The sequence below is a fragment of the Shewanella donghaensis genome, from assembly GCF_007567505.1.
Taxonomy (GTDB): domain Bacteria; phylum Pseudomonadota; class Gammaproteobacteria; order Enterobacterales; family Shewanellaceae; genus Shewanella; species Shewanella donghaensis.
The window spans coordinates 1268775-1326445 of record NZ_CP041783.1 but is presented as its reverse complement, the minus strand read 5'-3'; the positions used below and the strand labels follow the sequence as shown (position 1 = coordinate 1326445).

Below are 57671 nucleotides of genomic sequence, written 5' to 3'. Positions count from 1 at the left end.
CCCATAGGTTTTGTGCTTAATTACCAAACTTTCTCATCTGTTGAATTGGGGCGAGTACTGGTACTTAATGACTTGTTTGTTGATGCTGATTATCGTAATCAAGGCGCAGCAAACAAGCTTATTCAGTGCACTATTGAGCTTGCTCGAGGCTTACAAGCTGTGAGAGTCGATTTAGGTACTGCAAAAGTTAATTTCCAAGCACAATCCGTGTATGAAAAAATTGGCTTTAGAAAGGATACTCGATTCTTTTCTTACAGTTTATCGGTGAACGATCATCCTCCAATGGGTTAAAATCCTCTTTAAAATAAAAATTAAATCAAAGGTGTTACATGAACGCGGACGAAATCTATTCAATTGGTACTCAAGGCATGCCTTGGGCTGAATCAGAAAAGCAACAATGGCTTGCTGCACAAACAATTAAACGCAGCTATCAAGAGCAAGTTTGTAGCAAAGTCTTAGCTTTAAAGAGCCAATTTGAAGTTGAGCAATATGGCGCATTATCCTACGACGAACAACGCTATCCGCTCTACCTCGTTAAAACGACAATAGATACCAATAAACCGACTGTGCTAGTCACTGGTGGGGTACATGGTTATGAAACTAGTGGTGTTCAAGGTGCTATTCGATTTTTAGAAACGACAGCGAAAGAATATTCGCAGCACTTTAACTTTGTTGTCGCGCCTTGTATCAGTCCATGGGGTTACGAAACTATTAATCGCTGGAACCCTAAAACAGTCGATCCAAATCGCTCTTTTTATGAAGGTAGTCCAGCAGAAGAATCAGCTGCGATTATGAATATCATTGATAAGTTGCAGTCTGATCTTGGTTTCGAGTTTATTGCTCATATTGATCTGCATGAAACCACTGACAGTGATAACTCAGAGTTTCGTCCCGCGCTGGCAGCAAGAGATGGCATTGTAAATGATAACTGGAATATTCCCGATGGATTTTATCTGGTGGGTGACAGTGAAAATCCCCAAGATGCATTTCAACTCAATATTATAAACACAGTTCAGAAGGTGACTCATATTGCGCCAGCAGATGATGATGGTAAATTGATCGGTGTTGAGTTTAGTCAATTCGGGGTGATTAATTATCCATGTGACAAGCTTGGCTTATGCGCAGGATTAACTCGTGCTCAATATAAAACCACTACCGAAGTTTATCCGGACAGCCCATTGTCTGATGATGAGAATTGTATTCTTGCACAAGTGGCAGCGATTCGTGGTGGCTTGGATTATTTGATTAAAGCCTAAACTAAATTAAGCTAAGCTAAACGTAAACCTTGCTACCTTGAAGCGGTATGCAGTGATTTATGATAAAAAATCTGCCATTTGGCAGGTTTTTTATTTAATCGCGATTTATCTGTGTTTAACAATACTGTTTCTAAAAATACGAGCTGCTAATCGGATAATCTGAGTAAGTCATCACCTGCGACAATATGAGTATTGGTGGTGTAGTGAGCTAAGCTATATTCAATGTTTAATGAGAAATAAACGCTTTGCTTTAGGTGAGTCTTAATGGCCTGTTCAATGTCGACGCTGAGCTGATGCGTAAAGGCACTATCTCGGTGAGCTTTGGTTAACAGAGACACGGTTACCAGCATGTGGGAGTATTTATACTGTGAGCAGGGATAAGCCCTAGATTTACATACGCCAGCACTCGCATCATGTTCGTTGATGATGTTCTCTACTGCATCAAATACTTTATGGGTATCAAGATCGACATTATCTGAATATTTTATTTCGACATGAGGCATGCAATTGAACTCCAGGAAATGTTAACGCCTCAATATGAGGCGTTATTTATGGAGTACATGTTACATGAGTTTATTGGCTTTATATCTCTGTGTTTAGCATGTGTTTAGTTATGTGCACACTTATGTGTTCATTTCTATGAGCATTAAAACTTATAGCCAAAATTTAATGTAATAGAGGTTGATGTTTCAGTGTCGCCTTTATCTGCATATAAGCCACCTTCATCTTCTCGCGTAACCCCAATACCAGTACCAATGACAAAGCCTTTTTGTGCAAAACCATCAAAATGGTAATCATAGGTGATGAAGGCAAAGCCATCTTCACTTTGTAATTCCTCTCTACCTAAAACAATTCCGTAAGCATGCTTTGAGTTTTCACTAAAAGTGGTTTGCAAGCCAGCAGCAAAGCCGACTAAGCCGACAGAAGCATAATATTTAGTTGATGGGGTTTTATAGGCAAATTGTCCGCCTAAAACACCACCAAATTGATGACCTACACCAATAGCAGGTTCAAATTCGCCTGCTGAACTTAATCCTGGTGCGCTAATTAACGTAACAAACGATAGAGCAAGTAAAGATGATTTCATGAAAATCCTTTTTCGGTTTTTAACTAGATTAGAACTTCTCGCAAGTAGCTGTTCATTGTAAAAGTACTTCGTTGAGTTAGTACTGCAGTGACTTAGTACTTTATTGAATGTGCACTTTAGTGAACAACAAATTAAAGCTTCAATAACCTAACATAATTATATTTTAATTCAATAGGTTAAAAGAGGGTGCAGGTTTAGTATGAGTAATTATGTTGTTCAATGTTTAACTAAGGAAGTGGCAATAGGAATTTATTCAATAATTTCAATTAATTAATAGGTAATATTCTGTATAGCTATATTGTTATGGGTTTTCACCACACAACTAAAACGCTAATTGAACTGAGATATGCTCATTTGCTTAGGCTTGTTTGGGTTCACGTAAATGTCGCTAACTTTGCTCTATACCCAATTCCCCTTTAGCTATCTAGATCTACATCACAAATTTGGATGCTAATAAACATTCACAATAATCACATTATATGAATAGATTTGCTGTTTTGATGCTTAATAACCACATATTTAGTCATGTTATTGTGCGGTTGAGTCACAAATGGCTTGCTGCTTGCTGCTTACGTCACACAAATGGTTCTTTGGGGTGTAATAAAGCAACCATAAAACAGGGCTTTATCTTACCCTTCGGTGTGCTTACATTGTTCTCAATAAAAAATAAGGGAGGGCGCTTTAATGGAAAACATACCAAATCAGTCGATGACAGAAAAAACAAACAAAAGACACTTCAGCATATTAATCGGCAACATTGTGTTGTTTGCACTGCTCTATAATTTTTTACCGTTCGAACAAGGTATCAATACCGGTCTTTCTATTTTAGTCTTCGCGGCTATTTTATGGTTAACAGAAGCGATCCACATCAGTGTTACCGCCATTTTAATTCCAATATTAGCGGTATTCTTTGGGGTGTTTGATACCGCAACAGCAATGGGCAATTTTGCTAACCCAATAATCTACTTGTTCTTTGGTGGCTTTGTGTTGGCAGCGGCCTTGAATCACCAAGGTATCGACCGTTTAATCGCGCAGAAAGTGTTGCAGTTGTCTAAAGGCAAGTTGAGCATCGCCTGTATTCTATTATTCCTGGTAACTGCTGTTTTATCTATGTGGATCAGTAATACAGCGACTGCGGCAATGATGTTGCCACTGGCGTTAGGTATTTTGCATCAGTTAGATTTTAAAGAGCATAAAAAAACCTATTTATTCGTACTACTGGGTATTGCTTATTCAGCCAATATTGGTGGCATAGGGACATTAGTGGGTAGCCCACCCAATGCTATTGCTGCAGCACAGGTAGGTTTGAGTTTTAGTGATTGGTTAGAGTTTGGCTTGATCACTGTCGCAATTATGCTGCCGTCAATGCTGATAGCACTTTACTTGTTCTTAAAACCTGATTTATCAACGGTATGCGAGATTAAAGCTGATAACGTGAAAATGACCGTCAGCGCTAAACTAACCTTAGTGGTTTTCTTAGCCACGGTATGTTGTTGGATATTCAGTAAGCCATTAGCACAAGCGCTTGGCGGGATCAGTAAATTTGACACGATTGTCGCCTTGGGCGCAGTGGTTGTGCTTGCCAGTCTTAAGTTAGTTGATTGGAAAAAAATTGAATCAACGACAGATTGGGGTGTATTGATCTTATTTGGTGGCGGCTTAACCCTAAGTGCAATATTGAAAGCGACGGGTACCAGCGTGTTCTTGGCTCACTTTGTGACTGACATATTTGGTAATGCCCATATGGCGTTATTTATTCTTGCGGTTATTGCCTTTGTGGTCATGTTGACGGAATTTGCGAGTAACACTGCGAGCGCCGCGTTATTAGTGCCAGTATTCGCTGCTATCGCTGAACCACTCGGTTTGTCGCCAGTGATGATATCTGTGGTGATCGGTATCGCTGCCTCTTGTGCGTTTATGCTACCCGTTGCAACACCGCCTAATGCCATTGTTTTCGGCTCTGGTTATATTAAACAATCAGAGATGATGCGTGCTGGCTTGATCATTAACTTTATCAGTATGTTTGTGTTGTTCTTAATCACTAACTTCTTCTGGGGTTTTTAGTCTGAAGTTAATTTAGCTTTGTTAGTCACGCTAATAGGTATTTTAAAAGGTAATCTAAGTTAACATTAGGTTACCTTTTTTGTTTTCTATCGATTGAAAATAAGCGAGAAAATAGCCAATTTGACCGAACTGCTAGCAATAACATCAAATGGTTTTTTTCAATGCAGATAGCTTTTGAATTTTGGCTGTAAAGCAGGTCTAATAGCCTATTCTCCTCATTTTAAGATTTTAAGACTTACCTTATGTTCGAGTTAACCTTACAGCTTGCTGTCATTTTATTTTTTGTTGCGATTCTAGCAGGCTTTATCGATGCTATTGCGGGCGGTGGTGGACTCATCACTATTCCTGCATTGATGTGGGCAGGCTTACCCCCTGCAGCGGCTTTAGGTACCAATAAGCTTCAGGCTTGTGGGGGCAGCTTTTTTGCGAGTTTGTATTTTGTTCGCAAGGGCATGGTCGATTTAAAGCAAGCGCGCTTATCGATCATTTGTGCTTTTGTCGGTGCGGCCGTCGGTACCATCATCGTTCAAATGATTGATGTAACGGTATTAGAGTTGGTGTTACCGTTTTTAATTCTCTCTATTGGTTGCTACTTTCTATTCTCAAAAAAGATATCTGAAGAAGACAAACAACAAGTACTGACTCCAGCCATGTTTGCATTTACTGCTGCGCTTGGGGTGGGGTTTTATGATGGTTTCTTTGGCCCTGGCACGGGTAGTTTCTTTGCTTTAGCGTTTGTATCGTTAGCGGGTTATGGCTTAGCTAAAGCCACCGCTCATGCCAAAGTGCTTAACTTTGCGACCAATGTGTCTTCACTTATTTTCTTCCTTATTGGTGGTCAAGTCGCGATAGCACTAGGGCTGATAATGTTAGTGGGTCAAGCCATTGGCGCCACGTTCGGTTCGCGTTTAGTGATGACCAAGGGCGTTAAAATTATTAAGCCATTAGTCGTCACAATGGCCTTTTTAATGAGCTTTAAATTATTATGGGCTCAATACGGATAAGTGATTCTTATCCCTAACTTATTTAAGCGTTTTATTACGGGCTTTCAATAAGCTCACATCAAACAGAAAAGGTTTTCATGCGCATTATTCACACTTCTGATTGGCACCTAGGACAAAACTTTTACGGTAAAAGCCGTGCGGCAGAGCATTTTGCTTTTTTGCAGTGGCTGTTATCTCAAATTTCTCAGCATCAGGTTGATGCTTTGATTGTCGCAGGTGATATTTTTGATACTGGTACGCCGCCAAGTTATGCCCGTAGTTTATACAATCAGTTTATCGTCGATATTCAAGCGACGGGTTGCCAGTTAATTGTATTAGGCGGTAATCATGATTCAGTGGCAACACTGGGTGAATCAAAGCAATTGCTCGCATGTTTAAATGCCACAGTGATACCTGGCGCGCTTGATAACGCCGCTGATCATGTTTTGTTAGTGTCTGATAGTAACGACGAGCCCTGTGCGATTGTATGCGCGTTACCGTATTTGCGTCCTAGAGATATGGTATTGAGTGAGTCGGGTGAATCAAGTGAAGATAAACAACGAAAACTGGGTAATGAAATAGCCGATTTATATCAACGCTGTTTTACTGAAGCACAAGCGTTAAACCTGCAACAAACCACGCCACTGCCGATTATCGCCACAGGCCATTTAACCACAGTGGGTGCCAGCACCAGTGAGTCGGTTCGAGATATTTATATTGGCAGTCTGGATGCTTTTAATGCCAATCTTTTTCCTGCTGCTGATTACATTGCCTTAGGTCATATTCACCGTTCACAGAAAATCGCTAAGACGGAACATATTCGTTATAGCGGTTCGCCAATCAGTTTAAGTTTTGATGAACTTAATAGTCACAAAAGTGTTTATCTGGTGGAGTTTGATAACGACAAATTAGCTGATGTAACCCCCCTTGAAATACCTAAATATCAAGCCATGGCCAGTATTAAGGGATCGCTTAGTGAGATAGAAACTCAGCTTGCCGCATACTCTGAGCAAAACTCGAATTTCGTTACCTGGTTAAGCATCGAAGTTGGCGAACAAGATTTTCTAACCGATTTACAGAGCCGTATTGCCGATTTAACTGAAACATTACCCGTTGAAGTATTACAACTTAAGCGTGCTCGCAGTCAACGTCAGCAGCAAATTCAGCAAATGGAAAATGAAACCTTAACTGAACTCACTGTTGCAGAAGTGTTTGAGCGCCGTTTAGCTCAAGAGGACTTTTCAGAGCCAGAACAGCTGCAACGACTTGAACGGGTAAAGCAACAATTTGATATTGTCGTTAACGAGTTGAATGAAGTGATGGATGCTAAAGCTGATAAAGGCAACGCCCATAAAGAGACTGTTAGCAAAGAGACTGTTAGCAAAAAAACTGCTAGCAAAGAGACTGCTAAAACAGCGAATGTGCAAGATGATAATGCTGAGGAGACTCAATAATGAAAATCCTTAGCTTACGTTTTAAGAACATTAACTCCTTAAAAAACGAATGGAAAATTGATTTTACCCAATCCCCGTTCAAAGAGAATGGTCTGTTTGCCATTATCGGGCCAACAGGTTCAGGTAAAACCACTATTTTAGATGCCATTTGTTTGGCGTTATATCACCGCACTCCGCGATTAGATTCGATTTCTAAAACCTCTAATGAACTGATGACTCGGGGAACCAGTGATTGCTTAGCTGAAGTCGAGTTTGAAGTAAAAGGGAAGGGCTATCGCGCTTTTTGGAGCCAGCGTCGTTCACGTGGTCAGGTTGATGGTAATTTACAAGATGCGCAAGTTGAATTAGCGCAATTAGATGACGGAAAAATTCTCGCGAGCCAAATTAAACATAAAACCGAATTAACAGAATCTATTACCGGATTAGATTTTGCCCGCTTTACCAAGTCGATGATGTTATCTCAAGGTCAGTTTGCGGCATTTTTAAATGCCAAAGCCAATGAGCGTGCAGAGTTACTCGAGGAGCTAACAGGCACTGAAATATATGGCCTTATATCTGAACAAGTTCATCAGAAATTTAGCCAGTCTAAACAGCACTTAGCGATACTCGAAGCAAAAACCAATAGCGTTGAATTATTAGATGATGACAGTATTGCAGCTAAGCAAGCCGAAAAGGCACTGTTAACTGAGCAATCGCAGCAACACCAGCAAACACTAGAGCAAAGCCAACAGCAACTGACGTGGGCAAAGCAACTTGATCAAGCGGCGCAGCAACATACTGCCAGTGAGCAACAGCTGAACATAGCGCAAGAGCAGTTACAAACACAGCAAGCTGCATTAGCTAAACTTGCCGCCAGTGAACCTGCTGAAGTGCTATTACCGCTATTTGAAGGCATGACTAAGCTTGATAGCGCGCATTCACAGTTACAACAGCAATTGCAGCAGCGTAATGATGAACTTGCTCAAGCAACGGAGCAGTTAACCCAAGTATCGAATCAACAGCAGCAGCAGTCGCAACAATTAACCCAAGCTAAGCAACAGCACACCGATTTAGTCAAAAAAATTGATCATCAAGTTCAGCCCCTTGATAATCACATTGAGCAAGTGACATTTCAACTAACTCAGCAACAACAGAGCCTTCAACAGCAATCACAGTTGTCAGCAGACTTACTGCAAAAACAACAAGGCTTAGATGCACAAGTACAAAATATAGATGCATTAAAAGCGCAACAACAGCAAATTATTGCACAATATTCCCAGGGTAAATTGATTCAAACTCGTTTGGGTATGTGGCAGCAACAATATGCTGCTTACGCTGAACAAACTCGTCAGCAGAGCAAATTAACTCAACAAGCTGAATCTTTTACTCAGCAACAACAAACGCTAAAGGCGCAAATTTCAACCATTACAGCTAAAGTGAATTCCGAGCAACAACAGCTCACTAAGCTTGATGAAACGCGTCAGCAATCACAGTATCAATTACATAGCTTATTAGCGGGTGATGATGAACAGGCTATTGAGCAGCAATGTAATAGCCTTATTGCACAGCAGCCTCAAAGAAGCCAGTTACTGCAGCTTTCTGTGCGCTACCAAGAAACACAGCAAGAATTGAGTCAGCACACAGAGCAACAATCACTTGCTGAACACAATATGGCGTTAAAGCAAGTAGAGTTAACCCAAGTTAGAACCCTATGGAGTGATAAAAATCAGCAGGTAAAAGATCTATCCACCTTGCTTAAACAAGAACAGCATATTGCCGATTTAACTGAGCACCGAGCTAAATTAGTAGAAGGGCAGCCGTGTGCGCTCTGCGGTTCAACAACACATCCATTAGTGACTGAGTATCAATCTGTTGATATCTCACAAAAGGAATTACGCCATCAACAAGCCACTGAACAATTAGCCAATATTCAAACTCAGGGAGCGCAAGCCAAGTTGGAATTTGAGTCATTACAACTGCAGCTTAATACCGCGTTGCAAAGTATCAGCAAGTTATCAGGGCAGCAGCAAGAGTACCAAAATGATTGGCTGCAATTTTGTCAACAATTGGGGATTAACTTTGCGATAGCTGAGCAAGCTAGTGATACTCAAGCAAGTGATTATGTCGCCCAAACAGCGCAATTACAGCAAACGCTGACCCAGCGTTTAAGTCATATCAGGCAGTGTAAAGCACAACTGCAGCAGCATAATGATCATTATCAACAAGCCCTGTCGGCTGTCGAGCAACAACAACATCAATTGAGTTTACTCACACAGCAATTAGACACGGGATTAAGTGGTTTAAGTGACATTGAGCAACAGCGAGTAGCGATTACCAATAGCCTTAATGCTTTGGTTGTTGAGTTAACGGAATCGATAGCTCAGTCTGGAGAGACAATGCCTGCAATGGCAGACTTTGAGTCTTGGATTAAAGCGCTGCAGCAACAATTGAGTTTATGGCAACAAGCCTGTGATCAACAACTTGATTCTCAGCAGCAATTACAACTGTTGCAGCAACAGCAGCAAAGCGTGGCCACTCAACAGCAAGAATTGCAGCAGCAATTACAATTGCAGCAACAGCAATTAGCTGAAGTTGATGCTCAGCTGAAGCAATTGACGGAGCAGCGTCAGCAACTATTTGCTGATAAACAGACATTAACTGAAAAACAAGCAAGCCAAACAAGGTTGGAGCAAGCGGAAGCGCAATTAGCTGCTGCGCAAACTCAGCTCAGTCAACAGCAACAAAAACTTGATACGGTTAACGCGCATATTGAAGCGGTGAGTAAGCAAGTTACAGTTGCATCTGACGAGCTGCTGGCTTCACAATCATTGTGGCAAGCGGAGCTCAGCAACAGTCCATTTGCAAGTCAGGCAGAATTTAAACTGGCGTTAATGCCAAAATCTGAGCGCCTGCAATTGCTCCAATTGCAGCAACAACTCAATGAACAACGTTTAAAAGCAACGACCTTGATTGAGCAAGCTAAACAGCATTTAGCTGAGCTTCAAGCTCAAGGGCTAGAGCATGGTTTTGATCAAGCTGATTTAGCACAAGTCAAATTGCAGCATCAGCAAGCTGAAGCTGCGTTAGGTGAGGTCAAGCAATCACTGTGGCAAGTGAGCCATTTATTGGATGATGATAAGCAAAAGCGTCATAGTCAGCAGCAATTATTTGAAGAGCTGATACAGGCTAAACAGGCCTATGATGATATCGCTTATTTACACTCGCTAATCGGTTCGCAAAAAGGCGATAAATTCCGTAAGTTTGCTCAAGGCCTGACCTTAGATCACTTAGTGACATTAGCCAATAGACAACTTGACCGTCTTCAAGGTCGTTATCTGTTAGAGCGTAAGCAATCAGTGGATTTAGAGTTACAAGTACTGGATACATGGCAAGGGGATGCAATAAGGGATACCCGCACGTTATCCGGCGGTGAAAGCTTTTTAGTCAGTCTTGCGCTGGCCTTAGCACTATCTGATCTTGTTAGTCATAAAACCAGTATTGACTCATTGTTTTTAGATGAAGGTTTTGGCACCTTAGACAGTCAAACTTTAGATACCGCCCTTGATGCACTAGACAACCTCAATGCCTCAGGAAAAATGATTGGGGTTATTAGTCATATTGAAGCCATGAAAGAACGAATCGGCGTACAAATTAAAGTCCATAAAATGAATGGACTTGGGGTCAGTAAGCTTCAACCCGAATATCGGGTAAATAGCGACACCCAGCAGGTTTAAATATCAGCAGACTTAAAACCTACAGTACCAAGAAGCACAACCAGCAAATAATGGTTTTTTAGGTGTGTGAGCTATCATAAATGGTTCAAGTGAGCTTTATTAGAAAGTAGAGTTCACTTAACCTTCATTTATTCAGAATGCCTTCTACATTTCACATACTTAGTCACTAGTCGCATTTCATATATCATAGTGTTTGTCAGGTGTTTTATGACTGGCATATAGATGTAAACCGAGCCTACATGTATGGTAACAGTCCTTTCCCATGTTGTTTACTTTCCTTTACCTAGTTCAAATTTATGCAATTTAAACGACAGTTTATATTTTTATTACCGCTTTTTTTTGATATAACTCATCGTTGCTATATCTTCTAGTGCTTAAGTACGTAAGTTAACGGCACAAAGGTATACATTCTTCTATACGTATAATTAGGGCGGGCATCAAATTGCTTTCAGCTAAAATGGATAGGTTACAAACGCTTTTCACTAAAGCGCAAAGCCTACCCGCATTACATCGAAAACTCTTATTAAGTAGCGTGTTTATTATCGCTGCAGCATTACTGTGGCCTACACCCCAAGAGTTTTCATCACAACGTATTCCAGTGGCGCTAGATATAGAAGCCTTGCTTCCTCATGTCACTAATCAATCAGATATCAAGTTTGTTGAGCCTGAAGTACCTACGTTTGAACGTGTGATTCAAAATGGTGACACGTTAAGCCACTTATTCGAAATTGCCGGAATAGGGCAGCAGACCATGTATAAGGTGCTAGAAGCTGATTTAAATGTATTAGCTTTAGACACGTTATCACTAGGTAATCGCATTCAGTTTTGGCAAGATGAGCAACAAAATTTAGTGAAGCTTGAATTGTATTTCAATCCAGCTTACCAAGTCGTGTTTAACCGCTTTGATGATGGTAGTTATGGCGTTGAAGAAATTAATATTGAAGGCATTTGGCAAAACCGCATCATTAGTGGTGAAATTAATGGTTCTTTCTATTTATCGGCACAACGCTTTGGGTTAACAGCTGCGCAAATTCAAACGATTGAAACGCTATTATCGAGCAAATTGAATTTCTCGCGAGATTTACGCGCGGGTGATAAATTTTCAGTATTGATGAATGATCAATTCATTGAAGGTGAGTCCACGGGCGCAGCTAAAATCGAAGCGGTGCGTATTGTGACTGGTCGACGTAATGTGAGTGCATTTCAAAATATTGATGGCAACTATTACGATGATAAAGGCCAAGGCTTAGCCAGTGCATTTCAGCGCGTACCTTTAGACAGACAGTACAGATTGTCTTCAAGCTTTAATCCAACCCGTAAGCACCCTGTTACAGGGCGTGTATCACCACATAATGGCACCGACTTCGCGACACCAATTGGCACCAAGGTTGTGGCACCTGGTGACGGCGTAGTATCCATGATTACTAATCATCGGTTTGCGGGTAAATACATTGTCATTGAACATGACAATAATGTCAGAACGCGTTATTTACATCTTTCTAAGTTTTTGGTGCGAAAAGGCCAGCGGGTTAAACGTGGTCAAGCCATAGGTTTAACGGGGAACACCGGACGGGTGACAGGCCCACATTTACACTATGAATTTCATGTTAATGGACGCCCAGTGAATCCGATGAAAGTCAGTATTATCGAAGCTTCTGTATTGCCTAAAAAGCAAATGGCCGCATTCAAAAATTTAGTGAATAGCAAACAGATGATGATGGATCTAGGTTAACGCTGTTAAGCTTTCTTATTGTTAGATTTAAACCACTTTCGACGATGTTAAAAGTGGTTTTTTTTATAGCTTCAATTTCTTCTACTCATTGATTTAACTTATTGTAGATTAACCTGCTGCGCTAATAAGGCGATTTGCCTAGTTCAATACAGGTCAGTAATAATCGTAAATCAAATTCGAGCTGGTGGTAATCACTGGTCATGTATTCACACAATTGATAGAAAGCTTTGTTATGGTCTTTTTCTTTTAGGTGAGCGAGCTCATGCACGACAACCATTCGCAATAGTGGTTCGGGTACATGACGTAACCTTGACGATATGCGGATTTCATTCTTCGCTTTGACCTTATTACCTTGGGTGCGATTAGCATAAGTATGAAGCCCTAAAGCTTGATGGCTTAGGGTTATTTTTTCGTCGAAGATTACTTTAGAAATAGGAGCCGACTGCTTAAGGTATTGCTGCTTAAAAACCATTGTGTAGTCATATAGCGCTTTATCCGTGCGAATATCATGCACAACAGGATAATGCTTCAAAATTGCGCTTTTGAGTGTATCCGTGGCGATAAGATCCTTTACCTGTTCAATGGTGTTAGCTGAATAGCCGGCAATATATTTAAGTTGGGCATTTTGCTGTTTCTTCGCTGTTACATCTGTGCTGGTGACTAAAGCTGCCAGTGTTTGTTTTGCAGCTTGATTGGTTACGGCATGAAGATTTGATGCTTTTACTGCCATTTTTGGCGGCGCACTAAGGTTACGTTTTTTTACTGGAATGGGTGCTGATGGGGTTTTTCTTGAATTCATAAGGGGTACTTGTTTTTAACCTTATCAGTTAGCGGCTAGTTAAATACCATGAGCATCAAATAGCGGCTAACTGACAAGTGAATCTATTCCTTAATAGGACTTAGATTTTGTCATACATGCGGCGATTTTGTTGAGCGAATGCCGCTTCAAAAGCCGGTAATTGCACACGTTTAAGGCCTAATGTTAATAGGTCAGCTTGTGGCGGGTTACGCTTTAGCTCTTCTTTAATTATCACTGGGCTAATTACCGTTACTGGTAAGTCTGTGATTTGAATTGACGCTTCTAGTTTAAAGCTGGTGGCAGAACCAGCAAATTTGCCTTTCTGTTCACGTTCAATTATGACGATTTCAGTGACTTTGTAATCTTCCATTAATTTATGGAAAGCAAAATGAAATTCACGAATTGATTCAGTTTCAACTGATTTTGAAATACTGAAAGAGATTTGACGACATTCCGGTACGTTGAATGCATCTTTCTCGTAATTTAATAGGCTGATGACGGCTTCGCCACCTTTTAATTCTACACCACAAATATTCATGTTATACCTTAGTTTGAGCTAGTTTGTTTTTGCATGATGGTTAGTTAACGCATCATGTATTTAAAATTAGAGGTTATTCTTCTTCATCAGAGATGATTGAATCATCATTCTCGATAATCTGTACGGGTTTAGCTTTACGGCGTATTGGTGCATCACCAATATCTACACCAGAAGCAAAACGTTTATCAAGTTTAGGCGCGACTTTAGCTTTCTTCGTGGCGACACGTTTCTTGGCTACGGTGCTATCAGCAGATTTTTTATTAGCATCTGAAGCTTTAACTTTGTCTTTTAAGCCTTTGAATTTTGGTTCAAGCCCTTCGATAGTTGAGAAGTCGAAGGTTTTGCGTAAGAACACTTGCACCTTTTTAAAACTTTCCCAATCCTTAGGACCTACCAAAGAAATCGCATCACCTTTGGCGCCCGCACGACCTGTACGGCCGATACGGTGAACGTATTCTTCAGCAAATTTTGGCATGTCAAAGTTAATCACTAATGACACATTTAATAAATCTAATCCGCGAGAGGCAACATCAGTAGTAACTAAAATCTTTTGTTGACCACGGCTGAATTTATCCATGATTTGATTACGCGCAGACTGACTTAAATCACCACTTAGCGCTGCGGTTTCTAAACCTTCTTCAGCTAATAATTTAGCAAGCCTGTCGGTATCAGAACGTGTCGCAGTAAAAATGATAACTTGCTTATGCTGTTCAGTTTTCAATACATGCTGCAGCACGGCTTGTTTATGGTCAAGATGGTCGACTAAAAACACCCGTTGAACAATGTCGACATGCTCAGCGTGAGAGGCTCCAATAGCAACGTGCTTTGGTGACTTTAATAATGTCGCGGCAATATCATTAATATCATCATGATCTAATGTGGCAGAGAACATTAATGTTTGTCGGCGCTTGTGATCAGCAGCGTCATTGATGGCTTTAAGTTGTGGTGCAAAACCTAAATCCAACATGCGGTCAGCTTCATCAAGGATCAGTAGCTCTAAACCATTTAAGTATAAATGACGTTGCTTTAAGTGGTCAGCAATACGGCCAGGCGTTGCCACAATAAAATGTGGGTCGCGAGAAAGCAGTTTTGCTTGGTCGTTAAAGTTCTCACCGCCTAAAATACTCATGGCTTTATATTGAGTATTGGCAACAAGTAAACGTAACTGACCATAAACTTGTTGGGCAAGTTCACGGGTCGGTAATAAAATGAGGACACGTGGATCTTTTTTAGAAAGTGCTCTGGTTGATATTACGCGCTGTAATGCAGGTAATAAAAACGCCAGGGTTTTACCTGAACCGGTTTTCGATGATGCCATTAAATCTTTACCCGCTAGGGCAACTGGCATGGCTTGTTGCTGAATTTCTGTTGGCTCAGAAATCCCCATATGCTTTAGACTGTCAAGTAAGCGTGTGTCTAAAGAAAAATCGGTAAATAACAAAGGTAAATCCCCTAAAAAATGATAGCCAGATATTATACCGTGTAAGCTAGGTGATAGCCAACAGCTTAGGCGTAAGATAAGCTAACAATGTACGTAAATATGGCAAAGGATTTCGTAAATGTCTAAAGGCTCCAAAGATAAGAATCCTCCACTTCGCGTAGGGATTGCCCTAGGTAGTGGTGCAGCAAAAGGATGGGCACATATTGGTGTGCTTAAAGAACTTGCTGAATTAGGTATTCATCCTGAAAAAATAGCAGGTTGCTCAGTTGGTGCACTTGTTGGTGCTGCGTATGCAAATGATCATTTAGATGAGTTACATGATTGGGTTAGCGGCTTCTCTAGTTGGGATGTTTTAGGGCTGATGGATTTAAGTTGGCGTAAAGGCGGCTTAATTAGTGGTGAGAAGGTGTTTGATGTTTTAGCCGGTCGAATTGGCGAGTTAAAAATAGAACAACTTAAAAAGCCGTTTTCGGCAGTGGCAACTGATTTGTATTCTGGCCAAGAAATTTGGTTTAAACAAGGTGATTTACGTCATGCGGTAAGAGCATCTTGTTCAATGCCAGGATTTTTACCACCAGTACAGTTACAAGATCGCTGGTTAGTCGATGGCGCGGTAGTGAATCCTGTACCCGTTTCTATGTGCCGTGCAATGGATGTTGACGTGGTGATTGCTGTCGATTTAAATGGCCATAGACGTAATAGCATGCATATGTTGCCACAGCAAATGACCAGCCGGCCGCCAACGGAAATTGAGAAACAACAAGTTGCCAAAGAACCTGAATCTGCCTTCATGGATATTCTAGGTAAAGGCAAAGAGTACATTAATAGTTTTTCTGAAAAGTTTTCAGCAAACACTAAATCTCATCCTGGCATGATAGCTGTGATGTCACAATCGATGGATATACTAGAGCAGCGTCATAAACGTGCTAGATTAATGGGCGATCCACCTGATGTTTGTTTGGTTCCGCAACTTTCCGATATCGGTACTATGGAGTTCCACCGAGCTGACGAAGCTATCGAAGCTGGACGTCAATCAGTGCGTGAATCTGCACATCTAATCAAAGCCGCCATCGGACTTTAATCGATATTAATCTCCTTATAAACCCGTCATTATTTGACTGCTTTTGCGCTTCTAGTAGCGGGTTTTATTTCCTTGGTCAAGCTTGATATTTCAAAAAAGTGTTGGGCTTAGCACTATTTTTTTTCATTTCCCTTACCTTCATTAAAATATGATCTAGATCATGGATCTTTAGTCCCTATTATTGCTTAATGCACCATATATTGTGTTCGTTGATAATTTTGTGTGGATATATAGTGTTTGTATCCTGTGCATAAATGGAGTAAAAGTAATGCCTGTAGTAATTAAAAGGGACGGTTGTAGGACTCTTTTTGATGAGTCTAGAATTAAGGATGCCATTGTTGCTGCAATGGAAACTGCTACAGGTACTGCTGATGAAGACTATGCTTCAACAGTCGCTTGTGTGATTAGAGATCAAGTGTCTAGTGGTGAAGAAGTTGAAATTCATCACTTACAAGACTTAGTGGAAAACTTATTAATGGAAGGCCCTCATAAAGAGGTCGCTCGTCATTATATTGAATATCGCCATGACCGTGATATTTGTCGCGAAGCTAAAAGTAAATTAAATTGCGAAATACGTGGTTTAGTTGAACAAAGCGATGCATCAATTCTTAATGAAAATGCCAATAAAGACGCGAAAGTAATTCCTACACAACGTGATTTACTTGCGGGTATTGTGGCAAAGCATTACGCCAAATCGCACTTACTACCAAAAGATATCGTCGCGGCGCACGAGTCAGGTCAACTGCATTATCACGATTTAGATTATGCACCATTTTTCCCGATGTTTAACTGTATGCTAATTGATTTAGCCGGCATGTTAACCCATGGTTTTAAAATGGGTAATGCAGAAATAGACACTCCTAAATCTATTTCTACAGCGACAGCGGTTACTGCACAGATTATTGCCCAAGTGGCGAGCCATATTTATGGTGGCACCACGATTAACCGTATTGATGAAGTATTAGCTGAATTTGTACAGAAGAGTTACCAGAAACTACTGGTTATCGGTAAAGAGTGGGACGTATCAGATGTTGAAGCCTTTGCAATGGCACAAACTGAAAAAGAATGTTACGACGCATTTCAGTCTTTAGAGTATGAAGTCAACACCCTACATACCGCTAATGGACAAACCCCATTTGTGACCTTTGGTTTTGGTTTAGGCTCGTGTTGGGAATCTCGTTTAATTCAAAAATCGATTCTTAAAGTACGTATGGCAGGTTTAGGTAAAAACCGTAAAACAGCAGTATTCCCTAAATTGGTTTTTGCTATTCGTGATGGACTTAATCATAAAGCCGCAGATGCTAACTATGATGTTAAGAAACTGGCGTTAGAATGTGCCACCATGCGCATGTACCCAGATATTCTTAACTATGAGCAAGTTGAACGCGTTACAGGTTCATTTAAAACACCAATGGGTTGTCGTTCATTCTTAGGTACTTATGAAGAAAATGGTGAGTTAATCCATGAAGGACGTAACAACTTAGGTGTTGTTAGTTTGAACTTGCCAAGAATTGCTATTGAAGCGAAAGGCGATGAAACAGCATTCTTTGCATTGTTAGAACAGAGAATGACTTTAGCTCGCAAAGCACTCGACACTCGTATTGCCCGTTTAGTGGGTGTTAAGGCGCGTGTTGCACCCATCCTATATATGGAAGGAGCTTGTGGTGTTCGCTTAAATGCTGATGATGATGTTTCTGAAATTTTCAAAAATGGCCGTGCGTCAATTTCTTTAGGCTACATTGGCTTACATGAAACCATTAACGCGCTTTATGGCACTGGTGAGCATGTATTTGATAGCGAATTATTGCGTACTAAAGCCATTGAAATTATCAAAGTTATGAAGCAAGCGACTGAGTCTTGGAAAGAAGAGACAGGCTATGGCTTTAGTTTATACAGCACCCCAAGTGAAAACTTATGTAGCCGTTTTTGTCAGTTAGATGCCAAAGAGTTTGGTGTCGTTGAAGGCGTAACAGATAAAGGTTACTACACCAATAGCTTCCATTTAGATGTAGAAAAGAAAGTTAACCCATACGATAAAATTGATTTTGAATTACCGTACCCTGAAATCACCAACGGTGGCTTTATTTGTTATGGCGAATTCCCTAACATGCAACACAATATTGAAGCATTAGAAAACGTTTGGGATTACAGTTATAGCAGAGTGCCTTATTACGGTACAAATACACCAATTGATGAATGTTATGATTGTGGCTTTGTCGGTGAGTTTAACTGTAATAGTAAAGGCTTTGTTTGCCCTAAATGTGGTAACCATGAACCGAGCCGAGTGTCAGTGACTCGTCGTGTATGTGGATATTTAGGTAGCCCTGATGCAAGACCATTTAACTTTGGTAAGCAAGAAGAAGTTAAGCGCCGTATTAAGCATTTATAAATACATATATTATTCATAAGTTTAGTCAAATCTAGGCTTGTGAACAAATAAACAAGGCGCTATTTAGCGCCTTGTTTGCCTTTTGTCTAAGCTAAAATAATATATGAATATCAGTCATATAGTTGAGCTGAGTGAGAAGATAAAACCAATGAACTACCACCAGTATTTTCCTACCGATGTTATAAATGGTCCCGGAACCCGTTGCACATTATTTGTGTCAGGTTGTGAGCACCAATGTCGTGGTTGTTATAATCAGTCGACGTGGGATCCACGCTCAGGTCATGAATTTAACAAACAAATGGAAGATCAAATCATTGCAGACTTGAAAGATACGCGTATTAAACGCAGAGGTTTATCTCTGTCGGGTGGTGATCCGCTGTTTCCGGCAAATATAGATGCTATTTTGTCGCTAGTAAAACGCGTAAAGCAAGAGTGTCCAGATAAAGACATTTGGCTATGGAGTGGTTATCAACTTGAACAGATGTCATTATTGCAACGACAAGTGATATCGTTTGTTGATGTACTAGTAGACGGTAAGTTTGAGCAAGATTTAGCCGACCCCAGTTTGAAATGGCGTGGTAGCAATAATCAGATCATTCATGATTTAGTTCAAATAGATGAATCATAAGCTGTTGTGGATAATGTGTTTCATCTAATGAACTGTTATACTTCGCCTCCGTAATCGTGTTGGATTGATACAAATGCTGTGTGTGAGCATAATATTGTGTCAGTGGCACAATGTTGAACTTTAAGGTAACACAATGAATTTAAAAGAAGAACTGCAAGCATTAAACGATAAAGCAGAGAAGTTTCGCCGTAAACTTGCTGCCGCTGAAGCCCGTGAAGATAAAGCGATTATCCTGCAGTTTAAAAAAGAGATCACTACAGTAACTAAGCGTATTGCTAGTTTAAAAAATCAGCAATCGCGCCAGTTAGGTAAAGATGGTAAAGACGTTAAAGAGCTGAAATTTAACCGTGCACTCACTAAAGCAGAACAAGCTGACATGGGTAAGTTGAAAAAATCAGTTAAAGGTTTAGTGGTCGTTCATCCAATGACTGCACTAGGTCGTGAAATGAATATTAAAGCAGTAACTGGTTTTGCTCCTGCAAAATTCTAATCCAGTTTATTATTATTTTTTGACGTCAAGTCAGATACATGGATGATGAGTCTCAAGGATTGAGCGTTGTCTGAAAGGTTGATCAATGTCGATTAAATTTATCGCCACTTCTAAGTTACCTACGCCTTGGGGCGTATTTGCAATGCACGGTTTTGAAGACACTGAAACGGGTAAAGAGCATGTTGCCTTGACGTTTGGTGACCTTAAAACGGATGAACCAATGTTGGGTCGTATTCATTCAGAATGCCTAACGGGTGATGCATTATTTAGCTTGCGTTGTGATTGTGGTTTTCAACTACAAACCGCAATGCAAAATATTGCTGAATTAGGTCAAGGGTTTATCCTTTACTTAAAGCAAGAAGGTCGCGGAATTGGTTTGCTGAATAAAATTCGTGCTTACGAATTGCAAGATCAAGGTGCTAATACCGTAGAGGCAAACGAACGACTAGGTTTTGCTGCTGATATGCGTAAGTACGATATGATTGAACCTATGTTGGCACAAATTGGTGTTAATAAAGTTAAATTGATGACCAACAACCCACGTAAAGTGCAAGCGATGCAAGCGGTTGGCATTGAAGTGACTGAAAGAGTTCCTTTGCAAGTCGGTAAAAACCGCTACAATGAAGCATATTTAAAAACAAAATCAACTGAGTTAGGCCATATGATGAATGAATATCACTTTGTCGATGACGATAAATAACGGTTGATGCCATTACGTAGATTTTATAATGTCACCGAGTTGGTTAAAGCGTTTCAAAGCTGCTAGTTTAAAAATACATATCGGCGCTGCAATAATCATTGCAGCGCTTTTTATTACAATGCCTACCTACGGTAAAGTTGATCCCAATAACCCTGACTTATCCCATTATGCGTTTGCCAATTACATTGGTAGCGGTATCTATCGTGCATCAGGTCAAAATGCGGCAATTGCCAATATTCCGTTTGCTTTTGATATCGAAAATTCTGAAGATCACCAATTAACCTTACGTTTACCTATTTCATTGGGCTTTTTTGATTACTCGTTCAGTGACTTACCAGAAGGTGATTTTCCTGATGGTGTCGGTACGATGACGATTACCCCTGGTATTGAATATAAATGGTTTTATGACGAGCAATTGACCTTAGAAACGTATCTGGATTTGGGCTATGGTCATAACTTTTCGAACTCAAGTAACGTGGGTATTTTCTCTACGGGGATCTCAGCTTTATACGCATTGGAAAACCCTAAGTATTCTCCTGTTTGGGTTAATAGAGTTTATTATGCCGGCTACAAAAGTAGTATCAATGATAGTGCTGAAAGTTATTCGGTATTGCAATCAGGGATGGATTTTGGTCTGGGTCAGCACTGGGACTGGGGTGAATATACCGTAGAACCGCGTTTGTTTGTTGCGGGGCGTTGGTATTTCGATAAGCTAAAATTTGTCACGCCAGTTGAAGATGACATTTTAACATCTCATTCATATGAAGTCGGGGTGACGTTAGCTTTATCAAAGCCACTGGGTTGGGGCTGGTTTAGTACCGATAGATTTGGCGTTAGTTATCAAACCGATGGCGAACTGCAGGTGTGGCGACTGATTTTTGAGTTTCCAATGTAATAACACTAGAGTCTGAAACAAAAAAGCATGATGGATCGATAAGATCATCATGCTTTTTTTGTTTGGCTAAATTTTTTGGTTAACTTTTATTTAGCTAATTCTTAGTGGGTCAAATAAACCATTACGATCTTAGGTGTCGTAAGACTATTTACCCCAAATGTCAGCATTTGCACCTGGTGTGCTTTTAACTTCATGGTTTTTGGAAACCGGTTTAGCACTTGCTGTAGGCTTACTACTCGTTTTATCTGCATCGTATATCTTTGGTGGTGGCAAAGGTAGCTTGTTCGTTTTTAACCACAAGTATTCAACTTTATCCCGTGCCCATTCCGCTTTTCTTAAAAATTTTAGGCTAGATTTCACACTCGGGTTTTCATTAAAACAGCGAATGCTAATCCGGCTACCTAATTCTTCCCAGCCATATTTTTCCACTAATTCAGTGACAATAGTTTCTAACTTAATCCCATGAAGAGGGTTATTTGCTTGAGTCATTTACGCAGCTTAATTTACCAATTTGTGAACATTATAACATCGCGTCGGATTGGACGTTAGTGTTTGAATGTTTTGCTTACGAGATAATACTCAAGAGTGGTCACTAATGATTAAAACTCAAAGCTATTATCAGGTGGTATTGCAAAAAGCTCTTCAGCAATGGCGCGTATTTCAAGTGCTGCTTTACCTTGTGGATCAATTTCTAATACTGAAGAACCGCTTTCTTCGCTGTCATCATAGATATTCCGATTAAATGTAATCGCATTTAAGGCCTTTAAGCCAAATGATTGCACTACATCTTTAGCTTCTAAAATACGCTTAAATTGAGAAGGCAAAGCAGGGCACTGGCTAATAACAACAGCAGCGACCATTTTTGGGTTAACCATTTTACAGGTACTCAGCATATCTTCCATGTGAGGGAGGGTTTTTAAATCTCGTCTTTTAGGTCTTAATGGAATGACGACATAAGTGGCAACAGACATAGCAGCTCGCATTGCGAGGTTATCCTGGCCACCACAATCGACAATGACGTAGTCAAAGCGTTCATTTAGGCTCAGTAAGTCATTTCGAATTTTACCGTATAATTGTATACAGTTGATGGGAGGTAAATTGGGGTCTTCGTTGCGAGCTTGAATCCAATCAGAGGTGGTCTTTTGCGGATCGCAATCGACCATCAAAACATTGGCTTTGAAGCTTTCAGTAACATATACCGCGAGGTTTTGTGCTAAACAGCTTTTACCGCTACCGCCTTTTTCCCCGCCGACTAATATAATCATAGACTCACCTTAATGTTAAGATTTGCTATTTATATTGCACTGTTTTATCTGAATTAAAGCAACTGCATGGCAATATGATAACTCTGTGGATTCGACTCATTACAACGGCACACTTGGCCTTTAATGGTGTTTTGCTGTTCGGTATTGTGATTAAACGTAATCGCGATTAAATCACCCAAAGCAAATGCACGTTTATAGTCAATTAAGACTCCTTTACGAGCTAAGTCGATACAAACACCATCGTCTTCATGTGGCTCACCGTCAGCATCAATCCAATGTAGCAAGATACGCTCGGCTTCCATATCTACCCTCAACGACGTTCTCTTTTCTTCAAACCCTGTCGGTTCATTCGACATAACCACATTACTCCTTGTTTCGTTTATCCGTCATTGGTACCAGTGACTATATAATTAATCTTAATCAACATATGGAAAAAAAGCGATAAGTTAGTGACTTATCGCTTTGTTTGTTGATATACGTTAAAGAAACGAATCCGTTACTTAAATTTAATCTAAATCTTTGCTGCGAGGATAAGGCAGTTTGATTTGTCCCCATCGGATGACAATGACCGTAGAAGCCAACACAATGGTTGAGAGCGAAATTGCGAGAATGCGCCAGTCATCCATATCTTTCATATCGAGAATTAAGTAACGCGCTAGCGCGACTATAGCGATATATAAAGGCATGCGGATAGGTAACTTGCCTGACTCTAGGTAGTTGACCACCATGGCCAAGACTTCAAGATAAATAAACAGCAGCAGCAAATCGGCGAGTTCTACCGTTCTGATGTCGAACATATGCAATACTTCTTCACCAATAGCAAAGATGGTTGCCAGAGAAATAATGAAAAGAACGATATGTTCAACACCTTTGAGGCTCTTAACCCCTATTTGGCGGAGTATCGGGAGTGGCATAATGATTTATTCTCTTATTATTAATTTAATTGATAATTCAGTATATTCTGCTAGGTGAGATTTTGCTGAGTGATCTAGATCAAAAAAGCCAAATAATCATGGCTTATGTGGACTTTAACGGAATTATAGTTGTGAATATGCTAGTTAAACAGGCACAAAAAAGCCGCCCTAAAGGCGGCTCTTGTTTTCGGTTATGCTTTAAGCTGAAATGCTTATGGCATAAATCGAATTAGCGCTTTAAGCCATCATTTAATAATGGGCGCATAAGTTTAACTAATTCTGAAGTCACTTTAGGAGAACCTGCAACAACATTACCTGAAGTCATGTAGTTATGGTTGCCAGTAAAGTCAGTAACCGTACCGCCAGCTTCACGACAAATTAGGTCGCCAGCAGCGATGTCCCATGGCTTAAGACCGATTTCAAAGAAACCATCGTAACGGCCCGCAGCAACATAAGCTAAATCAAGTGCAGCAGAACCTGTACGACGAATGTCAGCACATAATGGGAATACTGTACCTAGGATGTTCATGTAGGTTTCTGTGTGTTGACGTGCCTTGAATGGGAAGCCTGTACCAATAATAGTACCTTCAAGTGTTTTAACGTCAGTTACACGTAAACGGAAATCGTTTACTTTAGCGCCTTTACCACGTGTAGCAGAGAATAATTCTTCACGAACAGGATCGTAAACAACGGCAACTTCAATTTTGCCTTTGTATTGAACAGCGATAGATACTGCGAAATGAGGGATACCACGAACGAAGTTATTGGTACCATCCAAAGGATCGACAATCCATACATAATCTTTGTTGTCACCACGGTTTTCACCGTTTTCTTCGCCAACAATCGTATGATCTGGGTAAGATTTACGAATTTGGTATGTAATATTAGATTCAGCTTCCTTGTCTACACTTGTAACAAAGTCATTTAAACCCTTTGAATCAACCTCAACGTTGTCGAGTTCAGTGTAGGCGCGCATAATAGTTTGGCCCGCGGCGCGTGCAGCGCGCGTGGCAATAGTCAGCATCGGATGCATAGCAATCCCCTGGATGTTAAAGAACGAATAAATCAGCGGCATGATTATACGCTTTTTAACAGTTATATCAAATGCAGATTTTCATATATCGGATTAATTGCTGCTTGTGTTATTATCCGCAGATAGTTTTTTACGGATTAAAGTAGTTTCATGCTAAGTAATATACGCGTAGTTTTAGTGGGTACTTCACATCCTGGTAATATCGGTTCTACTGCAAGAGCCATGAAAACCATGGGATTATCTAATTTATATTTGGCTGAGCCGCGAGTTCAACCAGATGGTCAATCAATTGCTTTAGCCGCAGGCGCTGCAGATTTGATTCGTGATGTCACTATTGTTGACTCTTTAAGCGAAGCTATTGAAGGCTGTAGTCTTGTTATTGCAACAAGTGCAAGAAGCCGCACACTCGACTGGCCAATGTTAGTGCCAAAAGAAGCCGGAGAAAAACTGGCACTTGAGAGTATTAAAGGCCCGGTAGCAATAGTCTTTGGCCGTGAAAATCATGGTTTAAGTAATGAAGAGCTTCAGGAATGTAATTACCACGTAGCGATTCCGGCTAATCCTGAATACAGTTCATTGAATCTTGCCCAAGCAGTACAGATAATCTGTTACGAAACCCGCATGGCACATTTAGCATTAGATGAAAAAACCACATTCGAAGAAGAGTATCCGCTTGCGGATGACTTACAACGTTTCTATGTGCACCTTGAATCAACGTTGACTAAAACAAACTTCATTATAAAAAACCATCCCGGCCAAATAATGACTAAGCTTAAACGTTTGTTCAGTCGTGCCAGAGTGGAAAGTGCAGAAATGAACATTCTGCGCGGCATATTGACGTCTATTGATAAGAAAGTAGCAAAATCGGACGAGAACAAAGATTCATAAGTTGAGTATTAAGGATTGTGACATGGGCGTGATAGCGCGATTGAAGGAAGATATTGAATCTATTTATCACCGTGATCCGGCGGCGAACAGTAGTTTTGAAATATTAGTAAACTATCCTGGGATGCATGCGATTTGGATACACCGAATCAGCAATAAGTTATGGAATGCGAAGTGGCATTTGCTCTCGCGATGCCTATCTACTTTTTCTCGCTGGTTAACCGGGATAGAGATCCATCCTGGTGCCACTATTGGTCGCAGATTCTTTATCGACCACGGTATGGGCGTGGTCATTGGTGAAACGGCTGAGATTGGTGATGATTGTACCCTTTACCATGGTGTTACCTTGGGCGGTACGACTTGGCAAGCCGGTAAGCGTCATCCCACATTAGAAAACAATGTGGTGATAGGTGCTGGCGCGCAAATTCTTGGTCCTATTACTATGCATGACGGTGCCAGAGTCGGTTCAAATTCTGTAATTGTTAAAGATGTCGCTAAAGATACGACAGTGGTCGGTATTCCCGGACGAGTAGTTTCAACGCCGTCAGATCAGTCTAAAGAGCAAACAGAAAGACGCAGCGCCATGGCTAAGAAGTATGGTTTTGATGCGTATGCAGTATCGCCTGATAATCCTGATCCAGTAGCGAGCGCCATCGGGCAAATGCTTGACCATATGCATTTGATGGATTCTAAAGTGCAAGAAATCTGTCAAGCAGTTCAATCAATGGGTGGGGAAGTGTGCACTGAAAAACTGCCAGAGTTGAATGTCGATGACTTTACAGAAGCAGAGCAAGAAGCGGCTGAAAATCGTAAACAAGAAATTGATAAGTTTGATCCCAGTATTTAAAATTTAGGGTTGAACTTTACTGAATCGACACCCATTTAATGAGTGTCGATTTTTTATTTTTGGGCTATTGGATTTATCTAAAATAGCATTTTTGTAAATAACGAAATATTTATTACGTATTAGTCGTATTTATAGGCTATTGGCATTGAATCTTGTTGTATAAAAAGGTTAAATAGCCGTGAAAATATTAAGACCTAAATTGTTAGCTGCGAACGAGAGATAATACTTGAGTGATTTACTAGGTTAAATACTTGACTAGTTTACTCAGGTATGATGAAATTGCTCCATAGTTTATGGGAGCAAATAACGTTATGAAACTGACATCAAAAGGTCGCTACGCAGTGACAGCTATGCTAGACGTTGCTATTCACTCAGCCACCGGGCCAGTTCCCTTAGCGGATATCTCTGAGAGACAGGGAATATCGCTTTCCTATCTAGAGCAACTCTTCGCTAAGCTTCGTAAAAATGGTCTTGTATCTAGTGTTCGTGGTCCTGGAGGCGGTTATCGTCTTGGCCAAGAAGCCAATGATATCTCTGTAGGCATGGTCGTGCATGCTGTTGACGAGTCTGTTGATGCTACTCGTTGTCAGGGAAAAGGGAATTGCCAAAGTGGCACCCGTTGTCTTACCCATTCTTTATGGGGTGACTTAAGTAAACAAATTTCAGATTTTCTAGATGGCATTACACTTGCTGGATTAATGCACAAAAGAGATGTTCAATTTATCTCAATAAAGCAAGATGAATTGCAGAAGGAACATAGAGTTACTTTGTAATTTTATGTTCATGTATCAATAACTATTTATATGTACGTTGTTAGTAGCCCCGTTTGGGTTACTCAGTACGGAGTGTATGATGAAGCTTCCTATCTACTTAGATTATGCCGCAACAACGCCAGTTGACAAACGTGTTGCAGAAAAGATGGTTCAATTTATGACAATGGACGGTGTGTTTGGTAACCCAGCATCTCGTTCACATCGTTATGGTTGGCAAGCCGAAGAAGCAGTTGATATTGCTCGTAACCAAGTGGCTGACTTATTAAACGCTGATCACCGTGAAATTGTATTCACATCTGGTGCTACTGAATCAAGTAACCTGGCGATTAAAGGTATTGCGCATTTCTATAACAAGAAAGGCAAGCACATCATCACCAGTAAAACAGAACATAAAGCGACTTTAGATGTTTGTCGTCAACTTGAACGTGAAGGCTACGAGGTGACTTATCTTGAGCCTAGCCCGAATGGTTTGATTGCAATGTCAGTAATTGAAGACGCAATGCGTGATGACACGATATTAGTGAGCATCATGCACGTAAACAATGAAATTGGTGTTATTCAAGATATTAACGCAATTGGCGAGTTATGCCGTTCAAAAGGTATTTTCTTCCATATGGATGCTGCACAAAGTGCAGGTAAATTACCGATTGATGTTAAAACGACTAAAGTTGATCTGATTTCAATATCTGGCCATAAAATGTACGGACCAAAAGGTGTAGGTGCTTTGTACGTGCGTCGTAAACCACGTATTCGTCTAGAGTCTCAAATGCATGGTGGCGGACACGAACGCGGAATGCGTAGTGGTACATTGGCTACGCATCAACTTGTTGGTCTTGGTGAAGCAGCAGCTATCGCTAAGCAAGACATGATTGAAGACAATGCCCGTATTCTTCGTCTACGTGACAAGTTATGGAATGGCGTTAAACATATCGAAGAAACCTACATTAATGGTGATATGGAACAACGCTACTGTGGCATCTTCAACGTCAGCTTCAACTTTGTTGAAGGCGAATCGTTAATGATGGCACTAAAAGATTTAGCCGTATCATCTGGTTCAGCATGTACTTCAGCAAGTTTAGAACCAAGCTACGTACTACGTGCACTTGGCCTGAACGATGAAATGGCACACAGCTCAATCCGCTTCTCAATCGGTCGTTACACTACTGATGAAGATATCGAGCATGCAATCAAAGTAATTGATGAATCTATCGGTAAATTACGTGAAATGTCTCCTTTATGGGAAATGTTTAAAGATGGTATCGACCTTGATCAAGTTCAATGGGCACACCACTAATTAATTTTTTATCGATAGTGATAAATGGAGCAGAATTGTTATGGCTTACAGCGAAAAAGTAATCGAACATTATGAAAACCCACGTAACGTAGGTTCATTTGATAAGAATGACCCTTCAGTGGTAACCGGTATGGTTGGCGCACCAGCATGTGGTGACGTAATGAAGCTTCAACTTAAAATAGGCGAGAATGGCATTATTGAAGATGCTAAATTCAAAACTTATGGTTGCGGTAGTGCAATTGCATCAAGCTCATTGGTTACTGAATGGGTTAAAGGTAAAACTGTTGAAGAAGCAGCGACCATTAAGAATGCTGATATCGCAGAAGAATTAGCGCTTCCACCGGTTAAAATCCATTGCTCAATTTTAGCTGAAGATGCTATCAAAGCAGCATTGGATGAGTACAAATCAAAGCAAGCTAAGTAATACCTGGAGTTAAGATGGCAATTACAATGACCCCAGCTGCGGCTGATAGAGTTAAATCTTTCCTAGATAATCGTGGGAAAGGCTTAGGTTTACGTCTTGGGTTAAGAACATCTGGTTGTTCTGGTATGGCTTATGTGATTGAATTTGTTGATGATATTAATGACGACGATGAAGTTTATGAAATTGAAGGCGTTAATATCATTATCGATGCAAAAAGCTTTATTTATCTCCAAGGCATTGAATTAGATTTTGTTAAAGAGGGCCTCAATGAGGGCTTCGAATTTAATAACCCTAATGCCAAAGGTGAATGTGGTTGTGGTGAAAGTTTCACTGTCTAATATAGATGCTGAAATTGACACTAAACATTACCAATAAAGAGCATGATATCTGCCAATGAATTATTTTGAGTTATTTCAATTTTCACCTTCCTTTGATATCGACATCGCCTCACTTGCAGAACGCTATCGCGCCCTGCAAAGGGCGGTTCATCCCGATAAGTTTGCTAATGAATCTGAGCAACAAAAATTATTGTCAGTGCAACGAACTGCGCAAGTCAATGATGGCTATCAGACCCTCAAAAATCCTCTCAAACGTGCTGAACATATATTAAGCCTACGCGGCATTGATATTAGTCATGAAACCACAACGGTTAAAGACACTGCATTTTTAATGCAGCAGATGGAATGGCGAGAAGCATTAGAAGATATCAAAGACGACCAACAACCTGACGAATTAATCAGTGATTTATACGATTCATTTGCTGATTTTGAAACGTCACTTTCGCAACAACTTGCCAAATTACTGCTATCAGAAACAGATAATGATAATTTATCTGCGGCTGATCAGATCAGAAAGCTTAAATTTATGGCAAAATTGCAAGATGAATTAGCTAGAATTGAAGATTCATTATTAGATTAAGTTTTTGATTAAACTTTGCTCAGTGATTATAGCTGGGCATTTTATTTTGATTTAATCGATGAATGTTCACAACTAAAATTGGATTATTATGGCACTTTTTCAAATCGCCGAGCCCGGACAAAGCGCCGCGCCTCATCAACACCGTCTAGCGGTTGGTATCGATCTCGGTACGACAAATTCGTTAGTTGCTGCCGTGAGAAGTGGTGAAGCATTAACTTTGGTTGATAGCGACGGACAACATTCTCTTCCTTCAGTTGTACATTTTAATACCGACTCAATCGAAACGGGTATGAATGCACAAGCTAAGTCTGCTCAAGACCCTAAAAATACCATAGTGTCTGTAAAGCGCTTTATGGGTAAAAGTCTTGCCGATATTCAAGCTAAAGAACTTAATCTTCCTTATGATTTCAGCGCCAGCGAAAATGGGTTACCTATTTTCAATACTGCATTTGGCGCTGTAAATCCGATTCAAGTATCTGCTGAAATTTTAAAACCACTTATTGCCAGAGCTGAAGCAACACTCGGTGGCGATTTAGAAGGCGTTGTTATTACCGTACCGGCCTATTTTGATGATGCACAACGTCAGGGTACCAAAGATGCGGCAGAGCTTTTAGGTGTGAAGGTTTTACGTTTATTGAATGAACCCACTGCTGCAGCGATTGCTTATGGCTTAGATTCTAAACAAGAAGGTGTTATTGCCATTTATGATTTAGGTGGTGGTACATTCGACATTTCGATATTACGACTTAATCGTGGTGTATTTGAAGTATTAGCTACCGGTGGTGATTCTGCATTAGGTGGTGATGATTTTGATCATCTATTGCAAACACATCTTCAGCAAGCTTTTGGTTTATCAGATTTGTCTGCAACCCTTTCGCGTCAATTATTAATTGAATCACGAAGAGTTAAAGAGCACTTAACATCATCTGAGACCTGCATAGCATCAATTACGTTAGATAATGCTGAGCGTGTTGAAGCAGAAGTGACTAAAACTGACTTTGAAGCACTGATTAGTTCTCTGGTTAAGAAAACCATATCAAGTTGTCGCAGAACGTTACGTGATGCAGATGTCACCACTGATGACATTATTGAAACGGTTATGGTCGGCGGTTCAACTCGCGTACCTTTAGTGCTTGAGCAAGTTGAAAACTTCTTTAAGAAAACACCTCTTACCTCCATTGACCCTGATCGTGTTGTCGCTATTGGCGCAGCAATTCAGGCCGATATTTTAGTGGGTAACAAGCCTGAATCAGATTTGTTATTACTTGATGTTATTCCATTGTCTTTGGGTATCGAAACTATGGGTGGACTGATTGAAAAAGTCGTCACTCGTAACACCACCATTCCAGTGGCTCGCGCCCAAGAATTTACCACTTTTAAAGATGGTCAAACGGCAATGGCATTTCATGTTGTGCAGGGCGAACGTGAAATGGTCGATGATTGTCGTTCATTAGCGCGTTTTACTTTAAATGGTATTCCAGCTCTTGCTGCTGGCGCGGCGCATATTCGAGTCACCTTCCAAGTTGATGCAGATGGTTTACTTAGCGTGACAGCCATGGAAAAATCAACAGAAGTTAAGACCACGATTCAGGTTAAGCCATCATTTGGTTTATCTGATACTGAAATCGCGACTATGCTGAAAGATTCTATGAAGCATGCTAAAGATGATATTAGCCGAAGAATGCTAGCAGAGCAGCAAGTAGAAGCTTCTCGCGTGGTTGAAACACTCACGGCTGCGCTAGCAAAAGATGCTGACTTACTCAGTGAGGAAGAAAGAACGGCTATTTATAGTTCAATTGAACAGTTACAAGTAACTGCTCAAGGCGAAGATACCGACGCAATAGAAAAAGCAATTGAAGCGTTAGATGCACAAACGCAAGAATTTGCTAATCGTCGTATGGATAATTCAATTCGAACAGCGCTGAAAGGTCAGTCTGTCGATAATATATAGGTGATAACATGCCACAGTTAGTTTTTTTACCACATGAAGAACTGTGTCCAGACGGCGCAGTTGTTGAAGCTGAAATCGGTGAGACCATTTTAGATGTAGCATTAAAAAATGGTATTCATATTGAACATGCTTGTGAAAAATCGAATTCATGTACAACTTGTCATTGTATTGTACGTGAAGGCTTCGATGCCCTTGAAGAAAGTGATGAGTTAGAAGATGACATGTTAGATAAAGCTTGGGGACTTGAGCCTGAGAGTCGTCTATCTTGCCAAGCTAAAGTTGTTGATACTGATATGGTCATCGAGATTCCAAAATATACTGTCAACATGGTTAGCGAAGGCTAAACTTGCGTTATTAGCAGATGAGTTTACATCTGCTCCTCGATAGTTATTATTAAACAAGCAACGATTATGTATTTACATTATCGTTGCTTTTTTTATGCTCGAAATAAATATATCTACTCTGGCATTTAGTCATGCTATTTACTATTTTCGCTCTCTGTCCCTTTGGTTCTGTCCCTGAATTTAATCTAGCTGTAATTAATATCTCTTGCTTAATTAGCTATTTAACTCTAAAGTTATGCGAACCTTAGTTCACATAAAGTGAGTTTATAAATGAATATAACAGGCCAATGTCATTGTGGTGATTTAGCTTTTACTGCCAAAGTAAGACCTGACAAGGTGATAGTTTGTCATTGCAATGACTGTCAAATGCTATCAGCCAGTGCTTTTAGAACGGTTGTTATGTCAGATATTGACGCAATGACTTTTACTAAGGGGACGCCAAAAGAATATATAAAAATCGCAGATAGTGGTAATCCTCGTGCTCAAGGTTTTTGCCAACAATGCGGTTCTGCTATGTACGCAACTTCGGTTGGAGATGCGCCGCGGGTATATGGAATTAGGCTCGGGGTTGTCGATCAGCGCAAAGCATTAACGCCATCAATGCAAATTTGGCATTGCTCGGCGCAATCATGGTTAAAAGATTTAAATCATATCAGTGCATTTAGTACCACACCATCGACAGCACCATCAGAAAGTAATGTCGCTAAATAAGGAATTTTTCATGAAGTTAATCGTCATCATTGCTGCATTGGTCAGCTGTTCAGTTAGTGCCAATCAAGTAAATCATATGGACACAGGTGTGATTACTGAGGCACCACAAACCAAAGTGCGTTTCTTAAATACGAAACAAACACCTACGACTTATCCTTTTTCTGAAGGTGTACAAGTGGGTAATACGGTTTATTTGTCAGGCCAGATAGGGATCGATCCAACTACTAGCAAATTGGCTGTGGGCGGAGTAAGTGCTGAAACAGAAATGACATTAGCCAATATTAGCAGTTCATTATCCAGAATGGGCTACGGTTTACAAGATGTGGTCAAATGTACTGTGATGCTAACAAATATAGAGGATTTTCCAGTATTCAATAATATATATCGAACCTTTTTTAGTGCACCTTATCCTGCTAGAAGTACGATGGCTGTGAAAGCATTAGCCCTTGGTGCGAGTATTGAAATTGAGTGTTTAGCAGCGAAATAAGTAATAAACAGAGGATAATATAAAGCCCATTAAAATGTGAACTCATATTTACATAAGTTGTGTTTGGCTATATCATCCCTAAAAAAAATTTGAACAGGGATGAATAATGGAATTTAAACTAGCCAGTATTGCTTTAATATTGTATAGCTTTTCATGTGCGGTATTTGCGGGTAGCAGTGTTGCTCAAAGCACTGTTTCAGCTAGCTCAATGACAAAAGGAACAGCTTCAAATAACTACGTTTCATATGATCAGTCAATCATAGCCATTACCAATGTCGACATTATCGATGGAACTGGCCGTCAACGAATGCCATCACAAACGGTTATCATCAAAGCGGGTAAAATCAGTAGCATTTCAGATAGCATTAAAGCAGAGATACCAAATGAGGCTGCGATAATTAATGGCAGTGGAAAAACTTTAATTCCCGGGCTTGTGATGATGCATGAACATATGTTTTATCCTACTGGTAATGCTCACTATACTGAGATGTTGCATAGTTTTCCTAAACTTTATTTAGCCGGCGGAGCAACGACTGTACGCACGGCGGGGACGACCTCCCCATATGGCGACTTAAATGTACGTGCGGCAATCAATGCTGGTGAAACAATTGGTCCTGATATGGATGTCACAGCGCCTTACCTCAACGGTCCAGGTTTACCTATTCTCAAGTTAAAAACCTTGCGTGATGCTGAAAATGCCAAACTCATGATGGATTACTGGATATCTGAAGGTGTGACTTCTTATAAAGCGTATATTAATATTCGCAGCGAAGAACTTAAAACTGTCATCACTCAAGCCCACAAACGTCATCATAAAGTTACTGCGCACTTGTGCTCAATAACGTATCGCGAAGCTGCTCAAATGGGCATTGATAATTTGGAACATGGTTTTTTTGCAGCGACAGATTTTGTCAAAAATAAGCAAAAGGATATTTGTCCAAAAGATGCACATCAATCTTTAGTGGATTTAGACATCAATTCACAAGAGGTAGATGATCTTATCGCTTATCTAGTTGAGCAAAATGTGGCGTTAACATCAACGTTAACTGTATATGAAACTTTTATCAAAGGTCGCCCTAAAGCCTATCCATTAGCACTTGAAGCACTGATTCCTCAAGTGAGGAAGCAATACGAAACACGCTGGTTAAGTATATCCCAACAAGAAGAGGCAACATGGCCTGTCGTGTTTGACAAAATGATGCAACTGGAAAGAAAGTTTGTTGAAGCGGGCGGTTTACTGATGGCTGGCACAGATCCAACCGGTTATGGTGGTGTGGTTGCGGGGTTCTCTAACCAGCGAATGATTGAATTGTTATTTGAGTCAGGCTTTCGAGTCGAAGAAGTCATTAAAATAGCAACATTAAATGCCGCGACTTATCTTGAAAAACAAGATGTAATAGGAAGTATAGAAGTGGGTAAAAATGCTGATTTGGTTCTGGTTAATGGTGATTTAAGTGTGGATATTACGCGAATCCAAGATATGCCTGTGGTGTTTAAAAATGGTATTGGTTATGACAGTCAGCAAATTGTGGCAGATAACAAAGCCATTGTTGGTTTACATTAACCCTTGTTGGTTGTTTAACCGTCCAAGCATGACGACTTCATCGTATTAAAGGTTTAACTGAATAGTTGAAATAGAGTTTTTACATTAGAACTTGTATGATGTGTAAAGACAGCAGGTGATGCATTTGCTGTCTTTTTTATCAACGAGAGTTCATTGGAAAAATGCATGTCTGTCACAGATTTACGCCCGAAACAAAAACGTAGCCAAGCTACTCATGATAAGTTTTTACAATCATTGCAAGATGCGCTCAAGTTTAAATACTTTGAACATATAAGCATTAAAGAGTTAGCTGAAGGAGCAGGGGTGTCAGTTGGCACTTTCTATCGTCGATTTGAGAATAAAGAAGCATTATTACCATTATTGTATGATGATTTTGGTTGTGAATTATTAAAGTGGGTCGAAGCACTTGAATTGATAGAGTGTCAGACTTTAGAAGAGCAAGTGACGGTTCTTTGTCAGCAAACATACGATTTTTTAGATGCTAGAAGAAGTGTATTTAGAACTATCCATCTGAATGCGCGTTTACACCCTGATACTATCTTTACCCAGCCAACGTTAGATAGAAATGAAACCTACAGTCGATTATCGAATTTGTTACTTCGTTTTTGTGATGAAAAGCCAGCAACCCAGTCTCAGCAAGATTCAGCCGATATGGTTATTTATATGCTTATTAATAGCCTGCTTGATAAAATTTTATACCCAACCTTGACTCCAGCTATCGCATGTTCAATGTCTAATACTCAGTTTGTTGAGCAATTACCAATGATGTTACAAGGATATCTTGTTCAATCGTTCCAATAGGTTTAACAAGCAAGTAGAGTTTTATCACAATTTTTGTATTAGCTGAGTCACAAGATTACAATTTGGTTATGTGACATCAATAACGCTATGCATCGTAAGGTAAATTACGTATAATCCGCGCGAATTTAAAAATATTTGTTATCTAAAGGAAGCTTCTAATGGCTATCGAACGCACTTTTTCAATTATCAAACCAGATGCAGTTGCTAAAAACCACATCGGTGCTATCTACAACCGTTTCGAAACTGCTGGTCTTAAGATCATTGCTTCTAAAATGGTACACCTAACTCAAGAACAAGCTGAAGGTTTCTACGCTGAGCATAGCGAACGTCCTTTCTTTGGTGCTCTAGTAGCATTCATGACTTCTGGCCCTATCATGGTTCAGACTTTAGAAGGCGAGAACGCAGTTCTAGCTCATCGTGACATCTTGGGTGCTACTAACCCAGCTGACGCTGCTCCAGGTACTATCCGTGCCGATTTTGCAGAAAGCATTGACGAGAACGCTGCTCACGGTTCTGATTCAGTTGCATCTGCAGAGCGTGAAGTTGCTTACTTCTTCAGTGCAGAAGAGTTGTGTGCACGCACACGCTAAATTCTAGATTGATTTTAAAAAAGGAGCCTTTGGCTCCTTTTTTTATGCTTAAAATTAATGTTTTGCTTAAGTGCCGGCCAAAGTTTAAGAAGCAGCTATATTTGCTATTCAAGTCCCTTAATAATTATCCGTTCAGCTTTGTCGAAACCTTGCTAAATCAATATTATTTCGTGTGTCTCTCGTGCTGCGCTATGACTATTTAACTCTGTTATTGTTTTTCTTTCTTACCAATTTATTAGATAAATCTCCTACTGCCATTTGTAGGCAGCGAAGTTTCTGTCACCTCTATGATGCAATATATGCATAAAAATTTAATTTAATCTCACCAACTAGATGATATCTACTTGATGTTTTATATATGCAAAAATTGTGATTATTAATACATTTATTAAAATTTAACAGAATGTAACATATTTATTTTTAGTTACTTGAGTTGCTGAATTGTTAAATTAGTTAATTTATTTGCGGTATTATGTTTGTGTTTATATTTTAGTTTGTTAATTGGTTAACTTAATTGGCTAATTATCGATCTTATTTAACAATGTTATTAACACTTTGTTAAAGTTTATGTTTATATTATTTAACATTAGGTTGCGGTTTTTATTTAAGTAACTGATTTTAAAGTATTAATTTGAATTGTAATAGTAATTGCATTTTATTTGTATCACAACTCAACCGTTCAGTTATTTATTTGTGAAAAATGTTGACTAAATCAATTTTATTTAACAATAATGCTCTCAGTTAACTAGAGTAGTTAACCTAAAAATAATAAATATAACGTTGTGGGTTTATTTAAATCACGACGAAGGGAGCATAATAATGAGTTCATTATCTTTAACCGCTAAGGCTATTCGCCGCGGCTTATTAACTGTAGCTGCGACAGCAGTTGCAACAACTTCAACTTTCTCAGCAAATGTATCAGCTGAAGAAGCTCAAGTAGAAAAAGTAGAAAGAATTGCTGTTACCGGTTCTCGTATTAAACGTGCTGATATGGAAACGGCCAGCCCGCTTACCGTTATCGATGCATCTGCGATTATCGCTTCTGGTGCAACATCTATTGATGGTGTGTTACAGAAAATGACTTCTTCAGGCGGCGCGATGACTAACGCTGCTGTGAACAATGGTTCAAGAGGTAATGCATCTGTAAACCTACGTGGTTTAGGTTCTAACCGTACTTTAGTATTAGTTAACGGTCGTCGTATGATTGCTTCAGGTACTGGTGCAGCTTCTACTGTAGATTTAAATACTATCCCAGTGTCAATGATCCAACGTGTAGAAGTATTAAAAGATGGCGCATCTGCTGTTTATGGTACTGATGCTATTGCTGGCGTTGTAAACATAATTTTAAAGCGTGACTTCGATGGCCTTGAGCTAAACGTTCAAACGGGTATTTCTGGTGAAGGTGATGCTGATGAATCAAGTATCGATTTCACTATGGGTAACACCTTTGATAAAGGTAACGTAGTAATTAACGCTCAGTACACCAAGCGTGGAGATGCTAGCCAAGCAGATCGCGATTTTTCTAACTGCCCAATAGCAGAAAAAGGTGATAATGGTAGCAAAGAAATATATTGTGCTGGTAGTTCATACTCTGAAGGCGGTCACATTTGGGGTGCTAACGGTGCAGATTTAAGTGGTCGTGGTGGTGAATATCACGAGTTTACTGATGCTGATCGTTTTAACTACTCAAAAGACAGTTTCTTATCGACTCCTATGGAGCGTTTGAATCTAAGCATGGCTGGTACGTATGAAGTTTCTGATAGCATAATCTTCTTCTCTGAAGCTATGTATTCTAAGCGTTGGTCTGATCAGCAAATGGCACCACAACCAATTTGGAACAGCGAGTCTTGGGTATATCAACCTATGTCTGCTGGCGGCTGGATGACTGATGACTTGTTACCATGGGTTGCTGACGGTGAGACTGTAGATTACGGTCGTCGTATGGTTGAGTCTGGTTCTCGTGATTTCTCGCAAGTTGTTGACACCATTCGTGTCGTTGTTGGTTTAGAAGGCGAGTTCGATAATGGTTGGACTTGGGATGCTTCTTACAACAAAGGTAAAAATGATTCAGTAGATACGCTAGCTAACCTGCATAACATTGGTTCTATAAACGATGCTGTATTAGCCGAAGAGTTTGATCCATTCTTACAGTCTTCTTGGATGGGTGATAGCATTGCACCATTTATTTATACAGAAGTTAATTCTGGTGGTAGCGAATTAGATATCGCAGCATTATCTCTTTCTGGTGATATTGTTGATTTACCTGCAGGGACTATGGGCTTCGCAGCTGGTTACGAGTACCGTAAAGAGTCTGCTCATTTCACGCCTGATTCATTAACCGCTCAAGGTTTAGCTAACGACCCTCGCGTGGAAGCTACGGCCGGTTCATTTGATGTTAATGAAATTTATGCAGAATTAGCTATCCCATTATTAAGTGACCTTCCATTTGCTGAGCAAGTTGATCTGAGTGCAGCTATTCGTTACTTCGATTACAGCACATTTGGTTCAGATAACACCTGGAAACTTGGTTTAACTTGGCGTTTATTTGATGATTTAATGGTTCGTGGTGTGCAATCTACAGCATTCCGTGCTCCAACGGTTGATGAGCTATACGGCGGTAAATCTCCATCATTTGAACAAATTGTTCACCCAGCTACAGATCAAACACAAGCTGAAGTGACTGTAGGCGGTAACGAACTGTTAACCCCAGAAGAAGCTGATATTACAACTATTGGTTTAGTTTACTCTCCAAGCTTTGTTGAAGGTTTATCACTAACAGTTGATTATTACGATATTCAAATTAGTAATACTATTACTTCTGTTGATAATAACTACATTGCTAATCAGTGTTTAGATGCAAATGGTAATACTATCAATACTGGTACTGCATTATGTCAATCTTCAAATATCTCTATCGATAACACTGGTCGTATTAAGTTTGACAATGGTTTACAAAACATTGGTGAAACAAACACTGCAGGTTACGATATCAATGTTGCATATACTTTTGAAGGCCTAGGCTTAGATTGGAAAGCAGGACTTGATACTACTATCCTAGATACGTATGAAGAATTTGACCAAGATGGCAATGCAATTGATTACAAAGGTTTCATTACTGGTGGTGTTGGTGCATACGCTGAATTGAAAACAAACTTCAATTTAACTGCAACTGGTGATGATTGGTCAGCGACTTATGAAGCGCGTTACATTGATGGTATGGATTCTTTTGCTTGTAAAGATGATACCTCTAAGTGTTACGCCCCTTCAGTCGACTCTATCGTTTACCACGATATCTCAGCATCTTATGATTTAACTAATGCAGTTACTTTATCTGGTGGTGTGAACAATGTATTAGATGAAGAGCCTCCTTATTACACAGGTAATAACGATTCAAATACCGATCCTTACACATATGATGTGCTAGGTCGTTACTTCTTCGTTAGAGCAAGCGTTAAGTTCTAAGCTGAACATGTTGAGATGATAATTACATCTTAATAAAAGCCTCAATCATTAACTTGATTGAGGCTTTGTTTTTTGTAGTGAACAACGTTCCCACTCAGTTATTCCTCATCAAATACTCAAAATACTAGCGATTTAACCAGTGGGTATCATTTGAAATAATTTGTAACCGCAATTAGCTGTAAATTATCCAATAACCACTTTTATACTAAGTCTTTGTTTTATATTTCAAAAGTGTATTTTCATCTCCTTAACCCCCTATTTTATGTATCAAATTGTCCTTTAGTGGTTAAAAAAACGTGGCTGATGTTGCAGCTTTAGCGGGTATTTAACAGTATCTAGGTGAGTGTTTAACTTAGGTTTAACCAATTAAAACAATAATAAGTCAATGCGTTAGTAATATTTAACGATTAGGGAGATTTACATGAGTACATTAACATTAACAGCCAAGGCGATACGTCGTAGCATGCTTGCTGCTGCAGCAACATCAGTTGCCTTTTCAGGCGTCGCATTCGCTGAAGAAGCGTCAGAAAAAGTAGAACGAATTGAAGTTACAGGTTCTCGTATTAAGCAAGTTGATATGGAAACAGTCTCTCCAGTTACAGTGATTGATGCCGCTGCAATTGCAATGACGGGTGAAAAAACTGTTGCTGATGTTTTAAATAACTCAGCTATTAACAGTTTTGGCTCATGGCGTGGTGTATCGGGTTATGGCGCAGGTGCAAGTTCAACTAGCAGTGTTAATTTACGTGGCTTAGGTGCTTCAGCGACACTAGTCTTACTAGATGGCCGTCGTATGCCTGGAACTAGTTCAAGTTCTGGTGCCGTGGCTGATACCTCTTCTATCCCTATTTCAATTGTTGAGCGAATTGAAATCCTTCGTGATGGTGCCTCAGCAGTTTATGGATCAGATGCTGTAGCTGGCGTAATTAACATCATTACCAAAAAAGAATTCGATGGTGTTCAGTTAGATTTTAGTACTGAAATGCCTGATGTTGAAGGTGGTGATGCAAACCGTTTATCAATAGCAACAGGATATAATACAGATAAAGGTAATATCACTTTAACTTATGAGCACTATGATACCAAAGCTGTGATGGATCGTGATGTATGGAACTTAAATGACCCGACATATGGTGCCTACAGTACATTTAGTTCTGTACCAAATGGTATTTCTGATTCTGGTTGGATAGACAATACTGAATTATGTGATCAAGTAGAAAATACTGTAATTAATAGTGATGGTCGCTGTTTATATAGCTACGGTGAAGTGACCAAGTTGTTTGGTGATGTTACTCGTAACTCATTCTTATCTAATTTTAGTTATGATATTACAGATGATATTCAATTCCGTGGACGTGCATCAGCATCACTTGCTGAAACTGAAACTCGTTATGCTGGAACCCCTGTGTCAACTAACTTTCCAGTGATGTCAGCTGACAATCCATATAACCCATATGCAGCAACAGGTGGTGAAGATATCACTATCTATATGCGTTCAGTGCAAATTGGTGAACGTGACACTCTAACAGAAACTAATAACTTCGATATTTTAGCTGGATTTGTTGGATTTGCAGACGTGGGTAATGGTTTAGATTGGGAGTTAAACGTACAAAGCTCAGCTTCTACGACTAACTCATTCAATTATAATCTAATCAACGACAGTATCATTCAACGCGAAATAGATTCTGGTGAATATGATATCTTCAATACATCTGGTATGGATTACGAAGATTGGAATGGTCAAATGAGCCAGCTTTATGGTGCAGCAGCGCATACTGGCGTTTACCAAGGTAAATTTGAAAGTACTCAAATTGACGGTTTAGTGTCTACGTTAATAATCGATGATGGCGACTTTACACTAGCAATGGTTGCTGGTGCAGAGTACGAAATGATCGACTTTAAACAAACGTCAGATCCTGAATCTGCAGCAGGTATTATCTCAGGTGGTTCTGGTGGTGATGATGTTAACGCAACACGTGATCGCACCGCGGGCTATTTAGAAGTGCAAATGGGCTTGCCTGCAAATTTTGAAGTGTCAGCAGCAGTGCGTTATGAACGCTATGAGCAAGAAGGTCAATTAACGGGTGCAACAGGCGATATTGTTAATTCAACTACATTTGATGCAGTTGTACCAAAGGTTGGTTTAAGCTGGCGTCCAGTCGATAGCTTATTATTACGTGCAAGTTATGGTGATTCATTCCGTGCTCCTAATATGGGCGAGATGTTCTCATCACAAGCGTTAAGTTTTGAGTCTTCATTAGATAACTTATGGTGTAATGAAGCTGGTAATGATGACACGACTTATTGTGATCCTCGCCAGCAGCATAAAACTTGGTTTGGTGGTAACCCTGACTTAGAAGCTGAAGAAGGTAACTCATTCACACTTGGTGGTGTTTGGAACGTATCGGATGCATGGAATGTTGAACTGTCTTACTATTCGATTACTTATGATAATAAAATTGAATCTGTTGGTGTTGATGATATTTTACGTGACGAATTACGTGAAGGCTCATCTGATTTTGTGACACGTGGCGCAGACGGTAAAATTGAATATATCGAGTCTGGTGTACGTAATATCGCAACGGTTGAAACATCTGGTCTTGATTTCGTGACAGCTTATAATTTGGAGACAAGTTTCGGTGACTGGAACTTCAAAGTCGATTTATCAAAAGTCCTTGAGTTTAAAAAGCAAGATAATGCTGAAGCTGCAATGATCGATTATTCAGGTAGTACTGATTACCCAGATTTACGCGGTAACTTAGGTGTATCTTGGAGTTACGATGACTTCAGTGCTGCGTGGACTACGGTATATATCGGAAGTCAATCAGCTGAATATTGGCGTGAACTTGAAGAGTACGATAGCTATACTGACTACGATACTTACTTCAAACATAATGTTCAGTTCGCATATAATCACTCTATGAATGGTTCTATCACTGTAGGCGTTAATAACTTACTGGATGAAGAAGCGCCAACTTATTATGATTATGCAGACTACCGTGATGTGAATGTAGGTTTATACGACGTACTTGGTCGTACTTATTACATTCGTTTAAGTCAACGTTTCTAAAATTGATTTAGAATAAAAAAACCTCCGCTTGCGGAGGTTTTTTTCTTTTAGTAATAAATAGATTAAACCTTTAAGTTCTGCGCTAAATGGTGAGTACTAAACGATTAGTGACTGAGCTTTAATTCGTGTCTATGCTCTTGGTTATACTTTTCAGCACAATGAGCACAGCGCTGCTCTGTTGGGTCTGCAGCCAAGCGCTCAACTTCAATGTCTGCTTCACAATCAGAACATAATCCGTATAAGCCAATTTCTAGTTGGCACAAAGCGGCATCAAGTCGGGTTAGCTGTTCAAATAATGGACTGTCAGTTAAATGCTGGTTACTCATGAGTTCGATTAACTCAGTTAAACTCATATTGAAATGCACTTTTGCAGCGGTATGTGCTTCAATTTTTTGGTTTAATTGATGTACAAGTTCATATTTTAACTGTTCTGCACGTTGCAATAATGTTTGTTGTACGTCTTGAGTATTCACAAAATCACCTAATTACTAAATTCTCTAAACTGGTTATTCAGTCTACCGTTAATAAAGGTCGCTGCTATGATGGAGATCAAATGAGGGTTTAATTTACTCGATGAATTATTAAGCTTTATTTATATTGTTATATAAAACTCAATATCTTGGTAAGGTTTTGTGCAGATGTCACTCATTAGTAATGAAGCTATGTATAGAGTAACGACTATAATTAACAACCAAATTGTTTTAAATTTCGTCAGAGTAGGGAACCTTGAGGTGAAGATTCCATATAGCTGCTAGTTCTAACTCTTGCACTTCACTTCCATATCTTCATAACAAGACTCAATATTTTAATTTGATAATTGTTGTTCGTGGGCTCTTTCTAATATATCAATGATACCTTCAGCTGTTTTAAGCACTCTAAGCTCTCTGAATAACACATCGGCTTCTGGGTATTGCTTATTGAGATAAGTGAACCATTGTTTTACTCGGGCAGGGTAGTAATCGATTTTTTTATTAATCAATTGTTTTTGCGTGTAGTTCAACAGTAAATTTAGCGTTTGTGACCAAGTATAAGGTGCTTCATCGCCTTTTATTGTTGCGGCCAAATTGGGTAAAGACATCGCGCCGCGACCAAGCATGATGTTGTCGCATCCCGTTACGTCCATACAGCGTTTAGCATCATCACTGCTCCAGATTTCGCCATTGGCAATCACTGGGATCGGTAAGCGCTTACGTACTTCAGTAATGTACTCCCAGTAGGCAGGCGGCTTATAGCCATCTGTTTTACTGCGGGCATGAATGGCAATTTCACTGGCGCCAGCTTCATATACTGCTAATGCGTTTTCCATAAATAAGGATTTATCTTCATATCCTAGACGGATTTTTGCCGTAACAGGTTGATCAGCGGGCACTGCATCGCGCATAGCTTTAACAATATCGTGAATGGTATCGGGGTATTGCAGTAATACAGCACCACCATTACTGCGATTAACCATTTTGGCCGGGCAGCCAAAGTTTGCATCAACGCCACGAGAGCCTAATTCAACTGCACGGTGTGCGTTTTCCGCCATGACCTGTGGGTGCTGGCCGAGTAATTGTATTCTTACTGGAGTGCCAGATGCGGTTAAACCACCATTACGCAGTTCAGGGCATAGTTTGTAGTAAACCTTTTCAGGAAGTAGCTGATTCACGACCCGTACAAATTCGGTCACTACCAAATCATAAGGATTGATTTCAGATAAAATTTCTCGCATCAAATCATCAATGACGCCTTCCATAGGAGCTAAAACTACACGCACAGTACAACCTGGATAAATGTAAAAGGAGCGCTATTCTAGCGACTTTAATATTTTATACAAATTCATTTCATTTTTATTAAAACCAGTAAAAATTCGATGTTTTTAAAAAATAATCTTTATTATCAGCTTGATAGATGGATTTTTTGCTCTATGCTTAATGATAATAACGCTGCCCTAGCAGTGTTTTTTAAAAATAATGATGATTTAGATCAAATAATGTGAAATAAAAGTAAAGAGTTGTAGGTCTATTCAGATGTAAGCCAGCACTGTTTGTTGTTGGTCACTATTATAAAGTTTGATATTTAAGGAAAATAATTATGAACTCAGTTAAGCAAACAACAGTCGCATTGGCATTAGGTGCAGTAGTATTAACTGCTGGCGTATCTACTTCAGTAGAAGCTAACCCATTTGGTTTTGAGCAAATGAATTCTGGTTACCAATTAGATGGTGGAGATAAAAAAGCTAAAGAAGGCAAATGTGGTGAAGGCAAGTGCGGCGGCGACAAGAAAAAAGCCGCTGAAGGTAAATGCGGTGAAGGCAAGTGCGGCGGCGATATGAAAAAAGCCAAAGAAGGTAAATGTGGCGAAGGCAAGTGCGGCGGCGACATGAAAAAAGCGGCTGAAGGAAAAGCCAAAGAAGGTAAATGTGGTGAAGGCAAATGTGGCGGTGATATGAAAAAAGCGGCTGAAGGTAAAGCCAAAGAAGGTAAATGTGGCGAAGGTAAATGTGGTGGTGCTAAATAATCACTTTGATTATTAGCGAGTTGATTTTTTGGCTGACTTTACTTTAAAAGCTTTCATGCCAACTAAATCTACGCCAAAATAAGGCCTGTTATGCAGGCCTTTTTAGTCGGTAACGTTTACCAATTTTAGTCATTAATAGAGTATTTGAGGTGTTTATGGCCAAACAAGCAACTGTTGGACTGGGTTTACGCCGAGAAATGCTTGATGAATTTTGTCAGCATGTACCTGAGCAAATAAACTTCTTTGAAGTCGCCCCTGAAAACTGGATGACCTTAGGCGGTAAGTTTGGTAAGCAGTTCAGACAACTTACAGAGCAACATGAATTCTTTTGCCATGGTTTATCCTTGTCTATTGGCTCTCCAGAACGTTTAGATACTGACTTTGTGAAGCAAATAAAAGGCTTTCTCGATACTCATAAAATCAAAATCTACTCGGAACATTTGAGTTACTGCTCTGGTAGCGGCCACATGTACGACTTAATGCCAATCCCTTTTACAGAAGAAGCCGTTAGTTATGTTTCAAAGCGTATTAAACAAGTAGAAGACATTTTAGAGCGTCCATTCATCTTAGAAAATGTGTCTTTTTATGCTGCCCCCGGTGCGCAAATGTCAGAACAACAGTTTGTGAATGCGGTACTTGAAGAGGCTGACTGTAAACTGCTTCTGGATGTTAATAACATTTATGTTAATTCGGTAAACCATCAATATGATGCAGCAAAATTTCTCGCAGCTATGCCATCAAAACGCATTGAATATATGCATATTGCGGGACACTATGAAGAAAATACCGATTTAATGGTTGATACTCATGGTGCCGATATCATCGATCCAGTGTGGCAATTATTGCAACAGAGTTATCAACAACATGGGGTTTTTCCGACCTTGCTTGAGCGCGACTTCAATATTCCAGAAACCGATGAATTACTGTTAGAGATAAATCAAATTCATCAGTATCAACAAGCTGCAACAACATCGAAAAGGAGTGCTTAATGAATTTTATTAACACTCAACAAGGGTTTATGGATTATATTCGCGATCCAAGTAATCCATTGCCAGATGGCATGACATTAGAACGGATGAGCGTTTATCGTGAGTTATTTTTTAATAACATTAATGGTTTTGTTTCAGGCGGCTTTCCGGTGTTAAAAAGCCTTTATACCGATGATGCATGGACGAAACTCATTCAGCAGTTTTTTGTCAGTTATGACTGTAAAACCCCTATTTTTATTGAAATATCTCAAGAGTTTATCGCCTTCTTGCAAACGCAATATCAGCCAGCCGACTATGATCCTCCGTTTATGGTGGAGCTTGCTCATTATGAATGGCTAGAATTATTTATTTCCACAGTGTTTGATGACGACAATGAACAGGTTATCGACAAAGCATTAATAACCGAATTACCCTTGAATGTATCAGTTAAAGCTAGAGTCGCTCAGTACCAGTTTGATGTGCAGCACATCAGTGTTGATTACCAGCCGACCGAGGCGAGTGAGCAAGCCCATTGTTTTTGTGTCTATCGTGATGACCATGACGAAGTTAACTTTCTCCAGCTCAATTCACTCACTGCCCAAGTACTCGCATTCATTAATCAGTCTAAGCAGTGCTATTTTAGCGATGTATTATCTTGGTTAGTTGAATCTTACCCGCAAATGGCGCCAGAAAGCCTCTCAAGCGGCTGTTTGCAGATGTTGCAACAACTTGCAGACAAAGGGATTATCTGTTCTTTAAAAGCAATTTAAAACAGTGAATAAAACGCTTACTTTATTTGGGGTTTTTATTCGGCACCTTTTTAAATACAATAGCGCGAATTTTGTGATCTGGTTCACGCTGCTGCAAGGCGGTCAACTTTACTGTTAGGAAATAAATAATATGAGTCAGCCGTTTAAAGACCCATTTAACATTCTGTATTTTATTGGTTTTATTCTAGTTTTGTTGATACCAACATTACCTGCATCAATCTCTGTGTTGAGACTTGCAGGCTTAATTTAACTGCTAATCTCAGTTATCATACCGTTCTAGTTTGTCATAGAGTCGGTTATCCAAAGACCATTCTATTGAATGGTTTTTTTGATTTGGGCTTGGAGACATATGGCTTTAAAACGTGGGTTGTTCTTGATTACTGGTTTAACGAGCTTAGTGCTCGGTACAATTGGTATCGTGGTGCCCTTATTGCCAACTGTACCTTTCATACTGCTTGCGGCTTATTGTTTTGCCCGTTCAAGCTCTCGCATGCACAATTGGCTAATGACTCACCCTTGGTTCTCTGAAGCCTTAAATGATTGGCAAGACAAACGTTCAATCAGCAAACGACTAAAGAAGAAAGCCATGGTCATGACAACACTAAGCTTTGTCGTTAGTATTTTCATAGTGCCATTAATATGGGTCAAAGTGATGCTCGCGTGTATGTTGTGTTGTTTATTGCTTTTTTTGTGGCAGATCCCAGAGTTAGATTAAAAAATGATGGTATTTTGTTCGTCAGTTGCAACTGATCGCAAACATGCTTAGTATCAGCAAAATAGAGTGATATGCCACAGACTCGTTACAGTTTAATAAAATCTTATTAAACTCGTGGCTATTAGTACATTCATTTAAAATAGACTACTTAATATGACTATGAATCCAGAACGTTTAGCGCTTATCAAAAACAGCATTAAAGCTATTCCTGATTACCCAATTCCAGGCATTATGTTTCGTGATGTCACCAGCCTTTTAGAAGACTCAGAAGCCTATAAAGCGACTATCGCTTTATTTGTTGAGCAATATAAAGATCTTGGGTTCACTAAAGTTGTGGGTACTGAAGCTCGCGGTTTCTTATTTGGTGCACCTTTAGCATTAGAACTTGGCATTGGTTTTGTTCCTGTTCGTAAGCCTGGTAAGTTACCAAGAAAGACTATCTCGCAAACTTATGATCTTGAATATGGTAAAGATACGCTAGAAATCCATGTTGATGCGATTACACCTGAAGACAAAGTACTTGTTGTTGATGATTTACTGGCAACTGGCGGTACTATCGAAGCGACAGTTAAACTTATTCGTGAATTAGGCGGTGATGTTAAGCATGCTGCGTTTGTTATTTCACTGCCAGATATTGGCGGCGAGAAGCGCCTTGAAGGTTTAGGTTTAGACATTTTAACCCTATGTGAATTTGAAGGCGAATAGGCTGCTCACTTCACTGTGAAGGCTTTTATTGATTCTATTATTTAGATTCAACAAGATAAGAGCTCAAATATACCGAAGACAGATTAAACCTTCAGCAAACTATCCAGCCTTATAGAGTAGCAATAGCGTGTGAATGACGAGCATGCTATTGTTATTTTTATTCTCGGGTACAGTTAAAATCAATTCTATTTATATCAACCCGTTTCATTAAAGCTTGGGGAATTCCATGTCTTATCAGGTGTTAGCCCGTAAGTGGCGCCCTGCCAAATTTGAAGAGATGGTAGGGCAATCACATGTTCTACTGGCACTTACAAATGCACTCACTCAGCAACGATTACATCATGCCTACTTATTTACTGGCACGCGTGGCGTAGGTAAAACCAGTTTAGCGCGCCTTTTTGCTAAAGGGCTTAACTGTGAGCAAGGCGTAACTGCAACACCTTGTGGTGTGTGCTCTAGTTGTGTCGAAATTGCCCAAGGTCGCTTTGTCGATCTTATCGAAGTTGATGCCGCATCAAGAACCAAAGTAGATGATACCCGTGAGTTACTTGATAATGTCCAGTACAAGCCTGCACGTGGTCGTTATAAGGTCTATTTAATCGACGAAGTTCATATGCTATCGCGTAGTAGTTTTAATGCTTTGCTTAAAACACTCGAAGAACCACCTGAGCATGTGAAATTTTTACTGGCGACGACGGATCCTCAAAAATTACCCGTAACGGTATTGTCACGATGCTTACAGTTTAATCTAAAAAGCTTGTCACAAGACGAAATCACTAAGCAGTTAGATTTTGTACTAACACAAGAGCAATTAAATTTCGAACCCCAAGCACTATCATTACTTGCCAAAGCGGCTAATGGCAGCATGCGCGATGCATTAAGCTTAACTGACCAAGCCATCGCTTTTGGCAGTGGTCAAGTCATGCATCAACAGGTTCAGTCAATGCTAGGAAGTATTGATGCTCACCAAGTCTTGGCGTTATTAAAAGCATTATGTGATGCCGACATTGCTATTTTGATGCAGACCATCCAACAAGTTTTAAGCTTTGGCGCCGATGCTGATGAAGTGCTGCGTAGTTTGCTTGAATTATTACACCAAATTACGTTAAGCCAGTTTGCTCCTGTCGCTGCACAGCAGTCGTTATATAGCGAGCAAATTTTAGCTTTTGCTCAGCAACTGACGCCAGAGCAAGTTCAACTGTATTACCAGTTGTTATTAACTGGCCGTAAAGAATTAAGTTTTGCACCCGATCCTAAATCGGGCCTGGAAATGGCACTGTTACGCGCCGTGGCATTTGTGCCTGAAAAATTGGTTAAACGTTGGCACACAGATGAGCCCGTTACCATTTCACTCACTCCAGCGACAACAGCTGCAACAGTCTCTCAAGCTCCAGTAAAAGCAGAAGCTAATAACTCAACTAATACAGTTGAAGCCGTTATTACTTCGTCAGAAACTCCTGTAAGCAGTGTTGCTGATGAGAAGACAAGTCATGTTGTTGCAAGCACTGATACTGATAATCTCATTAAAGCCGATGAGGCTATTGCTGCAGAACAAGCCATTATCATGAGTCAGGCTGATAGTCTTGGGTTTAAGCAACACCAAGTTGTAGCAGAGCCACAGGAGGTTATTACTGACAAGGTTACCGAAAAGGTAACGGATGTCGCTAACATTGAACTCGCTCCTGCAATTGTTTCTGATAAAGCACCTGAAGCCGCACCTGTAATAGCACCTAAAGCTAATACAGAAGCTGAGTCGAACGTTATTCAAAACAGTAATGACATGCCAATCGATGCTTATGAGCAATTCTCTCAAGAGAGCGATGAATCCTATGTTGATTTTGATAACGAAGATCATAGTCAGTATCAACAAAATGAAACTACAGCAGCAGTTAATTCTCAGTCGTTAAATACAATTGACCCAACAACACAAACAGTCGTTTCACAACCAGCACAAGCACCTGAAAGTAGCCTAGAAGATATGGATGCATTACTCAATGCTGTCCTTGCGACTAACGATTCTTTAAAAGCGGAGTTAACTACGTTAGCTGAAGAAGGTGAACAGGCAAAAAAGCAACAGGCGGTAAGCAATCCTAGTATTAGAATCCCAGCGCCCAAACCTAAAGCGCAACCGATTGACAATACCGCCAGTGATATAGCTAACACCAATGCCAGTAGAAATCATGCTGCAACAATCGGTCATTTAGACGATACTGATAGACCGCCATGGGAAAAACCGTTAGATAAACCTGCAGTTGCTTCAACTAATGAGACCGACGTCGCAAATGTTGCAGTCACTCAAGAACCAATGGTGAATCAGGCAGTCATAGAAAGTGCACCTGATTCGACTACTGCAAATACTTTAGTGAATCCTGTTGTGGATTCAGTCGTTCGCCCCGTAGTGAACAATAGTGCAGACCAGCAAACTGTCGCAGCATCGACTGAAGTGGTCACCCCTTCAACGACAATGGTGACGACGGGCTCACATGAAGTGTTAGGCGACAGCTTAGATTTGCATTGGTACAAAATTATGTCAGAGTTAACGATTGGCGGCAGAGTAAGACAGCTAGCCGTTAATTCAGTGTGCCAAAGACTAGGTAATCCGATCCCACTATTGTTAAAACCAGATCAGAAACACCTATCAGCGGATGTCGCAATTGAGCAATTACAAATTGCGTTAACAGAGCATTTAGGCGAAGACACCAAAGTGGTAATTAATGTTGGATTAGATCCGCAACATGAAACGCCACTGGAACTTCGAAAAAGATTTCATCGTGAATTATTAGCGAACGCAAATTACGCTTTAATTAATGATGACAAGGTACAATGGATGTTCACTCGCTTAGCAGCCGAGTTAAATACGGATACTTTGGTGTATCCAGTTGAAAAGCTGCAAGCCATAGGGAAACAAATTCCTGCTTTAACTGTTCAATAATACGGCTAAAGCGTTATAGGCTTCAAAATTTTGACAGCAATAAACTCAGATTTATTGCCAATTTATTTTTTTTCAGTAAGATTAGCCCCACATTGGCTGCTTGCTAATAACTAATTAAGAGAAAAGACTATGTTTGGAAAAGGCGGTATGGGCAACTTAATGAAACAAGCCCAAATGATGCAAGATAAAATGGCTAAAGTGCAGGAAGAAATTGCACGCACTGAAATGACTGGTGAAGCCGGTGCTGGTTTAGTTAAAGTGACTATGACTGGTGCACACAACATCCGCAAAGTTGACATCGATCCTAGCTTGATGGAAGACGATAAAGAAATGTTGGAAGATCTTATTGCAGCAGCATTTAACGATGCAGCTCGTCGTATCGAAGAGAATCAAAAAGCTAAAATGGCAGACGTTACAGGCGGTATGCAATTACCACCAGGAATGAAAATGCCATTCTAATCGCTATCGTGTTGTTTCTATTTGTTATTCCAGCAGATTCGTAGCCTTGGGGTCAAATAGGGGACAAACTAGCTAATAAAAAAGCTCAAGCAATTTGCTTGAGCTTTTTTGTTTGCGTAAATCGGTGCATCATTACTTAGTCGGTTTAAACTAATTTGAAGATTGATGACAAACATTATTTTCAATAAAAAAACGACCCCCTAAGGGTTCGCTAGTCGAATATTATTGGCCATTATCAAAGGTATAACATGGTTATTTTGACACTTTTAAATTTACAGTTTTACGTTTACTAGAACGGGATATCGTCTTCCCAAATATTATCTGAGGCTGGGGTATTTATTGGCTTGGAGGACGATGGAGTATTTTGAGATGCTTTACTGTCATATGATTGATTGCCATATGATTGATTTCCAGCAGATTGAGCACCAGCTGGTTGGTTACTAAATGATTGTTCGTCGAATGACTGGTCCATTTGTTCATCAAATGACGGATCCATTTGATTGTCATTGTTGAACTGATCATTTGATTGTTGAGCATGGCTTATTTTCCATGCCTGTAGGCTTGTAAAACACTTTTCAGGCTTACCTTGTCCTTGCCATAATCGGCCACTGATATTGAATGAGACTTCAAGTTCATCGCCGATATTATATTGGTCTAGTAAAGCACATTTATCTTTAATCAGTTCAAGAGCGACATAGTTAGGGTAACTCGAATTTTCATCCGGTCCTGTCGATTTTAAGACAAACTCGCGCTTGGTAAAGCCGTTATTACCGAAGGTTGTGGTATCACCTTTACTATGGATGATACCGGTCATTTCAAATGTTTTAGACATAGGAGTTTCTCTGTTAACTATTCTGTTGATGAAGCTTATAAAGTATTTTCTCACAATTAAGTCAATAACTGGCGACTTTTTACATCGGTGTTTTGATTCATGCATCATGATTCTAAAATTTCTTGCAAAGAACTTAGTGAGTGAAAAAGAATTCACACTTTTTAGAATGTGTGATAAACACGATTTGTGACAATGAGAGTGATGAGCAAGTGAACCCTAAGAACTCACTAGTTATTCTTGTGTGTCAGCATAAAATCAAAGAACTATTTAGACAACTACTCAGATGACTATTCAGATAACCCTTCAGATAACTATAAGGATATTGCATGTTGAAGCAGGTCGGTAAAACCGTTATTAAGTCGAAACATTTAGCCAGTTGCCATTGTGGCGCGGTTGTATTATCACTTTCATTACCCAATGGTATTGAGAAGCCAAGACGCTGTGATTGCTCTATATGCCGCCGGAAAGGTGCAATTGTTGGCTCTGTTGCATTAGATGGTATTCAAATTTTAAAAGGTGAAGACGTACTTAAGCTGTATCAATTTAATACCCACACCGCCAAACATTACTTTTGTTCCCATTGCGGTATTTATACCCATCATCAACGTCGTTCTAATCCAACTGAATACGGTTATAACCTTGGCTGTTTAGAAGGGGTGAATCCTTTTGATATTGATGATGTGGTCCTCAATGATGGTGTAAACCATCCCGCTGACAGATCGCTTACTAAGTCATAAATAATTAACTGGAAGTTAAAAATATTTGACATGGTTGAATATTGCTCTACTCTATAGGTATGTCAAAAATACTTAACATGGAGTGAGAAAATATTAACATGAATAATGCAACGAAATTACAGCAGTGGCTACAAGAGACTAGTTTTAGAGAAATTACCTTATCAGTTGATTTACTGGTGACTGGCTATATTTCTTATTTTTATGCCAGCAGTTTGATGAATGCCAGCATGGAAGATTTGGCTTCTATTCAGTGGATTTCAGGTATCTTCTTAGAAATTATTATTTATTCAGTGGTGTTGATGGTCGTCAGTTATATTGCGCTCGCTTTCATTTCAGATGATGAGCTTTCTCAGCCAATGGATGTGCGTGAAAAGCAAATTAATCTAATAGGTTATAAGTACTCTGCCATTATTCTTAATGTCGGGGTGATCTTTGCCATGGTGCAATACAGTATTGAAGCCAATGGTTTAGGTTTTTCCAAAGAGGGTATCGAGCATGCACCATTACATATATTAATGGCTTCGTTTTTACTTGCTGAGTTAGCCTTTTATGGTATTCAGCTTTACAAAGGGCGTACGGGGGAGATTTATGAGTAAACCGGCGATTGCTAACACTATCCGGACGCTACGTTTTTTAAACGGTGAAATGACCCAAAAACAATTGGCAGATTTAATCGGTGTGACCAGGCAAACGGTTATGGCTATTGAGTCTAATAAGTATTCACCGACTCTTGAAGTGGCGTTTAAAATTGCAGAAGTGTTTAAGCTTCCTTTAGAGCAGGTCTTTAGCTATCAATCTCAGACCACAATAAGTACACCTTCTTAATGATAATGCTAATGGTCAATAATAGGGATGAGCCGCTGACTCGATTGTTGTTCAGTTGAATCTGTTGTCTAGGTAAGAATTACAGTACCATACGGTTATTGACATCATTTTTAGTTTTATTAAGACAATGCTCTTAAATAATGAAATAAGGCAACGTAGTATTTATGAAATTTAGTCCACTGGTTGACGAACTTATTGAGTCTTTACGCTGCTTACCGGGCGTTGGACCTAAGTCAGCCCAACGCATGGCATTTCAATTGTTAGAGCGTAACCGTAAACAAGGCCATAAATTGGCTAGCGCGTTAGAACGTTCTATGAGTGAAGTAGGGCATTGCCAAGCCTGTCGTACTTTTACGGAAGAGCAGCTTTGTCCTATTTGTAGTAGCCCTAAACGTGGCACAGCAGAAGTGATTTGTGTGGTTGAAACCCCCGCTGATGTGTTAGCTATTGAAGCCGGCGGACACTTTGTTGGCCGTTACTTTGTGCTGCTTGGTCATCTATCACCACTTGATGGAGTCGGCCCTGATGAACTCGGTTTAGCCTTGTTAGAGCAACATCTTGCATCTGATGATGTCACTGAACTGATTTTAGCCACTAACCCCACAGTTGAAGGTGACGCGACGGCGCACTATATTGCCGATATTGCGCGCAAACATAATGTGGTCATTAGCCGTATTGCTCATGGTGTACCAGTGGGTGGTGAGCTTGAATATGTGGATAGCACAACTTTAGCACTGTCGTTTAATGGTCGTATTCCGCTTTAAGTAGTTTTGAAACCTCTTTTCACTCATAAAGAATCGATATCGACTCAATTAGCCCTGCTTACGTTGTGACGTAATCGCAGGGCTTTTTGGTATCTGTTTCCTTGTCTTTTGCATTGCTTTTGCATTAAACCCACCAAGTAGGTAGTTATTTCGCCTGATTCAGGTTTTTTTTCAGCAATAAATTAAATCCCCCTTGAATTATATTTATCGCGCCCCATTTCCTAGGTAACGAAAGAATTTATTACCATGTTGGTTTCAACATGGCTGATGTATTAACGTAAACAAGGGAAATTTTCATGTCTCAACAAGAAACACATGGCTTTCAAACCGAAGTTAAACAACTTCTTCATCTGATGATCCATTCTTTATATTCAAATAAAGAAATTTTCTTACGTGAACTAGTCTCAAATGCTGCGGATGCAGCAGATAAGCTACGTTACTTAGCATTAACTGATAACGCTTTATACGAAGATGATACTGAACTGCGTGTTCGTATCAGTACCGATCCAGAAAAAGGCACTGTTACTATTGAAGATAACGGTATCGGTATGACACGTGATGGCGTTATTGAACATCTAGGTACGATTGCAAAATCAGGTACTGCTGATTTCTTTAAAAACATGTCAGGCGAAGAATCAAAAGATTCACAGCTAATTGGCCAGTTTGGTGTGGGTTTTTACTCAGCATTTATTGTTGCAGACAAAGTGACTGTTCGAACTCGTGCCGCTGGCGCTGATGTTGATCAAGGTGTTGTGTGGGAATCTGCGGGTGAAGGTGACTTTACTGTTGATACCATCACTAAAAACAGCCGTGGTACTCAAATCACTCTACATCTTCGTGAAGAAGAGAAAGAGTTTTCTGAAGAGACTCGTCTACGTTCAATCATCACTAAGTACTCAGATCATATCTCAGTACCAGTAGAAATGTTTGAACCTGGTCAGCCTGAATCAGAAGGCGAAGACGGCGAGAAAGTGTTAGCCACTGAAGGTGAGTGGAAACCAATGAACAAAGCAACCGCGCTTTGGACTCGTAGCAAATCAGATATCTCAGATGAAGAGTATCAAGAATTCTATAAGCATATTTCTCATGAATATGCAGATGCTGCAGCATGGTCTCATAACCGTGTTGAAGGTAAGCAAGAGTACACCAGCTTATTATATATTCCGAGCAAAGCGCCTTGGGATATGTTTAACCGCGACGTTAAACACGGTCTAAAACTATTTGTTCAACGTGTATTCGTATTGGATGATGCTGAACAGTTTATGCCGACTTACTTACGTTTTGTTAAAGGTTTAATCGATTCAAATGATTTGCCATTAAACGTATCACGTGAACTTTTACAAGATAACAGCGTGACTAAAGCACTGCGTACAGGTGTAACTAAGCGCGTACTTGGCATGCTAGAAAAAATGGCTAAGAATGATGCTGAAAAGTATCAAACTTTCTGGGCTGAATTTGGTCAAGTATTAAAAGAAGGACCAGCTGAAGACTTCGCTAACCGAGAACGTATTTCTGGTTTACTTCGTTTTGCTTCAACCCATAACAATTCGCCTGCGACAGATGTGTCATTAGATGATTACATCAGCCGTATGAAAGAAGGCCAAGACAAGATTTACTATATCGTTGCTGATAGTTATGAAGCGGCAGCTAACAGCCCGCATTTAGAACTACTTCGTAAGAAAGACATCGAAGTGTTATTAATGTCAGAGCGTATCGATGAATGGCTAATTAACCACTTAACTGAGTTTAAAGAGAAAAAATTACACTCAGTGACTCGTGGTGATTTAGAGCTCGGTGAACTTGAAGATGCAGCTGAAAAAGAAGCACAAGAAAAGCTTGCTGGTGAAGCTGAATCATTAGTCTCACGCATTAAAGCTGCGCTTGATGGCAAAGTATCTGATGTTAAAGTGACTTCTCGCTTAACCGATACCCCAGCCTGTGTTGTGGCCGGTGAAGGTGAAATGTCATCGCAAATGATTAAGCTGATGCAATCAGCGGGTCAGCCTGTACCTGAATCTAAGCCTACATTTGAGATTAACCCACATCATCCTCTTGTTGAGCGTTTAAACAACGAGCAAGATGAAGAGGCATTTGCCAACTGGGCTGACTTGTTATTACAGCAAGCACAGCTTTCAGAAAAAGGTAGCTTAGCGGATCCTTCGGCATTCATTAAGTTAACCAACCAAATGTTAGTTGCTAGCTTAAAATAGACACCAGCAATTAAAGAAAGCGGGCTAAGGCCCGCTTTTTGCTAGCTATGATCAAATAGTTAAAAGGAATCAATATGGAACATATTATTAATTTAACTAAAGAAAATATTCAGCAAGTTGTTGATGCTTCGATGGATAACTTTGTGGTGCTGTCATTTTGGGCGCAGCAGCAGCCTGAAAGCGTGCAGATGCTACAAGTAATGGAACAGATTGCTAAAGAGCAAGCTGGGCGATTCATTTTAGCGACAGTTAATTGTGAAGAGCAGTTAGAAATTGCTAATTATTTCCAAATAAAAAGCTTACCAACCCATTTAGTACTCAGCAACGGTCAACCTATTGATGGTTTTGCTGGTACGCAAAGTGCTGAGCAAGTGCATGAGCTGCTTAATAAGCATCTTCCTGAATTATGGGTCACAGATTTTAATGCTGCCAAAGCCATTTTAGTTGCAGGCGATGCTAACGCAGAAAAGCCAACAACGGAAAAACTTGAACAAGCATTGGCACTATTGAAAAAGGCTTATGCTGAATCACAGCAAAAAGCAGAAGTGGCATTAGTGCTAATTGATGCATATTTGCAATTAGATATTCTCGCAGAAGCCAAAATCTTGCTAGAAACCATCGGTCTTGCGGATCAAGATAGCTACTATCAAAACTTGAAAGCTAAATTAGCAT

55 protein-coding genes (2 of these 55 cut by a window edge) are annotated in these 57671 nt (G+C 39.9%); 42 read left to right on the top strand and 13 right to left on the bottom strand.

What is annotated here, in order from left to right:
• Positions 1-291 carry the 3' portion of a GNAT family N-acetyltransferase gene (locus FPK91_RS05645; RefSeq protein ID WP_144209194.1) on the top strand. It extends 174 nt beyond the left edge of the window, so 291 of the gene's 465 nt are visible here — the last part of the coding sequence; the start codon falls outside the window, past its left edge; it ends in the stop codon at positions 289-291.
• Between the two features lie 38 nt (positions 292-329).
• Entirely contained in the window at positions 330-1256 is a 927-nt protein-coding gene (locus tag FPK91_RS05640; protein WP_144209190.1) for a M14 family metallopeptidase, read from the top strand.
• A gap of 146 nt (positions 1257-1402) precedes the next feature.
• On the opposite strand, the gene FPK91_RS05635 is transcribed toward FPK91_RS05640, so the two are convergent.
• Both FPK91_RS05635 and FPK91_RS05630 read right to left on the bottom strand, forming a co-directional pair.
• Positions 1403-1759, bottom strand: a complete 357-nt coding sequence (locus FPK91_RS05635; protein ID WP_144209187.1) for a tautomerase family protein — start codon at positions 1757-1759, stop codon at positions 1403-1405.
• Positions 1760-1902: 143 nt separating this feature from the next.
• Entirely contained in the window at positions 1903-2343 is a 441-nt protein-coding gene (locus tag FPK91_RS05630) for a hypothetical protein (RefSeq protein ID WP_144209184.1), read from the bottom strand.
• A gap of 684 nt (positions 2344-3027) precedes the next feature.
• Here FPK91_RS05630 and FPK91_RS05625 point away from each other — a divergent pair.
• The 5 genes from FPK91_RS05625 (at position 3028) to FPK91_RS05605 (ending at position 12289) form a co-directional block, all read left to right on the top strand.
• A complete protein-coding gene (locus tag FPK91_RS05625) occupies positions 3028-4407 on the top strand; it encodes an SLC13 family permease (RefSeq protein ID WP_144209181.1) in 1380 nt (459 codons plus the stop codon).
• Between the two features lie 242 nt (positions 4408-4649).
• The gene (locus FPK91_RS05620; RefSeq protein WP_144209178.1) at positions 4650-5411 is read left to right on the top strand and encodes a TSUP family transporter; all 762 of its coding nucleotides are present in this window, start codon (positions 4650-4652) and stop codon (positions 5409-5411) included.
• 77 nt (positions 5412-5488) lie between these two features.
• On the top strand, positions 5489-6844 hold the full coding sequence (gene sbcD, locus FPK91_RS05615) for an exonuclease subunit SbcD (RefSeq protein ID WP_144209175.1): 1356 nt from the start codon (positions 5489-5491) through the stop codon (positions 6842-6844).
• Positions 6844-10557 (top strand): SbcC/MukB-like Walker B domain-containing protein, encoded by a 3714-nt coding sequence (locus tag FPK91_RS05610; RefSeq protein WP_144209172.1) that lies wholly within the window; start codon positions 6844-6846, stop codon positions 10555-10557. The genes sbcD and FPK91_RS05610 overlap by 1 nt, the downstream gene beginning before the upstream one ends.
• A gap of 457 nt (positions 10558-11014) precedes the next feature.
• A complete protein-coding gene (locus FPK91_RS05605; protein WP_144209169.1) occupies positions 11015-12289 on the top strand; it encodes a peptidoglycan DD-metalloendopeptidase family protein in 1275 nt (424 codons plus the stop codon).
• A gap of 121 nt (positions 12290-12410) precedes the next feature.
• Here FPK91_RS05605 and FPK91_RS05600 read toward each other — a convergent pair whose 3' ends face one another.
• The 3 genes from FPK91_RS05600 to FPK91_RS05590 all read right to left on the bottom strand — a co-directional run bounded on the left by FPK91_RS05600 (position 12411) and on the right by FPK91_RS05590 (position 15067).
• Positions 12411-13019: a M48 metallopeptidase family protein gene (locus FPK91_RS05600; protein WP_144214174.1), complete on the bottom strand. Its 609-nt coding sequence runs from the start codon at positions 13017-13019 to the stop codon at positions 12411-12413.
• Positions 13020-13188: 169 nt separating this feature from the next.
• Complete coding sequence (locus tag FPK91_RS05595; protein ID WP_144209165.1) at positions 13189-13626, bottom strand: DUF3010 family protein; 438 nt, start codon at positions 13624-13626, stop codon at positions 13189-13191.
• Between the two features lie 73 nt (positions 13627-13699).
• Positions 13700-15067 carry a DEAD/DEAH box helicase gene (locus FPK91_RS05590; protein ID WP_144209162.1) on the bottom strand — a complete coding sequence of 456 codons (1368 nt, stop codon included), beginning with the start codon at positions 15065-15067 and terminating at the stop codon, positions 13700-13702.
• A gap of 118 nt (positions 15068-15185) precedes the next feature.
• Here FPK91_RS05590 and rssA point away from each other — a divergent pair, with 118 nt between their 5' ends.
• From rssA to FPK91_RS05560, 6 genes are all read left to right on the top strand, one after another.
• Positions 15186-16148, top strand: coding sequence for a patatin-like phospholipase RssA (gene rssA, locus FPK91_RS05585; protein WP_144209159.1), 963 nt, complete (start codon positions 15186-15188; stop codon positions 16146-16148).
• A 268-nt stretch (positions 16149-16416) separates the two neighbouring features.
• Entirely contained in the window at positions 16417-18537 is a 2121-nt protein-coding gene (gene nrdD / locus FPK91_RS05580) for an anaerobic ribonucleoside-triphosphate reductase (RefSeq protein ID WP_144209156.1), read from the top strand.
• Positions 18538-18685: 148 nt separating this feature from the next.
• A complete protein-coding gene (gene nrdG, locus FPK91_RS05575) occupies positions 18686-19165 on the top strand; it encodes an anaerobic ribonucleoside-triphosphate reductase-activating protein (protein ID WP_144209153.1) in 480 nt (159 codons plus the stop codon).
• A 133-nt stretch (positions 19166-19298) separates the two neighbouring features.
• Positions 19299-19655, top strand: coding sequence for a YibL family ribosome-associated protein (locus FPK91_RS05570; RefSeq protein WP_144209150.1), 357 nt, complete (start codon positions 19299-19301; stop codon positions 19653-19655).
• 85 nt (positions 19656-19740) lie between these two features.
• Entirely contained in the window at positions 19741-20355 is a 615-nt protein-coding gene (ribA, locus tag FPK91_RS05565; protein WP_144209147.1) for a GTP cyclohydrolase II, read from the top strand.
• A 28-nt stretch (positions 20356-20383) separates the two neighbouring features.
• A complete protein-coding gene (locus tag FPK91_RS05560) occupies positions 20384-21250 on the top strand; it encodes a hypothetical protein (protein ID WP_144209144.1) in 867 nt (288 codons plus the stop codon).
• A 144-nt stretch (positions 21251-21394) separates the two neighbouring features.
• Here FPK91_RS05560 and FPK91_RS05555 read toward each other — a convergent pair whose 3' ends face one another.
• The 5 genes from FPK91_RS05555 to suhB all read right to left on the bottom strand — a co-directional run bounded on the left by FPK91_RS05555 (position 21395) and on the right by suhB (position 24462).
• On the bottom strand, positions 21395-21739 hold the full coding sequence (locus tag FPK91_RS05555) for a VF530 family protein (RefSeq protein WP_144209141.1): 345 nt from the start codon (positions 21737-21739) through the stop codon (positions 21395-21397).
• Between the two features lie 110 nt (positions 21740-21849).
• On the bottom strand, positions 21850-22515 hold the full coding sequence (locus FPK91_RS05550; protein WP_144209138.1) for an AAA family ATPase: 666 nt from the start codon (positions 22513-22515) through the stop codon (positions 21850-21852).
• Positions 22516-22568: 53 nt separating this feature from the next.
• Positions 22569-22871, bottom strand: a complete 303-nt coding sequence (locus tag FPK91_RS05545) for a PilZ domain-containing protein (protein ID WP_144209135.1) — start codon at positions 22869-22871, stop codon at positions 22569-22571.
• A 150-nt stretch (positions 22872-23021) separates the two neighbouring features.
• Positions 23022-23429, bottom strand: coding sequence for a phosphate-starvation-inducible protein PsiE (locus FPK91_RS05540; RefSeq protein WP_144209132.1), 408 nt, complete (start codon positions 23427-23429; stop codon positions 23022-23024).
• A gap of 229 nt (positions 23430-23658) precedes the next feature.
• Positions 23659-24462 (bottom strand): inositol-1-monophosphatase, encoded by an 804-nt coding sequence (gene suhB / locus FPK91_RS05535; protein ID WP_144214171.1) that lies wholly within the window; start codon positions 24460-24462, stop codon positions 23659-23661.
• 150 nt (positions 24463-24612) lie between these two features.
• Here suhB and trmJ point away from each other — a divergent pair, with 150 nt between their 5' ends.
• The 16 genes from trmJ (at position 24613) to FPK91_RS05455 (ending at position 42583) form a co-directional block, all read left to right on the top strand.
• Positions 24613-25350, top strand: coding sequence for a tRNA (cytosine(32)/uridine(32)-2'-O)-methyltransferase TrmJ (trmJ, locus tag FPK91_RS05530; protein WP_144209129.1), 738 nt, complete (start codon positions 24613-24615; stop codon positions 25348-25350).
• A gap of 22 nt (positions 25351-25372) precedes the next feature.
• Entirely contained in the window at positions 25373-26194 is an 822-nt protein-coding gene (cysE, locus tag FPK91_RS05525) for a serine O-acetyltransferase (RefSeq protein WP_144209126.1), read from the top strand.
• 311 nt (positions 26195-26505) lie between these two features.
• Positions 26506-26967 (top strand): Fe-S cluster assembly transcriptional regulator IscR, encoded by a 462-nt coding sequence (gene iscR / locus FPK91_RS05520; RefSeq protein WP_144209123.1) that lies wholly within the window; start codon positions 26506-26508, stop codon positions 26965-26967.
• Positions 26968-27046: 79 nt separating this feature from the next.
• Entirely contained in the window at positions 27047-28261 is a 1215-nt protein-coding gene (locus tag FPK91_RS05515) for an IscS subfamily cysteine desulfurase (protein WP_144214169.1), read from the top strand.
• Positions 28262-28301: 40 nt separating this feature from the next.
• The gene (gene iscU, locus FPK91_RS05510; protein WP_144209120.1) at positions 28302-28685 is read left to right on the top strand and encodes a Fe-S cluster assembly scaffold IscU; all 384 of its coding nucleotides are present in this window, start codon (positions 28302-28304) and stop codon (positions 28683-28685) included.
• A gap of 14 nt (positions 28686-28699) precedes the next feature.
• Positions 28700-29023, top strand: a complete 324-nt coding sequence (gene iscA / locus FPK91_RS05505) for an iron-sulfur cluster assembly protein IscA (protein WP_144209117.1) — start codon at positions 28700-28702, stop codon at positions 29021-29023.
• 55 nt (positions 29024-29078) lie between these two features.
• Positions 29079-29603, top strand: a complete 525-nt coding sequence (gene hscB, locus FPK91_RS05500) for a co-chaperone HscB (RefSeq protein WP_144209114.1) — start codon at positions 29079-29081, stop codon at positions 29601-29603.
• An 88-nt stretch (positions 29604-29691) separates the two neighbouring features.
• Complete coding sequence (hscA, locus tag FPK91_RS05495; protein WP_144209112.1) at positions 29692-31554, top strand: Fe-S protein assembly chaperone HscA; 1863 nt, start codon at positions 29692-29694, stop codon at positions 31552-31554.
• Positions 31555-31562: 8 nt separating this feature from the next.
• Complete coding sequence (gene fdx / locus FPK91_RS05490) at positions 31563-31898, top strand: ISC system 2Fe-2S type ferredoxin (protein ID WP_144209109.1); 336 nt, start codon at positions 31563-31565, stop codon at positions 31896-31898.
• Between the two features lie 270 nt (positions 31899-32168).
• Positions 32169-32609 (top strand): GFA family protein, encoded by a 441-nt coding sequence (locus FPK91_RS05485; protein ID WP_144209106.1) that lies wholly within the window; start codon positions 32169-32171, stop codon positions 32607-32609.
• 10 nt (positions 32610-32619) lie between these two features.
• Complete coding sequence (locus tag FPK91_RS05480) at positions 32620-33096, top strand: RidA family protein (RefSeq protein ID WP_227006693.1); 477 nt, start codon at positions 32620-32622, stop codon at positions 33094-33096.
• Positions 33097-33202: 106 nt separating this feature from the next.
• Complete coding sequence (locus tag FPK91_RS05475; protein ID WP_227006692.1) at positions 33203-34660, top strand: amidohydrolase family protein; 1458 nt, start codon at positions 33203-33205, stop codon at positions 34658-34660.
• A gap of 165 nt (positions 34661-34825) precedes the next feature.
• Complete coding sequence (locus FPK91_RS05470) at positions 34826-35461, top strand: TetR/AcrR family transcriptional regulator (RefSeq protein WP_144209103.1); 636 nt, start codon at positions 34826-34828, stop codon at positions 35459-35461.
• Between the two features lie 158 nt (positions 35462-35619).
• Complete coding sequence (gene ndk, locus FPK91_RS05465) at positions 35620-36051, top strand: nucleoside-diphosphate kinase (RefSeq protein WP_144209101.1); 432 nt, start codon at positions 35620-35622, stop codon at positions 36049-36051.
• Positions 36052-36870: 819 nt separating this feature from the next.
• The gene (locus FPK91_RS05460; RefSeq protein ID WP_144209098.1) at positions 36871-39513 is read left to right on the top strand and encodes a TonB-dependent receptor; all 2643 of its coding nucleotides are present in this window, start codon (positions 36871-36873) and stop codon (positions 39511-39513) included.
• A 421-nt stretch (positions 39514-39934) separates the two neighbouring features.
• Positions 39935-42583: a TonB-dependent receptor gene (locus FPK91_RS05455; protein WP_144209095.1), complete on the top strand. Its 2649-nt coding sequence runs from the start codon at positions 39935-39937 to the stop codon at positions 42581-42583.
• 104 nt (positions 42584-42687) lie between these two features.
• On the opposite strand, the gene FPK91_RS05450 is transcribed toward FPK91_RS05455, so the two are convergent.
• On the bottom strand, positions 42688-43056 hold the full coding sequence (locus tag FPK91_RS05450) for a TraR/DksA family transcriptional regulator (RefSeq protein WP_405127339.1): 369 nt from the start codon (positions 43054-43056) through the stop codon (positions 42688-42690).
• Positions 43057-43388: 332 nt separating this feature from the next.
• Entirely contained in the window at positions 43389-44339 is a 951-nt protein-coding gene (locus FPK91_RS05445) for a tRNA-dihydrouridine synthase (RefSeq protein WP_144209092.1), read from the bottom strand.
• Positions 44340-44656: 317 nt separating this feature from the next.
• Here FPK91_RS05445 and FPK91_RS05440 point away from each other — a divergent pair, with 317 nt between their 5' ends.
• The 7 genes from FPK91_RS05440 (at position 44657) to FPK91_RS05405 (ending at position 51631) form a co-directional block, all read left to right on the top strand.
• Entirely contained in the window at positions 44657-45082 is a 426-nt protein-coding gene (locus FPK91_RS05440) for an HvfA family oxazolone/thioamide-modified RiPP metallophore (protein ID WP_144209089.1), read from the top strand.
• A gap of 155 nt (positions 45083-45237) precedes the next feature.
• Positions 45238-46071 carry an HvfB family MNIO-type RiPP peptide maturase gene (locus FPK91_RS05435; protein ID WP_144209086.1) on the top strand — a complete coding sequence of 278 codons (834 nt, stop codon included), beginning with the start codon at positions 45238-45240 and terminating at the stop codon, positions 46069-46071.
• A complete protein-coding gene (locus FPK91_RS05430; protein WP_144209083.1) occupies positions 46071-46820 on the top strand; it encodes an HvfC family RiPP maturation protein in 750 nt (249 codons plus the stop codon). Before FPK91_RS05435 ends, FPK91_RS05430 begins: the two co-directional genes overlap by 1 nt.
• A gap of 349 nt (positions 46821-47169) precedes the next feature.
• Positions 47170-47535 carry a YbaN family protein gene (locus FPK91_RS05420; protein WP_144209077.1) on the top strand — a complete coding sequence of 122 codons (366 nt, stop codon included), beginning with the start codon at positions 47170-47172 and terminating at the stop codon, positions 47533-47535.
• 153 nt (positions 47536-47688) lie between these two features.
• Complete coding sequence (apt, locus tag FPK91_RS05415) at positions 47689-48240, top strand: adenine phosphoribosyltransferase (RefSeq protein ID WP_193559181.1); 552 nt, start codon at positions 47689-47691, stop codon at positions 48238-48240.
• A 226-nt stretch (positions 48241-48466) separates the two neighbouring features.
• On the top strand, positions 48467-51172 hold the full coding sequence (dnaX, locus tag FPK91_RS05410) for a DNA polymerase III subunit gamma/tau (protein ID WP_144209074.1): 2706 nt from the start codon (positions 48467-48469) through the stop codon (positions 51170-51172).
• A 129-nt stretch (positions 51173-51301) separates the two neighbouring features.
• Positions 51302-51631, top strand: a complete 330-nt coding sequence (locus FPK91_RS05405; protein ID WP_144209071.1) for a YbaB/EbfC family nucleoid-associated protein — start codon at positions 51302-51304, stop codon at positions 51629-51631.
• A 289-nt stretch (positions 51632-51920) separates the two neighbouring features.
• On the opposite strand, the gene FPK91_RS05400 is transcribed toward FPK91_RS05405, so the two are convergent.
• The gene (locus FPK91_RS05400) at positions 51921-52463 is read right to left on the bottom strand and encodes a DUF3127 domain-containing protein (protein ID WP_144209068.1); all 543 of its coding nucleotides are present in this window, start codon (positions 52461-52463) and stop codon (positions 51921-51923) included.
• A gap of 326 nt (positions 52464-52789) precedes the next feature.
• Between FPK91_RS05400 and FPK91_RS05395 the strand changes: the two genes are divergently transcribed.
• The 6 genes from FPK91_RS05395 to FPK91_RS05370 form a co-directional block, all read left to right on the top strand.
• Entirely contained in the window at positions 52790-53200 is a 411-nt protein-coding gene (locus FPK91_RS05395; protein WP_144209064.1) for a GFA family protein, read from the top strand.
• A gap of 98 nt (positions 53201-53298) precedes the next feature.
• Positions 53299-53796, top strand: coding sequence for a hypothetical protein (locus FPK91_RS05390; protein WP_144209061.1), 498 nt, complete (start codon positions 53299-53301; stop codon positions 53794-53796).
• Positions 53789-54025, top strand: a complete 237-nt coding sequence (locus tag FPK91_RS05385) for a helix-turn-helix transcriptional regulator (protein WP_144209058.1) — start codon at positions 53789-53791, stop codon at positions 54023-54025. The genes FPK91_RS05390 and FPK91_RS05385 overlap by 8 nt, the downstream gene beginning before the upstream one ends.
• Positions 54026-54189: 164 nt before the next feature.
• The gene (gene recR, locus FPK91_RS05380) at positions 54190-54789 is read left to right on the top strand and encodes a recombination mediator RecR (RefSeq protein ID WP_144209054.1); all 600 of its coding nucleotides are present in this window, start codon (positions 54190-54192) and stop codon (positions 54787-54789) included.
• A gap of 296 nt (positions 54790-55085) precedes the next feature.
• Positions 55086-56999: a molecular chaperone HtpG gene (gene htpG / locus FPK91_RS05375; protein WP_144209051.1), complete on the top strand. Its 1914-nt coding sequence runs from the start codon at positions 55086-55088 to the stop codon at positions 56997-56999.
• 74 nt (positions 57000-57073) lie between these two features.
• A protein-coding gene (locus tag FPK91_RS05370) for a co-chaperone YbbN (RefSeq protein ID WP_144209048.1) crosses the window boundary here: on the top strand, positions 57074-57671 show its 5' portion. 281 nt of this gene lie beyond the right edge of the window; 598 of the gene's 879 nt are visible here — the first part of the coding sequence; the start codon lies at positions 57074-57076; the stop codon falls past the right edge of the window.

Coding starts and splice junctions, on each gene's coding strand:
- FPK91_RS05640 (WP_144209190.1), top strand. CDS start 330: ATGAACGCGGACGAAATCTATTCAATTGGTACTCAAGGCATGCCTTGG.
- FPK91_RS05635 (WP_144209187.1), bottom strand. CDS start 1,759: ATGCCTCATGTCGAAATAAAATATTCAGATAATGTCGATCTTGATACC.
- FPK91_RS05630 (WP_144209184.1), bottom strand. CDS start 2,343: ATGAAATCATCTTTACTTGCTCTATCGTTTGTTACGTTAATTAGCGCA.
- FPK91_RS05625 (WP_144209181.1), top strand. CDS start 3,028: ATGGAAAACATACCAAATCAGTCGATGACAGAAAAAACAAACAAAAGA.
- FPK91_RS05620 (WP_144209178.1), top strand. CDS start 4,650: ATGTTCGAGTTAACCTTACAGCTTGCTGTCATTTTATTTTTTGTTGCG.
- sbcD (WP_144209175.1), top strand. CDS start 5,489: ATGCGCATTATTCACACTTCTGATTGGCACCTAGGACAAAACTTTTAC.
- FPK91_RS05610 (WP_144209172.1), top strand. CDS start 6,844: ATGAAAATCCTTAGCTTACGTTTTAAGAACATTAACTCCTTAAAAAAC.
- FPK91_RS05605 (WP_144209169.1), top strand. CDS start 11,015: ATGGATAGGTTACAAACGCTTTTCACTAAAGCGCAAAGCCTACCCGCA.
- FPK91_RS05600 (WP_144214174.1), bottom strand. CDS start 13,019: ATGGCAGTAAAAGCATCAAATCTTCATGCCGTAACCAATCAAGCTGCA.
- FPK91_RS05595 (WP_144209165.1), bottom strand. CDS start 13,626: ATGAATATTTGTGGTGTAGAATTAAAAGGTGGCGAAGCCGTCATCAGC.
- rssA (WP_144209159.1), top strand. CDS start 15,186: ATGTCTAAAGGCTCCAAAGATAAGAATCCTCCACTTCGCGTAGGGATT.
- nrdD (WP_144209156.1), top strand. CDS start 16,417: ATGCCTGTAGTAATTAAAAGGGACGGTTGTAGGACTCTTTTTGATGAG.
- nrdG (WP_144209153.1), top strand. CDS start 18,686: ATGAACTACCACCAGTATTTTCCTACCGATGTTATAAATGGTCCCGGA.
- FPK91_RS05570 (WP_144209150.1), top strand. CDS start 19,299: ATGAATTTAAAAGAAGAACTGCAAGCATTAAACGATAAAGCAGAGAAG.
- ribA (WP_144209147.1), top strand. CDS start 19,741: ATGTCGATTAAATTTATCGCCACTTCTAAGTTACCTACGCCTTGGGGC.
- FPK91_RS05560 (WP_144209144.1), top strand. CDS start 20,384: ATGTCACCGAGTTGGTTAAAGCGTTTCAAAGCTGCTAGTTTAAAAATA.
- FPK91_RS05555 (WP_144209141.1), bottom strand. CDS start 21,739: ATGACTCAAGCAAATAACCCTCTTCATGGGATTAAGTTAGAAACTATT.
- FPK91_RS05550 (WP_144209138.1), bottom strand. CDS start 22,515: ATGATTATATTAGTCGGCGGGGAAAAAGGCGGTAGCGGTAAAAGCTGT.
- FPK91_RS05545 (WP_144209135.1), bottom strand. CDS start 22,871: ATGTCGAATGAACCGACAGGGTTTGAAGAAAAGAGAACGTCGTTGAGG.
- FPK91_RS05540 (WP_144209132.1), bottom strand. CDS start 23,429: ATGCCACTCCCGATACTCCGCCAAATAGGGGTTAAGAGCCTCAAAGGT.
- suhB (WP_144214171.1), bottom strand. CDS start 24,462: ATGCATCCGATGCTGACTATTGCCACGCGCGCTGCACGCGCCGCGGGC.
- trmJ (WP_144209129.1), top strand. CDS start 24,613: ATGCTAAGTAATATACGCGTAGTTTTAGTGGGTACTTCACATCCTGGT.
- cysE (WP_144209126.1), top strand. CDS start 25,373: ATGGGCGTGATAGCGCGATTGAAGGAAGATATTGAATCTATTTATCAC.
- iscR (WP_144209123.1), top strand. CDS start 26,506: ATGAAACTGACATCAAAAGGTCGCTACGCAGTGACAGCTATGCTAGAC.
- FPK91_RS05515 (WP_144214169.1), top strand. CDS start 27,047: ATGAAGCTTCCTATCTACTTAGATTATGCCGCAACAACGCCAGTTGAC.
- iscU (WP_144209120.1), top strand. CDS start 28,302: ATGGCTTACAGCGAAAAAGTAATCGAACATTATGAAAACCCACGTAAC.
- iscA (WP_144209117.1), top strand. CDS start 28,700: ATGGCAATTACAATGACCCCAGCTGCGGCTGATAGAGTTAAATCTTTC.
- hscB (WP_144209114.1), top strand. CDS start 29,079: ATGAATTATTTTGAGTTATTTCAATTTTCACCTTCCTTTGATATCGAC.
- hscA (WP_144209112.1), top strand. CDS start 29,692: ATGGCACTTTTTCAAATCGCCGAGCCCGGACAAAGCGCCGCGCCTCAT.
- fdx (WP_144209109.1), top strand. CDS start 31,563: ATGCCACAGTTAGTTTTTTTACCACATGAAGAACTGTGTCCAGACGGC.
- FPK91_RS05485 (WP_144209106.1), top strand. CDS start 32,169: ATGAATATAACAGGCCAATGTCATTGTGGTGATTTAGCTTTTACTGCC.
- FPK91_RS05480 (WP_227006693.1), top strand. CDS start 32,620: ATGAAGTTAATCGTCATCATTGCTGCATTGGTCAGCTGTTCAGTTAGT.
- FPK91_RS05475 (WP_227006692.1), top strand. CDS start 33,203: ATGGAATTTAAACTAGCCAGTATTGCTTTAATATTGTATAGCTTTTCA.
- FPK91_RS05470 (WP_144209103.1), top strand. CDS start 34,826: ATGTCTGTCACAGATTTACGCCCGAAACAAAAACGTAGCCAAGCTACT.
- ndk (WP_144209101.1), top strand. CDS start 35,620: ATGGCTATCGAACGCACTTTTTCAATTATCAAACCAGATGCAGTTGCT.
- FPK91_RS05460 (WP_144209098.1), top strand. CDS start 36,871: ATGAGTTCATTATCTTTAACCGCTAAGGCTATTCGCCGCGGCTTATTA.
- FPK91_RS05455 (WP_144209095.1), top strand. CDS start 39,935: ATGAGTACATTAACATTAACAGCCAAGGCGATACGTCGTAGCATGCTT.
- FPK91_RS05440 (WP_144209089.1), top strand. CDS start 44,657: ATGAACTCAGTTAAGCAAACAACAGTCGCATTGGCATTAGGTGCAGTA.
- FPK91_RS05435 (WP_144209086.1), top strand. CDS start 45,238: ATGGCCAAACAAGCAACTGTTGGACTGGGTTTACGCCGAGAAATGCTT.
- FPK91_RS05430 (WP_144209083.1), top strand. CDS start 46,071: ATGAATTTTATTAACACTCAACAAGGGTTTATGGATTATATTCGCGAT.
- FPK91_RS05420 (WP_144209077.1), top strand. CDS start 47,170: ATGGCTTTAAAACGTGGGTTGTTCTTGATTACTGGTTTAACGAGCTTA.
- apt (WP_193559181.1), top strand. CDS start 47,689: ATGACTATGAATCCAGAACGTTTAGCGCTTATCAAAAACAGCATTAAA.
- dnaX (WP_144209074.1), top strand. CDS start 48,467: ATGTCTTATCAGGTGTTAGCCCGTAAGTGGCGCCCTGCCAAATTTGAA.
- FPK91_RS05405 (WP_144209071.1), top strand. CDS start 51,302: ATGTTTGGAAAAGGCGGTATGGGCAACTTAATGAAACAAGCCCAAATG.
- FPK91_RS05400 (WP_144209068.1), bottom strand. CDS start 52,463: ATGTCTAAAACATTTGAAATGACCGGTATCATCCATAGTAAAGGTGAT.
- FPK91_RS05395 (WP_144209064.1), top strand. CDS start 52,790: ATGTTGAAGCAGGTCGGTAAAACCGTTATTAAGTCGAAACATTTAGCC.
- FPK91_RS05390 (WP_144209061.1), top strand. CDS start 53,299: ATGAATAATGCAACGAAATTACAGCAGTGGCTACAAGAGACTAGTTTT.
- FPK91_RS05385 (WP_144209058.1), top strand. CDS start 53,789: ATGAGTAAACCGGCGATTGCTAACACTATCCGGACGCTACGTTTTTTA.
- recR (WP_144209054.1), top strand. CDS start 54,190: ATGAAATTTAGTCCACTGGTTGACGAACTTATTGAGTCTTTACGCTGC.
- htpG (WP_144209051.1), top strand. CDS start 55,086: ATGTCTCAACAAGAAACACATGGCTTTCAAACCGAAGTTAAACAACTT.